Source organism: Massilia sp. MP_M2 (assembly GCF_039123635.1).
Taxonomy (GTDB): Bacteria; Pseudomonadota; Gammaproteobacteria; order Burkholderiales; family Burkholderiaceae_D; genus Telluria.
In genome coordinates this window covers 1-56875 of the sequence record NZ_JBCHJF010000004.1, presented here as the reverse complement: position 1 = coordinate 56875, position 56875 = coordinate 1, and the positions used below count along the sequence as shown (strand labels likewise).

The window sequence follows — 56875 nt, the reverse complement described above, 5'->3', positions numbered from 1 at the left end:
GCGTTTGTGGCGCCGGAGTTGGCTCCCTGGCGGGCAACCGGTTACACTTGCGCTACTTTTGTCGACCGGCCAAGAATAGCGAGACCCAGCGCATGATCAATGTATTCGTCCTACAGAACGGCCGCCTGAACCAGGTCACGATCGAATCCCGCGAGGAACTCGAGAGCGTGGCGCCGGTCTGGGTCGACCTGACCGACCCGAGCGAGGAAGAGCGCATCTGGGTCAAGGCCAAGTACAACGTGATCCTGCCGGGCGAAGACGAAGTCCAGGACATCGAAGCGTCGGCGCGCTACTACGAAGCCGAAAATGGCGACCTGCACCTGCGCACCGACTTCCTGCTGGAAGAAGACGACGGGCCGTCGCGCGTGATCACGGTGGCGTTCATCTTGTCGGGCAAGATTCTGTTCTCGGTGCACAACGACGACTTGCCGGTGTTTCGCCTGGTGCGCATGCGCGCCCGCTCGCGGCCCGGCTCGATCGAAGACTATATGGACGTGCTGCTCGACCTGTACGCGACCGACGCCGAGTACTCGGCCGACTCGCTCGAGGGCATCTACGAGAGTCTCGAAGAAGTCTCGACCCGCGTGCTGCAAAAGGAATTTACCGACCAGGACGCGGCCGCCGCGCTGAACGCGATCGCGCACGAGGAAGACTTGAACGGCCGTATCCGCCGCAACATGATGGACACGCGCCGCGCGGTCAGTTTTTTGATGCGCGGACGCCTGCTCAATTCGGACCAGTTCGAGGAAGCGCGCCAGATCCTGCGCGACATCGAGTCACTCGACGGCCACACCTCGTTCCTGTTCGACAAGGTGAACTTCCTGATGGACGCCACCGTCGGCTTCATCAACATCAACCAGAACAAGATCATCAAGATCTTCTCGGTGGCCTCGGTCGCGTTCCTGCCGCCAACGCTGATCGCCAGCGTCTATGGCATGAACTTTGCCGTGCTGCCCGAGCTGCAATGGCGCTTCGGGTATCCGTTCGCCATTGCCTTGATGATTGCCTGCGGCGTGGCGCCGCTGTGGTATTTCAGGCGGCGTGGCTGGCTGAAGTAAGCGCGCCGGTCTCGCTCAGGACTTGCAAGCTGGGTTAGCTTGACCATTCTCCATACTGCGTCTTTCTAGCCGGTCGACACTGTTCGATCAACTTGACTTCTCGGAAGATAAGACATGGCTATCGACGCATACCTGTTCATTGATGGCGTGAAAGGGAGTCGGCTGATTCCGATCACACCGGATGGATTGAACTCACTTCCGCTACATGGGGTGTGAAACAGCCCAAAAGCGCAACCGCATCTACAGCCGGTGGTCACACAGCAGAACGTTGCGAGCACAAGACACTGGCAGTGACGAAGTTGGCCGACCTGTGTTCTCCGATACTCCTGCAGCTTTGCTCATGTGGCAAGACGATTCCAAAAGCTACGTTGGAATTCATGCGGGCAGACGGCAACGGCGCTCCCATCAAATACCACGTCATCGAACTCCACAACGCTCTCATCGCATACATGGATCAAACCGCACTTGAAGGTAGCGGTATCCATGATTCGATCGGCATCCGGTTCTCGAAAGTGAAATGGAAGTACACCCAGCAAAAGATTGCCGGCGGCAGCAGCGGCAACACTTCGGGTGGTTGGGATCTGGCGGCTAACCGAATAGCGTGAGGAGCTGCTCATGTCTGGTTTCCAGTCCAGAGATTCACGCGGCCATTTCATGTTGCCCCAAGCACCAGAAGAATCGGGATACTACGTGTACGGCACCCCCGACAAGGGCAGGGCACAATATTTGGATGCTCGCATGCTCTGCTTACTTTTCGCTGTCGAAAGAGAATGGTCAGCTGTTGATAATCGCAAGTTTGGTATTGGTAACATGAGCAAGGCTGAAGGTGTCAAATACGATCACGCAACCCACATGAAAGGCGTTGAGGTCGATCTTCGACCGCTACGCAAAGATGGCCATACAATCCCGGTGTCGTATACATGGCCAGATTATGATCGTGCAGGCACACAACGGCTGATCGAGATATTTCGCCGATGCTTTCCTGGCCAACTGACAATTTTCTTCAACGATCTACGCATCCCTGGTGTCCTGGTGCTTCGCGGCCATGACAACCATTTTCATGTCGAATTCAAGTGAAGGCGCAGCCATGAAACGTTGTGTGATGCTTTTCTTGTCGGTACTGATGCTTCCACCGTCGTACGCCGAAACGCCCACGCAATGGGACGGCGACTATGCCAGCACAAAGACCAGCTACTTGATGTATTCGGGAAGTCTCAGCGAAAAAGAGCCGCCCAGGACAGGCAGTCAGAAGCTTTCGCTGATGATCGAAGGGCCACTGGCAAAAGAACTGTTCGATTCGCTCGGCGCCAACCAGAAGCAGGCCTGTGGTGCGTCAACCGGCGTGCGTATCAGACAGCGTGGCGATGTCACATGTGCCTTCGACCGCGAGATAAAATCTGCCCCGTACACGTGCTTCGTGGGGCTTGACCTCAAAACAGGAAAGAGCATGCCGGGCGAATCCTGTTAGGAGCAGGCGTGGCCCGGCAGGTAGGGTTGATGTTTTTCAGTCTGCAAAAATGCGCGATGCTCACCCAATCCGCTTGAACACGCGCCGCGCTGCTTCGATGGTCTCGTCGATCGCCGCGTCGTCGTGCTGGATCGACACGAAGCCCGCCTCGAACATTGCCGGGGCAAAGTAGACGCCTTCGTCCAGCATGCCGTGGAAGAAGCGGTTGAAGCGCTCCTTGTCGCCCGCCATCATCGCGCTGTAGCTGGCCGGGATGGCTTTCGAGAAGTACATGCCGAACATGCCACCCACGGCGTCGCCGCAGAAGTCGATGCCGGCTTCGCGCGCGGCGTCGGTCAGGCCCGCCACCAGGCGGTTCGTGGTGGCGGTCAGGCGCTCGTAGAAGCCGGCTTCCTGGATCAGCTTCAGGGTCGTCATGCCCGCCGCCACCGCCACCGGATTGCCCGACAGCGTGCCGGCCTGGTACACCGGGCCGATCGGCGCCATCTTCTGCATCAGTTCGGCGCGCCCGCCGAAGGCCGCCACCGGCATGCCGCCGCCGATGACCTTGCCCAGCGCGGTCAGGTCGGGCTGGATGTTGTACAGGCCCTGCGCGCCTTGCAGGCCCACACGGAAACCGCACATCACTTCGTCGAAGATCAGCACGGCGCCGTGCTTCGTGCACAGTGCGCGCATGCTCTGCAGGAATTCGGGCGTGGCGCGGATCAGGTTCATGTTGCCGGCCACCGGCTCGACGATCACGCAGGCGATCTCGTCACCCATCGTTGCGAACGCGTCTTCCAGTTGCGCCACGTCGTTGTAGTCGAGCACGAGCGTGTGCTTGACGAAGTCTTCCGGCACGCCGGCCGAGGTTGGATTGCCGAACGTGAGCAGGCCGCTGCCGGCTTTCACCAGCAGCGAATCGGCGTGGCCGTGGTAGCAGCCTTCGAACTTGACGATCTTGTCGCGGCCGGTGGCGCCGCGCGCCAGGCGCAGCGCGCTCATCGTCGCTTCGGTGCCGGACGAGACCAGGCGCACCTGCTCGATCGATGGCAGCAGGCGGCAGATTTCTTCGGCAATCTCGATCTCGCCTTCGGTCGGCGCGCCGAACGACAGGCCGTTGGCGGCGGCGGCCTGGACGGCCGACACCACTTCGGGGCGGGCATGGCCGAGGATGGCCGGGCCCCATGAGCCGATGTAGTCGATGTAGCGCTTGCCGTCGGCGTCCCAGAAGTGCGGGCCAAGGGCGCGCGTGATGAAGCGCGGGGTGCCGCCGACCGAGCGGAAGGCGCGCACCGGCGAATTGACGCCGCCGGGCGTGGTCAGTTGGGCGCGGGCGAACAGGGTGTCGTTGCGCGAGGTGGCTTGCGTGGCTTGTTCAGTGGTCATGTCAGAGCTTCATGAAGGAGTGAAGCCGTCCGCGCAGTGTGCCGGACTAAGCTTGATGACGTCAGGGACGGAAAAATTTGGCGGGAATGAATTTGCCCATGCCGAAGCGTTGTGCGTTCTCGAGCGCGCCGGTCGTGTATTCCTGCGCCACGGCCAGCGCGGTCGGCGCGTCCATGCCGCGCGCCATCAGGGCGGTGAACGCGGCAGAATAGGTGTTGCCGGCGCCCAGGAACGGGCCGGGCAGGTGCTGCCAGTCGACCCGGGCGACTTCGCCGCTGGCATCGAACAGGCGGTTCGAGCAGGCGCCGGCGGTGTCGCGGGTACCGGTCACGAGCACGTACTGCAGGCCGGACGAAGTCAGTTCGGCCACGTCTTCGGCGAGGTTGCAGGGATCGGCGTCGCCGCCATCGCGCCACAGCTCGGCCATGCGGCCCAGTTCGGCCTGCGACAGGATCAGGGCGGTGGCTTGCGGGGCCAGGATCGAGCGCAGGGCCATCAGCATTTCTTCGTCGCCCATGCCGGCGTCGGGCAGGGCCGACAGGAACGGATCGAGGATCAGCGGCGCGTCCGGATAGTCGGACACGATCTCGGCAATGGCGGCCAGGTGCAGCGCGGTGCCAACGGCCCCGACCTTGAAGGCGGCGATCGGCATGTCTTCGAGCAGCGCGCGTGCCTGTTCGGCCATCCACTCGCTGTCGAGCTCATACATGTGCTCGACGCGGGCGCTGTCGGACACGAGCAGGCCTGCAATGGCCGACAGCCCGTGGCACCCGAGGGCGGCGAAGGTGGTGACGTCCGACTGCACGCCCAGCGCGCCGACGGGATCGCAGACGCCAAAACTCAGGATGAGGGGTAACGGTTGGTTTTGCACGACGGGTAGATTAAGATGCCGGATTCTGATTCCACATTTTACTAGATACAAGGATCAACACCGTGAGTACTGAATCCACCGCCCCGTTCCTGACCTGGATGTGCCTGATCTGCGGTTGGGTCTACGATGAAGCTGCCGGTGCACCGGATGACGGCATTGCGCCGGGCACCCGCTGGGCCGACGTACCGATGAACTGGACCTGTCCCGAGTGCGGCGCACGCAAGGACGACTTTGAAATGACAACGATATAACACCTGTTGTCGTACTTGCATGGCGTCCGGATAACCCTTCGATGCCATCGCAAACGCGTAGTTGACTCTCTGCAACACTTTGCGCACAAGAAAGATTCGTTATGCTATCGTGGCACTTCAAGCCGAAGTGAAACGACCATGACGACATCGCCGCAATCATCAAGCCTGACCATCATGGTGATCGATGACAGCAGCACGATCCGCCGGTCAGCAGAGATTTTCCTGATCCAGGCGGGCTACCACGTCGTGCTGGCCGACGATGGCTTCGACGCGCTGGCCAAGATCAACGACCACCACCCTGCGCTCGTGTTTTGCGACATCCTGATGCCGCGTCTCGACGGGTACCAGACTTGCGCGCTGATCAAGAAAAGCGTGCGTTTTCACGCGACACCGGTGCTGATGCTCTCGTCCAAGGACGGCCTGTTCGACCGCGCGCGCGGCGCGATGGTGGGCGCCAGCGCCTACCTGACCAAACCCTTTACCAAAGACAGCCTGCTGGCGGCCGTGCGCGAGCACGCCCGGACGGCCGGCTGACGATTCAACCAGATCCGGATCCCTCGTGGCCATTCAAAAGATTCTCATCGTCGACGATTCGCCGACCGAACGACTGTACCTGACCGACATCCTGGTCAAGAACGGCTTTACCGTGTGCACCGCCGTCAGCGGCGACGAGGCGATCGAGCGCATTCGCGCCGAGCGCCCGCAGCTGATCCTGATGGACGTGGTCATGCCCGGCACCAACGGCTTCCAGGTGACCCGCGCCATTTCGCGCGATCCCGAACTGGCGGCCCTGCCGATCATCATCTGCAGCAGCAAGGACCAGGAAACCGATCGCATCTGGGGCATGCGCCAGGGCGCCAAGGAATACCTGGTCAAGCCGGTCGATCCGGCGCGCCTGCTGGCGGCGATTGCCGCGCTGGCCGTGCCTGGCGCTGCTACCGGCAGCGTGAAGGCATGACCACCGGCGGCGCGGACGAACGTGCAGGCCGCCGCGATCCCGCGGCGCGGCGCACCCGCCTGCGCCTGTACCAGGAGCAGCTGCTCGAGCGGATGCAGGCGGCCAAGAACGGCGCCGGCGCCAGCGTGGCCCAACTGGGCCTGGCCATCGGTGAGGCACGCTACCTGGTCGACCTGGCCGAAGTGGGCGAAATCGTCGCACCCGTACCGGTCACGCCCGTGCCGCTGACCCGCCCCTGGTACCTGGGGCTGGCCAATGTGCGCGGCAGCCTGCTGGGGGTGATCGACCTGGCGCGCTATCTCGATGACGAGCACGCGGCCACCACGCAGGCGCCCGCTGGCAGCACGCCGCGCCTGCTGGTGTTCGCGCCAGCCCTGGGCTTGAATTGCGCGCTGCTGGCGTCCTCGGTGTATGGCTTGCGCCATGCGGGGGCGATGACGCGCGACGGCGACGCCCTGCGCGATGCCGATGGCAACACATGGATGCCGCTGTCGCTGGCGGCGCTGGTGCGCGAAGAGCGCTTCCTGCACATTGCACGCTAACCGAACACACTAACTTGCAGTACAGGGAGCCGGAATGGGATTCGCCTCGAAATTGACCATGAATGTCTTCGCCAAGGGTGGCGCAGCCGATGACGCGGTGCTGCCGGTAACGCCGGCCCCCATCGCCGACGCTGCGGCGCCCGACGGCGGGGGCAGCGGATCGGCCAGCGGATCGGCCGCCGCGGCGGCGCGCCGCCTGGGCGGCTTTCGTGGTCGTGACGACGCGGTCGCTGATGGCCAGGGCGACATGCGCCCCACGCTGATGGGAAGCAGCTTCCAGCCCAATCGCCTGCGCCTGCTGCTGGGCGCCGTCGCCGCTGGCGCGGTGCTGACCGTGCTGGCCATGTGGCAGAACGCCGCCAGCGACGCCCGCCTGGCGGGGCAGAGCCAGGTGGCCGGTGACACCGTGATGCACTCGCAGCGTTTCGCCAAGGCGGTGCCAATCGCGCTGCGCGGCGATGCGCAGGCCTTTTCCCAGGTCGAAGAAAGCCGCACCGAGCTGGGCCGCGAACTCGATCTGCTGGCCCGCGGCGGCCAGTCGCCCACCGGCCGCATTCCCGCCGCCAGCGGCCCCCGCGCCGACGACCTGCAAAAAGCCATCGTGCTGTGGAACCGCTCGTCCAAGGCCTCTGCCAACATTCTCGGCAACCGGCGTAACCTGATCGCCTTCGGCGCGAGCCTGGCCCAGTACGAAGAAGTCGGTCCCGAGCTGATCGCCATTGCCGAGCGCCTGCAGCGCGACGAGTCGACGGATGCCCGGCGCCAGGTGGCGGCACTGAGCCTGCTGTCGGTGACGCAGCGCCTGACGGCCGGCGCGCAGACCTTCAACACGCCGGGGTCGACCCAGAACGCGGTGACCTACATCCTGGGCGACATCGCCTCGGTCGAAGCACTCGTCGATGGCCTGCTCGATGGCGGTGGCCGCTATGGCCTGGCGCCGTTGACCGACCTGGAGCTGCGCTTGCGCCTGTCGCGCACCCGCGACAGCCTGCGCGAATACGTCAAGACCGTCACGCCGCTGATTGGCAACCTGACCAGCTATGCCGGCGCGCGCGCCGCCGAGCGCCTGATTTCGCGCGACAGCGAACCGCTGCGCGTGATGCTCGCCAAGCTGCACATGGATTACCAGCGCGACCAGGCCGAGATCAGCCCCTGGTTCTGGTTGTCCATCGGCGCCGGCGTGTTTACGCTGCTGGCCGCCCTGGGCACCACCCGCGCCATGCTGCAAGCGTCGCGTGAACGCGCCGCCGGCGCCGAACAGCGCCGCCAGGAAGCCGAAGCGATGCGCCACCTGGCGCAGACCAAGGAACAAGAAGCCAAGGCCACCAATGAACAGAACCAGGCCGCAATTTTGCGCCTGATGAACGAACTGCAGGACGTCGCCGACGGCGACCTGACGGTGCAGGCGACGGTGTCGGAAGACATCACCGGCGCGATTGCCGACTCGGTCAACTACACGGTCGAAGAACTGCGCGAGCTGGTCGTGCGGGTCATCCGCACGGCAGAGCAGGTGGCGCGCGCATCGAGCGGTGCGCAGGATGTCTCGGCCGAGCTGCTGGGCGCGGCCGAGCAGCAGTCGCGCGAGATCCAGGATGCGTCGACCACGACGCTGCGCCTGGCCGGCCTGATTACCGACGTGTCGCGCTCGGCCCTCGAATCGGCCGACGTGGCGCGCCAGTCGGTGGCGGCGGCGGCGCAGGGTTCGACTGCGGTGCAAAATGCGATCGAGGGCATGCAGGAAATTCGCGAGCAGATCCAGGAAACCTCCAAGCGCATCAAGCGCCTGGGCGAATCGTCGCAGGAGATCGGCGAGATCACCGAGCTGATTTCGGACATTACCGAGCAGACCAACGTGCTGGCGCTGAACGCCGCAATCCAGGCCGCATCGGCCGGCGAAGCAGGGCGCGGCTTCTCGGTCGTGGCCGAAGAGGTGCAGCGCCTGGCTGAACGTTCGGGCGACGCGGCCAAGCAGATCGGCGCGCTGGTGCGCACCATTCAGACCGACACCCACGACGCGGTGGCAGCAATGGAAAAATCGACCCAGGGTGTGGTCGAGGGGGCGCGCCTGTCGGACGCCGCCGGCGCCGCGCTGTCGGACATTTCGCGCGTCTCGAACCGCCTCGGTGACCTGATCGGCGACATGTCGACCGCCACCGAACGCCAGGCTACCAAGGCCACCGGCGTGGCCGACAAGATGCAGCAGATTCTCGCCGTGACCGAACAGACCCGCCAGGGTACCCGCCAGACCGCGCTGTCGATCCAGGAATTGGCCACGCTGGCGCAGGAACTGAAGGATTCGGTGTCCCGCTTCCGCGTGGTATCCTGACCGGGCGATGACGACCTTGAACCGCTCCAGCAGTTTTGATACCGGCCCGCTGTCCTGGGTCATTGGCGAAATCCGCGATGCCCTCACGCGCGCCGCCACGTCCCTGCGCGATGCCGCGGGCCGTTCGCCCGAGGCGCAGCCAACGCTGCTGCTGCATGCGAAATCGCACCTGCACCAGGCGCACGGCGCCTTGCAGATGGTCGATGTCGACGGCGTCGGCGTGTTCACCGCCGCGGCCGAAGCGGTGCTCGATCGTTTCAAGGATGGCCAGTTAGCCTGCAACGCCCAGAGCGTGCAGGTGGTGCTGGACGCCTTCGGTGCGCTGGGCGAATACCTCGACGAACTCCTGGGCGGTGCCCCGCAACAGCCGGCGCGCCTGTTCCCGTATTACCGCGACATGGTCGAACGCCAGGGTGAGACCAAAGTCCATCCGGCCGACCTGCTGCCGCTCGATCTGTCGGTGCTGCCGGAGCTGCCTGCCACTGCCTCTGTCAATGCCGAAGTCGACATCGCCGCCTGCCGCGCGCACTTCGAAAAAGCCCTGTTGCCGTACCTGAAGGCCGACGACGACGCCGCGCGCCGCGCGCAGGCGCACGACATGGCCGCGGCAATCGCGCCGATCGCCGGTGCGCAGGCGAGCGCGCGCGCGCGCCTGTTCTGGCAGGCGATGCATGCGTTTGCCAGCGTGGTGGCCGACGGCCAGGTCGCGACCGACCTGTATATCAAGCAGCTCTTTGGCCAGATCAACCTGCAGTTGCGGCGCCTGGCCAAGGGCCAGCAGGATGCGCCCGAGGCGATGCTGCGCGATGCGCTGTTTTTCGTGGCCGCCGCGCGCACGCCGGGCCTGGAAGCGCGCGCACTGCGCCAGGCGCTGGGCCTGGACGGCGCGGTGCCGCACGACTACGCCGAACGCCGCTACGGCAAACTCGATCCGCAGGCGCTCAAGGATGCGCGTGAAGCGCTGGCGCGCACCAAGTCGGACTGGGATCTGATCGCTGGGGACGGCAAGCCCGACGCCGCCGTCGAGAACGATTTCAACGATGCGCTGGCGCGCCTGGCCGGCGCCAGCGACAAGCTGGGCGCGCCCGCGCTGGCGCAGCTGCTGCGTGAACTGGGCCGTGCGGCCGGTGACTCGGTGCAGTCGGGCCGCGACGACCAGTTTGGCCTGGAGATGGCGGCCGCCATGCTGTTCGTCGAGAACAGCCTGGACCAGCTGCGCCAGTTGCCCGACGATTTTTCGCAGAACGCCGAAGCCGTCGGCGCGCGCCTGTTGGCGCTGGCCGCAGGCGAAACCCCGCCCGACGCCCCGCAGTGGCAGGGCGAACTGGCGCGCCAGATCCAGCAGGGCCAGACCGTGGCGGTGCTGGCGGGCGAGGTCAAGGCCGGCCTGCGCCAGATTGAAAAACTGCTCGACGATTACTACGACGACCCATCGAAACGCCAGGTGCTGGAACAGGCCGGGCCGGTGCTGCATGGCTTGCAGGGTGCGTTCGCCATCCTCGACCAGGAGCAGGCCGTGCTGACCGTGCACCATGTCGAAGACGCAGTGCGCACGCTGGCCGACAGCGCTCGCGATGTCACCGCGCAGCACGCATCGCTGCACAATATCGCGCAGAATATCGGCGCGCTCGGCTTCTTTGCCGATCTGCTGGCGCAGGACAGCGCGCTGGCGCGCGGCCGCTTTACGTTCGACACCGAGAAACAGCTGCTGCGCGAGCTGCCGTTCGAGTTCACGGCGGCGCCTGAAGCCGACGTTGCCGACGGTGCCGACCTTGCCAACGCTGCCGCCGGCACCGACGCGCACGACGACGTCGATGCCGAACTGCTCGGGATCTTCATCGCCGAGGCGCAGGAAGTACTCGGCTTCGTGGTCGAGACGCTGCCGCGCGCGGCCGACGAGCCGGGCAACCAGGAAACCCTGACCGGCCTGCGCCGTGCGTTCCACACGCTCAAGGGCAGCAGCCGCATGGTGGGCCTGGAAGCCTTCGGCGCGACCGCCGCCGGTATCGAGCGGGTCATGAATGTCTGGCTGGCCGACGGCCGCGCGGCCACCGCCGACCTGCTGGCACTGCTCGCGCACGCCTACGCCGAACTCGATGCGTGGGTGACCGAACTGGCCGCCGGCCAGGCACCGCAGCGCGATGGCGCAGCGTTGATCGAGGCTGCGGCGCGGGTGCAGGAGGGTGGTGCGTTCGAGCCGCCAGCCGATGTGGCGTCAACGCCGGATGCTGCTGCGCAGTTCGATGCGCAAGTCGATTCGCAAGTTGATACGCAAGTCGATGCGCAGTTTGATGACATCCCGGTCCTCGACGTGCAGATCACGCCGCCCGGCGCCGATGCCGTGCGGCGCGTGGGCGACCTGGCCATCGGCCAGGCGCTGCACGACGTGTACCTGCTCGAAACCGAATCGCTGTGCGCGACGCTGGAGGCGGCGTTCGCTGCGCTGCGCACAGACCCGGCGCAGCGCGCGTCATCCGACGCGATCACGGCCGCGCACACGCTGGCCGGCACCTCGGCCACGGTCGGCTACACCGACCTGTGCGAACTGGCGCACGCGCTGGAGAGAGCGCTCGAGAAGCTTACCCTGCCGGGCGTGTCCCTCGACGAGGACGCCCTGGACCTGTTCGATGCGACGCTGGCGCGCATGCGCACGATGCTGCAGGTGTTCACGCTGGGCGAACTGGCCCCGGCGCAGCCGGACCTGATCGAACAGCTGGCCGCGCTGCGCGCGCGCCTGGGGACATCGCCGTTCGACAAGCTCGAACCGGCGCTGGCAAGTCAGCTCGACACGCTGTTCGCCGAAGCCTACAAGCAGTTGCTGGCCGAGCCGCCGCCATTCACGGCGCCGGCGCCACGCGCACCCGCCCCGGCACCGGCAGCATCGGAAGATATCGACGACATCTTCGGCGCATTCGGCGACGACCCGTTCGCCGCGCCGGCGCTGGAACAGGCCGCGCCGCAGCCGGAGGCCGACTTCGTGGCGGTGACGCCCGATGAAGCGGTGCTGGCCGAGCCGACGTCCGAGCCGGAACCCGAACCTGAAGCAGAGCCGGAGCCGGAGGTCGAGCCCGAGCCGGAACCCGAGCCGGAAGCCGAACCCGAACCCGAATCCACGCTGACGCTCGACGACCTGCACGAGCCCGGGCTGGCCGGTGCCAGCGGGTATGTCGACGAGATCGACGCCGACCTGCTGCCGGTCTTCCTCGAAGAAGCGACCGACCTGCTGCCGCGCATCGGCCACGACCTGCGCCAGTGGCAGCAAGAGCCGTCCAATGCCGCTGTCGCGCAGCGCATGCAGCGCGACCTGCACACGGTCAAGGGCAGCGCGCGCATGGCCGGCGCGATGCGCCTGGGCCAGCACGCGCACGAACTGGAAACGCAGATCGAGAACATGGTCCATGCCGGCACCTCGACGCTGCCGCCGACGGCGTTCGACGAGCTGCTGGCCAACTACGACAGCGCGATGCTGCTGTTCGAGGGCTTGCAGCAGCCGGCCGGCGCCGCCTCGGCGCCAGCCTCCGTGGATGCCCCCGTGGCCCCGCCGGCAGAGCCGGCCCGTGCACCGCTGGTGCGCGTGCGCGCCGACATCCTCGACCGCGTGGTGAACCAGGCGGGCGAAGTGTCGATCACACGCTCGCGCCTGGAAAACCAGATTGGCGTACTTAAGTCGTCGCTCGGCGACTTCTCGGACAACGTGGGCCGCCTGCGGCGCCAGTTGCGCGAGATCGAGATGCAGGCCGAATCGCAGATCGCCTCGCGCCTGTCGATCGCCGGCGAGCGCGAATTCGATCCGCTCGAATTCGACCGCTTCACGCGTCTGCAGGAACTCACGCGCATGCTGGCCGAAAGCGTCGACGACGTCGCCTCTTTCCAGGAAAGCCTGGCGCGCACGGTCGATTCGGCCAACGAAGAACTGTCGGCCCAGGCGCGCATGACGCGCGACCTGCAGCGCGATCTGATGCGGGTGCGGATGGTGCCGTTTGCCAGCCTGTCCGAGCGCCTGTTCCGTGTCGCGCGCCAGACCGCGAAAGAGACCGACAAGCGCGTCAACCTGGATATCCGGGGCGGCGCCGTCGAAATCGACCGCGGCGTGCTGGAACAAATGGCCGCGCCGTTCGAACACCTGCTGCGCAACGCGATCGTGCACGGCATCGAGCCGCGCGCGGCGCGTCAAAACGCCGGCAAGGCCGAGACGGGCGAACTCTTGGTGCAGGTCAGCCAGCACGGCAACGAAGTCTTGATCAACTTCAGCGACGACGGCGCGGGGCTGGACCTCGACCGCATCCGCGCCAAGGCGCTGGCCGGTGGGCTGCTTGCCGAAGGCGACGAGGCACCGGACGAACAAGTGACCGATCTGATTTTCGCGCCGGGTTTCTCGACGGCGGACACGCTGACCGAACTGGCCGGACGTGGCGTGGGCATGGACGTGGTGCGCTCCGAAGCGCAGGCGCTGGGCGGACGCGTTGCGGTGGCGTCAGAGGCGGGGCAGGGCGCACGCTTTACCATCACGCTGCCGCTGACGCTGGCCGTGGCGCAGGTGGTGCTGGTGGTGGCCGGTGGCCGCACCCACGCGGTGCCGTCGACGCTGGTCGAGTCGGTGCAGCAGGTGCGCGAGGCCGACCTGGCCGCCGCGATCGACGCCGGCAGTATCCACCTGGCCGGCCACGCACTGGCGCTGTATGGCTTGCCTGATTTGCTGGGGATGGATGACGACGAGCGCACCACGACGCAGCGTTCGACGCCGGTGCTGGTGCTCAATGGCGGCAGCCGCCGCATCGCGCTGCGCGTGGACGAAGTGCTGGGTAACCGCGAGGTGGTGGTCAAGAATATCGGCCGTCAACTGGCGCGCATGCCGGGCATTGACGGCGCCACGGTGCTGGGTTCGGGCGAGATCGTCCTGATCCTCGATCCGCTGGCGCTGGCGCAGCAGCCGCAGGGCGCAGCACGCGTGAAGCAGGCAGTCGCGCCCCAGGTGCGGCGCCCCACCGTGATGGTGGTCGACGATTCGCTGACGGTGCGGCGCGTGACCCAGCGCCTGCTCGAACGCGAAGGCTATCGCGTGGTGCTGGCCAAGGATGGCATCGAGGCGCTGGAACTGATCGGGCAGGGCGCACCGGACCTGATGCTGGTCGATATCGAGATGCCGCGCATGGACGGGTTCGACCTGACCCGCAATGTGCGGAGCAACGAGGCAACGAAGGCGATCCCGATCATCATGATCACGTCGCGCACGGCCGACAAGCACCGCAACGTGGCGCTTGGGCTGGGCGTGAATGCCTACTTCGGCAAGCCCTACCAGGAGACGGTGCTGCTGGCGGCGATCGAGGGCTTGCTGGGGCGCGCGGCCGCCTGACAGCGTGAAGACGGCGATCAGTCGTCGTTCGCCTCGTCCTCCTCCGCCACTACTTTCTTCACCACCGCAAAGCGTTCCAGCGTGCGTTTTCGCGCCGCGTCGTGCTCCACGACCGGCGCCGGATAATCGCGGCCCAGCACGATCCCGCGCGCCGCCAGCACGTCAGACTTCACCAGCCACGGCGCGTGAATCTGCTTGCCGTCGAGCTGCGCCAGTTGCGGCAGATAGCGCCGGATGAACTCCCCGCGTGCATCGAAGCGCGTCGATTGCGTGATCGGATTGAAGATCCGGAACCACGGCTGCGCATCGCACCCGGTCGACGCTGCCCACTGCCAGCCGCCGTTGTTCGAGGCCAGGTCGTAGTCATTGAGCTGGCGCGCGAAATAGCGCTCGCCGCGGCGCCAGTCGATGCCGAGATCCTTGGTCAGGAAGCTCGCCGTGACCATGCGCAGCCGGTTGTGCATGAAGCCCGTCCGGTTCAGCTGCAGCATCGCCGCATCGACCAGCGGATACCCGGTGCGGCCTTCGCACCAGGCCGCGAACAGCGCGTCGGCCTCGTCGCCGGTCTCCCACTCGACCGCATCGTACGCCGGCTTGAACGAACGTTCGACCACGTGCGGGTTCTGCGACAGTACCATCGCGTAAAAGTCGCGCCAGATCAGTTCGGACAGCCACACGGACGCGCCGGTACCGCCGGTGCCGGACTGCACCATCTCGTGGGCGCTGCGCACCAGGTGGCGGATTGACGTGGTGCCAAAGCGCAGGTGCGCCGACAGCCGCGAGGTGCCTTCCTCGGCCGGAAAGTCGCGCGCGCGGCCATAGTCGGCCATTTCGCTGACAAAGGCCTCGAACAGTTCTTCCGCCCCATCCATCCCGGCCGGTAGCGGCGGCTCGCCCGACGTGAAGCCGATGTCTTCGAGTGCTGGCAGGGAAGGCGGCGCACCGGTGGGCGGCGCGAACGTGTGCGCATGAGCATCGACCGGATAGCTGGCCAGCGTCTCGGGATGTGCCGCCAGGCGCTTGAGCCAGGCGTTCTTGTATGGCGTAAACACCGAGAAGACGCCACCGGCGAGCGTGAGCACTTCCTGCTTCTCGAAGATGACCTGGTCCTTGTAGGTATGGAAGGCGCAGTCGCGCACGGCCAGTTTCTCTGCCACCTTCAGATCGCGGGCAATGGCCGACGGTTCATAGTCGCTGCCGGCATGCACGGCATCGATCCCGAGTTCTTCCGCCAGAGCTGCGACTTCATCGCGCGCGCTGCCGTGGCGCACGATCAGGTAGCCTCCAAGACGACGCAATTCGGCGTCCAGTTGGGCCAGGCTGGCATGGATGAAACGCAGACGCCGGTCATCCTGTGGCAACTCATCGAGGATATCGGTGTCGTAGACGAACACGCAATACACCTGTTGCGACGAACGCAGGGCGTGGTGCAGGGCGGCGTGGTCGAACGCGCGCAGATCGCGGCGGAACCAGACTAAAGACTTGCTTGAATTCATCATCGTGTGCGAGGTCAACGTGGACCCAGATTTTACTGCCCATCATCGAAACGTGTGGCGCCCGAGTAATGCTTCCAATGGCTCACGGGGCAAATGGGTGTAAACTGTCGAAAAGCGTAAGGTTGTTCTGCAGATGCCTGGCAGCCGTTCAACAGAAGTAACAACGCGAGAGTGCGCCTTTTGAGAGCAATCGTATGAAAAAAACCAAAGTTGGCCAAACTCTTCCCATGCCTGGCATGCCTCGTGAGCAGGATGGCTCCCCAACCATGGCGGGCCCTGCAGCATCCGGCCTGAACCTGGCGAACCACTTCCTGATCGCCATGCCGTCGATCCAGGACCCCGTCTTCGGCGGCACCGTCGTCTACGTGTGCGAGCACAATGACAAGGGCGTGCTTGGCGTGGTCATCAACAAGCCGACCGACATGACGATGGAAACCCTGTTCGACCGCGTCGACCTCAAGCTGGCCGAAGGCCTGCGCGCCACCGTCGTCGACGAGCCGATCATGTTCGGCGGCCCTGTGCAAGACGACCGCGGCTTCGTGCTGCATTCGCCGGGCGGGCGCTATTCGTCGTCGCTGATTGTCACCGACGACGTCTCGTTTACGACCTCGATCGACGTGCTCGAAGCCGTCGCCAATGGCGGTGGCCCGGCGCGCATGCTCGTTTCCATCGGCTACGCCGGCTGGAGCCCGGGCCAGCTCGAAGAAGAAATCTCGCGCAATGGCTGGCTCACCGTCGGCGCCGACGCGCGCGTGCTGTTCGACCTGCCGATCGAAGAGCGCTACCACGCTGCCATCAAGCTCCTGGGCATCGATCCATTGATGCTCGCCACCGAGGCCGGCCATGCGTAAGGCGTTCGCGTACCAGAACGGCGGGCATGGTTGATATCGTCCTGGGCTTCGACTTCGGCATCAAGCGGATTGGCATTGCCATGGGCAACACCCTGACCGGGCAAGCCCAGCCGCTGAAAGTCGTCAGCGCGATCGACAACGCCACCCGCTTCAAGATCATTGGCGACCTGATTGCCGAATGGCAGCCGGCGCGCCTGATCGTCGGCGAGCCGCGCCATCCCGATGGCGCCGAGCACGACATGACGCTGCGCAGCCGCCGCTTTGCCAACCAGCTGCATGGCCGCTTCAATCTTCCCGTCGAACTGGTCGATGAACGCTATTCGTCGGCCGTGATCGCATCGAAGCGCGGCGACATCATCGACGACAAGGCGGCCGCGATTATTTTGCAACAGTATTTTGACGCATCACGTTAACCCTATGCCCACCAACAAACACGCATTCGATGCCGAAGCGCTCTACCGCGAGCTGCTGGCACAAGTCCGCGCGGGCCTGGACGGCGTTGCCGATCCGGCCATCGTCGGCATCCATTCCGGCGGCGCCTGGCTGGCCGAGCGCCTCGCGCGCGACCTCGACCTGACACATCGCCTGGGCGCCATCGACGTCTCGTTCTACCGCGACGACTATGCGCGCAAGGGCCTGCACCCGGACGTGAAACCAACCCATATCCGCTTCGCGGTCGACGGCGCCACCGTGGTGCTGGTCGACGACGTCCTGCAGACCGGCCGCACCACGCGCGCGGCGATCAACGTGCTGTTCGACTACGGCCGTCCGGCCTGCATCCGTCTGGCCACGCTGGCCGACCGGGGCGGGCGCGAGCTGCCGGTGGCCGCCGATTTCGTCGGCGTCCATGCCACGCTCGAGGCCAACGAGTCGCTGTGCCTGCAGCGCGATGAGACAGGCCAACTTTCGCTCACCATCGAACAAGACAATGCCGATCCTGCACAATAATCCGCAACTGAACAAGAACGGCGAGCTGCAACACCTGCTCACCATCGAGGGCCTCAAGAAGTCGCACATCAACCACATCCTCGACACCGCGTCGAGCTTCGTGGGGATCTCTGACCGCGAAGTCAAGAAGGTCCCGCTCATGCGCGGCAAGAGCGTGTTCAACCTGTTCTTCGAAAATTCGACGCGCACCCGTACCACGTTCGAGATCGCGTCCAAGCGCCTGTCGGCCGACGTCATCAACCTGAACATCCAGGCATCGTCGACCACCAAGGGCGAGTCGCTGCTCGACACGATCGACAACCTGGCCGCGATGCACGCCGACATGTTCGTGGTGCGCCACGCGCAATCGGGCGCGCCATACATGATCGCGCAGCACCTGAACCGCACGCGCTCGGATGTCCACGTCGTCAATGCCGGTGACGGGCGCCACGCGCACCCGACCCAGGGCCTGCTCGACATGTACACGATCCGGCACTACAAGAAAGACTTCACGAACCTGCGCGTGGCGATCGTCGGCGATATCCTGCACAGCCGCGTGGCGCGCTCGGACATCCACGCGCTGACCACGCTGGGCGTGCCCGAAGTGCGCGCCATTGGCCCGCACACGCTGCTGCCGGGCGGCCTGGATCAGATGGGCGTGCGCACCTTCACCAACATGGACGAAGGCTTGAAGGACGTCGACGTGATCATCATGCTGCGCCTGCAGAACGAACGCATGAGCGGCGCGCTGCTGCCGTCGGCGCAAGAATACTTCAAGAGCTACGGCCTGACGCCCGAGCGTCTGGCGCTGGCCAAACCCGATGCGATCGTGATGCACCCGGGGCCAATGAACCGCGGCGTCGAGATCGACTCGGCCGTGGCCGATGGCAGCCAGGCGGTAATCCTGCCGCAGGTGACGTTCGGGATCGCGGTACGGATGGCAGTGATGAGCATTTTGGCAGGAACCCACGCATGAAACTCCATATCAAGAACGGGCGCGTGATCGACCCGGCGCACGGCGTCGACGCCGTGCAAGACCTGTTCATCGTCGATGGCAAGATCGCGGCCATCGGCACCGCACCGGCCGGCTTTGCGGCCGACCAGAGCATCGACGCGAGCGGCCTCGTGGTCGCACCGGGCCTGGTCGACCTGTCGGCGCGCCTGCGCGAGCCTGGCTACGAATACAAGGCCACCCTCGAATCCGAACTACAGGCGGCGATGCAGGGCGGCGTGACCACGCTGGTCTGCCCGCCCGACACCGACCCGGTGCTCGACGAACCGGGCCTGGTCGAGATGCTCAAGCACCGCGCGCGCATCGTCGACCAGGCCAATGTGCACCCGCTGGGCGCACTGACGGTGGGCCTGAAAGGCCAGGCGCTGACCGAGATGGCCGAACTGACCGAAGCCGGCTGCATCGGCTTCGCGCAGGCCGAGGAACCGATCCTCGACACCACCGTGCTGCTGCGCGCGATGCAGTACGCGAAGACGTTCGAGTACACCGTGTGGCTGCGTCCGCAGGACGCGCACATCGGCCGCGGCGGCGTGGCCCATGCCGGTCCGCTGGCCTCGCGTCTCGGCCTGTCCGGCGTGCCGGTGATGTCCGAGACCATCGCGCTGCACACGATCTTCGAGCTGATGCGCGCCACCGGCGCGCGCGTGCACCTGTGCCGCATTTCATCCGCTGCGGGCCTGGACCTGATTCGCGCCGCCAAGAAAGAAGGCCTGAACCTGACGGCCGACGTGGGCGTGCACCACCTGCACATGACCGACGCCGACATCGGTTTCTTCGATTCCAACGCGCGCCTGACGCCGCCGCTGCGCTCGCAGCGCGACCGCGACGCGATCCGCGCCGCGCTCGTCGATGGCACGGTCGATGCGATCTGCTCCGACCACACGCCGGTCGACGACGACGAAAAGCTGCTGCCGTTCGGCGAAGCCTCGCCCGGCGCCACGGGCCTCGAGCTGCTGCTGGCGCTCACGCTCAAGTGGGCGCAAGACCAACCGCACGGCGCGCAGGGCGCGCTGGCGCTGGCGATCGGCAAGATCACCTGCGAAGCGGCGCGCATTGCCGGCCTGCCGGCTGGCACGCTGGGCGTGGGCGCAGCAGCCGATGTCGTGCTGTTCGACCCGGCCGCACGCTGGACGGTGGACGGCAAGGCGCTGGCCAGCCAGGGCAAGCACACGCCATTCCTCGGCTACGAGCTGGCCGGGCAGGTGCGCGCGACAGTCGTGCGCGGCCGCGTGGCTTACCAGCGTTGATGCAACCATCGCGCGCGCTTCGCTTGAAGCGCGCGCCTTTACGGCGCTCATTATCTTGAATATCCGGCTTGCCTGGCGCCTCGCGCGCGTCACCGTCCATCTGTGCGAAGGACTGGCCACGTGCGCGCTGGTGTTTCCCCTGGCGTCTCCCCGTTTGCGCGCCCGCCTGACGCGCGGCTGGTCAGCGCGCCTGCTGCGCCTGTGCCGCGTGAACGTTGCGCCGGCACTGGGTGTGCCCGCACTCGCGCACGCGCTGGTGGTGGCCAACCACGTGTCGTGGCTCGACATCTTCGTCATCAATGCGTTGAACCCGTGCCGCTTCGTGGCCAAGGCCGAGATTCGCGCCTGGCCCGTGATGGGGCGCCTGGCCGCCGGCGCTGGCACCGTGTTCATCGCACGCGGCAACCGGCGCGAGTTGCGCCACGTGTTCAAGGGCCTGGTCGATGTGTTGCAGAAGGGGGAGCGCGTCGCGTTGTTCCCGGAAGGCACGACCGGCCTGCAAGGCCAGGTGCTGCCGTTTCACGCCAATCTGTTCGAGGCGGCGGTCGATGCCGGCGTGCCGGTGCAGCCGTATGCGCTGGCCTATGTCGGCGCCGATGGTGCGCACCATCCGTCGATCGAGTATATCGGCGAGACGACCTTTGTCGACAGCCTGTTCCGGATTTTGCAGGGGCCACCGGTCACGGCGCGCCTGACCTGCCTGGCGCCTCTCGAGAGCCACGGTGCGCACCGGCGCGAACTGGCGCAGGCGTCGCAGGAGGCGGTGGCAACTGCGGTGGCCAACGTACCTCCACGCTGATTCAACGCTGCTTGCCGCCGTGTTCCCGGTACTCGGGACAATCCACCTGCAGCAGCGTGCGGTCATCCAGGCACACGGCCGTCAACTTGCCACCCCACACGCAGCCGCTGTCCAGCCCGACCAGGTTGGGCCGCTGCACCACGCCCAGCGCCGACCAGTGGCCGAATACCACCGTCACGTCCTGCGTCCGGCGTGCCGGCAGGTCGAACCATGGCAGCAGGTCGCTGCCGGTCGGGCCGGTATCGGTTTCCTTGTGCTTGAAATCCATCGCGCCGTCGGGGGCGCACAGGCGCATGCGCGTGAGCGCATTGACGATGCAGCGCAGGCGTTCGATGCCCGTCAAACCGTCGTCCCAGCGGTCGGGCTGGTTGCCGTACATCTGGCTCAGGAAGTCGAGCCAGCCATCGCCCTGCAACATGCGTTCGACTTCGCCGGCCAGCGCCATCGTCTGCACCGCATCCCATTGCGGCGCCACGCCGGCGTGCACCAGCAGGTGATTGTCGACGAACATCGCCAGCGGCCGTGCGCGCAGCCAGGCGATGAGTGCATCGCGGTCGGGGGCGGCCAGGATCTCGTCGAGCGTGTCGGAGCGGCTGAGGCGCTGGACACCGCCCGCCACCGCGATCAGGTGCAGGTCGTGGTTGCCGAGCAGGGCATCGACCCGCCCGCCGCTCGATTCATTGAGCGCCTTCATGCGCCGCAGCGCCATGAGCGATTCGGGGCCGCGGTTGATCAGGTCACCCACGAACAGGATGCGCGCGTCGTCGCCCGCCACGAGGGCAATACGGTCGAGCAGCAGCTGCGCTTCATGCGCGCAGCCTTGGAGGTCGCCAATGGCGTAGGTCGTCATATTCTTGTTCTGGCAGGACATCGCAGTCCTGTTGCCTGGCGTTGTGAAAGAGGGTGGACGTGATGCTTTGGCGGATACTAAATGATTTTGCACGCGAGGGGTGTTTTGCGTCGCCGCGCAAGCGGGTGGCAAGATAAATACACGCGCCGTCATTGACGTCCAGTCCGGTACAATAAGGCCGGTTTTCCGTTGATGAATAGCGTGCCTTGGCTGATCCACCGAAAGAAAACAATAATGTTCTCGTTTTTTGTCAGTTTCCTTTCCTGCGCACTGCTCACGCTCTTGGTCATCAAGACCGCGCGAAAACATGGCCTGGGACTCGATGGTGATTTTACCGGCGTACAGAAGAACCATACGCATGCGGTCGCGCGCATTGGCGGGATTCCCATCTTTTTGGCGGTGGTGGTAGCGTCCGGTTTATCGATCTTGCGCCAGCCGCAAATGGCCGCGTGGCTGGCAACCTTGATTGCCTGTGCCTCGATTGCCATGGCCGGCGGCATTGCCGAAGACTATACGGGAAAGGTCTCGCCGAGTCGTCGCCTGTTCCTGACGATGCTGGCGGCGGGGCTTGGCTATTGGCTGCTCGATGCGGGTATCGGCCGGCTCGATTTGCCATGGACGGTGGTGCCGCTCGAATCGATCTGGATCGTGCTGCCGCTGACATTAATGGCCGTGGCCGGCGTTGCCAATGCCATCAACATCATCGACGGCTTCAATGGCCTGGCCGGCGTGATCAGCATTTTCATGCTGCTGTCGCTGTCCTACGTCGCCTTGCAGGTGGGCGATATGTTCGTGCTGGTGGCAGCCTTGATTGTCGCCGGCGCCACGGCCGGCTTCCTGATCTGGAATTATCCGGTCGGGCTGATTTTCCTGGGCGATGGCGGGGCGTATTTCCTCGGATTTTTGCTGGGCGAGCTGGCCCTGCTGCTGGTGATGCGCAATCCGGCGGTCTCGACCTGGTACGCGGCACTGCTGCTCATTTACCCTGCATTTGAAACCATATTCTCTGCATACCGCCGCATGTTTGTCCGTGGTAAATCGCCGACGCTGCCCGACGGTATTCACTTGCATAGTTTGATTTTTCGGCGCATCGTGCAATGGACGGTGGGCCCGCGTGAAGCACGCGCACTGATGAAACGCAATGCGCGCACTTCGCCTTATTTATGGCTGATTTCATTGCTCGCAGTGATACCGGCAACCGTGTTCTGGGAAAGCACGAGCGCATTGATGGTGTTCTGTCTGTTGTTCATAATCAGTTACCTGTGGTTGTATGGGCGTATCGTTCGATTCAAGTCCCCGCGCTGGCTTTTTTTAAGCAAGAAAGACTGACTGGATATTATTGATGTAGTATATTGCGACATTTGGTGAGTATTCACCGATAGCCAGCAATTGCTGAATCTGCATTCAATTTTTAACGAACGAGGAACGATGATGGATCTGTCGAATATGTCGGTAGGCGATTTGCGCAACCTGCAAGAACAAATCAAGCAGGAAATGAAAACGCGTGAAACCCAGGAAGTGCAGAAAGCACGCGAACAAATCCTGGCAATCGCGCAAAGCGTTGGCATGCCGCTCAAAGAACTGATGGCAGCTACCGGCCGCGGTTCGAAAGGCGCCACCGTCGCCGTGCGTTACCGTCACCCACAGGATTCCAGCCAGCAGTGGACCGGCCGTGGCCGTCAACCAAAGTGGGTCAAGGAATGGGTCGAAGGCGGCAAGTCGATCGACGACCTGCGCGTCTAAGCACTTTGTACCGCTCCGCCTCGCGGAGCGTGCGCCGTGCGCTTCTCCAGCGCCGGCGCCGGTGGCGTGCTGCCATCGAATCTGGCGCGCATTCGCGGCCTTTGCTATTTTCTGTATCCCCTTGTGATTCTTTGAGTGCGGCTCCCGGCTCGGCTTGCGCACGCGCGCGCCATTCCCCTACCGGCCACGCTTGCCGTTACAATAGTGGATACTTATCAATCCTCCAATATTCCAGGAAACAAAATGGTTGCTCTCTCCAAAACGATTTTCAAGGCCTACGATATTCGCGGCATCATTGACAAGACCCTGGACGCCGGCATCGCGCGTCATATCGGTCGTGCATTCGGCGCCGCCGCGCTGGCCAAGGGAGAGAGCAGCGTCGTCATCGGCCGCGATGGCCGCCTGTCCGGCCCTGAGCTGGCTGGTGCATTGAGCGAAGGCTTGCGTGACGCCGGCGTCGACGTGATCGATCTGGGCATGGTCGCCACGCCGATGGTCTATTTCGGCACCAATGTCCTCGACACCCGTTCGGGCATCATGGTCACCGGCAGCCACAACCCGCCCGACTACAACGGCTTCAAGATGGTCCTGGCCGGCGAAGCCATCTATGGCGACGCCATCACGGGCCTGCACGACAGCATTGCAGTGTATGACGGCGCGATCGCGGCGCAGCGCGGCGGCTACAGCACCCACGACATCCGCGCCGCCTACCTCGAGCGCATCATCGGCGACGTCAAGCTGGCGCGCCCGATCAAGATCGCCATCGACTGCGGCAACGGCGTGGCCGGCGCGTTCGCGGGCGAGCTGTATCGCGGCATGGGCGCCGACGTGGTCGAGCTGTTCTGCGAAGTCGACGGCACCTTCCCGAACCACCATCCCGACCCGGCGCACCCGGAAAACCTGCAAGACCTGATTCGCGCGCTGCAACAGACCGATGCCGAAATCGGCCTGGCCTTCGATGGCGATGGCGACCGCCTCGGCATCGTCACCAAGGATGGCCAGATCATCTTCCCGGACCGTCAGATGATGCTGTTCGCAGCCGACGTGCTCTCGCGCGTTCCTGGCGGCGAGATCCTGTATGACGTCAAGTGCACGCGCCACCTGGCGCCGTACATCGAGCAGCATGGCGGCAAACCGCTGATGTGGAAAACCGGCCACTCGCTGGTCAAGGCCAAGCTGAAGGAAACCGGCGCGCCGCTGGGCGGAGAGATGAGCGGCCACATCTTCTTCAAGGAACGCTGGTACGGCTTCGACGACGGCATGTATGCCGGCGCGCGCATGCTCGAGATTTTGACCAAGCAGCAGGATCCGTCGGCGCTGCTCAACAGCCTGCCGATGGCCAGCAGCACGCCGGAACTGCACCTGCAGCTGCAAGAGGGCGAGAACTTCACGCTGATCGACCACCTGCGCGCCAACGCCACGTTCCCGACATCCGAAAAAATCAACGACATCGACGGCCTGCGTGTCGAGTACGCCGATGGCTTCGGCCTGGCCCGCTCGTCGAACACGACGCCGGTCGTGGTGCTGCGCTTCGAAGGCGAATCGCCGGAAGCACTGGCGCGCATCCAGGCCGAGTTCAAGACCGTGATCCTGGCTGCCAAGCCGGATGCAGACCTGCCGTTCTGAGGGCAGTCGCTTGAAGATCCTGCTCGTGCGCGTGTCGTCTCTGGGCGACGTGCTGCATAACCTGCCGATGGTGGCCGACCTGCTGCGCGAGCATCCGGGCGCCACGATCGACTGGGTGGTGGAAGAGGGCTATGTGAGCCTCGTGCGCCTCAACCCCAACGTGCGCAAGATCATCCCGTGGTCGCTGCGCCGCTGGCGCAAGAGCCTGGGCAAGAAGGAAACGCGGGCCGAGATCCGCACGTTCTTCCGCACGCTGCGCGAAGAAGAATACGACTATGTGTTCGACACCCAGGGCCTGCTCAAGACCGGCATCATCATGGGCGCGGCGCGCGTGCGCAACGGCGGCAGGAAGGTCGGCCTGGCCAATGGCAGCGAAGGCTCGGGCTATGAAGGCATCTCGCGTATCTTCCATACCGACAGCATCCCGTTGAATCCGCGCACCCATGCGGTGGCGCGCGGACGCATGGTCGCCGGTGCTGCGCTGGACTACAGCGTCGATTCGGCCCCCGAGTTCGGGTTGCCGGCGCCGGGCAGCGACACGCGGCCGGCGTTCCTGCCGCAAGAAGACTACGCGGTCTTCTTCCATGGCACGGCGCGCGCGGCCAAGAAGTGGGCCGATGCCAACTGGATCGCATTGGGCGCGGCGCTCGCGCCGATGCCGGTGCTGCTGCCGTGGGGCTCGAAGGCCGAACACGAGGATGCCCAGGCGCTGGCGGCAGCGATGCCCAATGCGCGCGTGCTGCCGAAATTGTCGATGATGGACGCGGTACTGCTGGCGCAGCACGCGCGCCTTGCGGTGGGCGTCGACACGGGCCTGACCCACATCGCCGCCGCCTTCGTGCGGCCGACGATCGAAATTTACTGCGATTCGCCGAAGTGGAAGACCGAAGGCAACTGGTCCGATCGCATCGTCAACCTGGGCGACCTGGGCGCGCCGCCGTCGAGCGGCGACGTCATCGCGGCTGCACGGCGCCTGCTGGCGCCGGCATGACATGAACCGCACGCTGTACTCGGGGCTCTGGTGGCTGGCCATGCCGGTCGTGCTGGGCCGCTTATGGTGGCGCGGCCGCAAGGAACCGGGCTACCGCGCCCATTGGGATGAGCGCCTGTCCGTTGGCGGGCCCGTGGCTGGCGATCGGCCCACGATCATGGTGCATGCGGTGTCGGTCGGCGAGACGCGTGCCAGCGAGCCGCTGGTCGATGCGCTGCTGCTGGCCTATCCCGACTGCCGGATCCTGCTGACCCACATGACGCCGACCGGCCGCGCCACCGGGCGCGACCTGTTTGCGCACCATGGCGAGCGCGTCGTGCAGGCCTACCTGCCGTACGACACGGGATGGATGACGACGCGCTTCCTGCGCCGTTATCGTCCGCGTGCCTGCATCCTGATGGAGACCGAGGTCTGGCCGAACCTGATCCACGCCTGCACGCGGCAAGGCGTGCCGATCGTGCTGGCCAATGCGCGCCTGTCCGAACGCTCGCTCAAGCGGGGCCGCAAGGCCGGCGCCGTGATGCTGGAAGCGGCGCGCTCGTTTGCGCTGGTGGCGGCGCAGACCGACGCCGATGCGGCGCGCATTGCGTCGCTGGGCGCGCCGAACGTCGTCGTCACCGGCAGCGTCAAGTTCGACATCGTGCCCCCGCAGGCGGCTCTGGAGAAGGGCGCCTGGCTGCGCACGCGCATCGACGGCGCGGCGCGCCGACCGGTATTTTTGTGCGCGAGCACGCGCGAAGGCGAAGAGACACTGATCCTGGAGGCATGGCGGCAGAACCGCGACAAGCCGCAGCACGCCTTGCTGTTGCTGGTGCCACGCCATCCGCAGCGCTTCGATGACGTGGCAAGGCTGGTCGAGGCAAGCGGCTTGACGCTCGCGCGCCGCTCGCAGCTGGATGGGGAGGATGCCACCGCCGCGATTGATGCTGATGTCCTGCTGGGCGACTCGATGGGCGAGATGTTCGCCTATTACGCTGCTTGCGACTGCGCCTATATCGGCGGCAGCCTGTTGCCGCTGGGCGGCCAGAACCTGATCGAAGCCTGCTCACTGGGCAAGCCGGTGCTGGTGGGCGAACACACGTTCAATTTTCTCGATGCGACGATCGACGCGGTCGATAGCGGCGCCGCCTTGCGGGTCCCGGACGTCGATGCGCTCGTCGCTGCAGCGGCGCGCCTGCTGCAGGGCGACGCAGAGCGCGCGGCGATGGGCGCCAGGGCACTGGCTTTCGCCGGTCGCCACCGCGGCGCGACCCTGCGCACTGTTGAACTCGTGCAACGGCTTATTGGATAGGTTTTGTTACCATTCTCATCTGCATGCTATATAACTAAAGGGGATGCGCCATGTTGTCAATGAATCGCGCGACACCAGGCAGTGATGGAGAGCCAGTGTCTCTTCGGGTTCAGGAAGGGACAGCCGACACGCTGGGAGCGATCCTGGGCTCTAGCCTGGCCGACCATGCGCTGGTAACGCAGCAAGCGGCAAGCGTGCTGCCGCTCGATGCACTGCATTTTTTCGTGCGCTATTCGCTGGCCGAATACGTCAGCTTCATGTGGCAGCACGGGGGCTTTTTGATCCGTCGGCGGCGCGTGCGCTGGCCTGCGGGCTTCCTGCTGCGCCTGCGCAGCACGCTGAGCGCGGGGCTGAACTTCGTGCTGCTCGGACGTGGGCGCCGCACCTATGAATTCACCATCGATGCCCACGGCATCGTGCGCACCAGTGGCGGCGTGACGCTGATCGAATGGGCCGACGTGGCTGCCGTGCGCACCTACTCGCGCGGCTTCATGATGGTGCTCGAAAGGGGCACGCTGCCGATCCCGTTTCGCTGCCTGTCGCAGCAGCAGACCGCGACCATGCGCGCTCTGGCGGCGGCGCGCCATGCTTCGAGTCTGCACTGAGCACGACACAGAACATGACACAGCGCCGGCGCTGACCGGCACTACTTCTGCACTACCCCCGCAGGCCAGCGGCCTGCCTACTCGTCAAACAATACCGGCATCTGGTGCGATTGCTTGCGCAGCGCCAGGCGCGCGCCATCGTAGTCCGGATACACCTCTGCCACCGTGGCCCAGAACGCCGGGCTGTGGTTCATCTCGCGCAGATGCGCCAGTTCGTGCGCGACCACGTAGTCGATCAACGCCAGCGGATAGTGGATCAGGCGCCAGTTCAGACGAATGCTCCCGCCCACCGTGCACGAACCCCAGCGTGAACCGGCCGACGACAGCGTGCAGGTTTGATAGCGCACGTTCAGACGCGGCGCGTAGTGGTCCAGGCGCTCGGTGAACACGCGCTTGGCCTCGGCCTGGAACCACAGCTTGACCCGTTCCTTGAGCTGCCACTCGGCCAGCCCGGGCACCACGCCGATCGCCAGTTCGCGCGTGGCTTCGTCAAACCGGCAATGGCTGCGCGTGGCCGGCTCGAGCCGTAGCGTGATTTCGCCGCCCATGAAGGGCAGCATGGCGCCGTCGACCCAGACGACCGGTGCGCGTTGCTGGCGCAGCTCGCGCCGCTCGCCGCGTTCGAGCAGCTTGGTGATGATCCAGCGGCTCTTGGCGCGCAGCGCGTTCTCGATGTCGTCCTGCGTCACGCGGCGCGGCGCGGTCACGCGCAGGCCGTCGTCGTCGATCATGAAGCCGATCGAGCGGCGCGACGAGCGGCGCAGCGCATAGTCGATGTAATGCTGGCCGAGCGCGATGCGTTTGAGGGGAGGGTCTTGCGGGCCGACGGGCGGCGAAGGAAGCCTGGTGCGGGGCGGCGCCGGCGGCGCCTTGAATAGCGGCTGGGATGGCGGCGCCGGCCTGTCGGAAGGCTTGAGCGCCGCAAAGAATTCTTGTGCAAACAGTTCGAGCTGGTCGCCGTCGATCTTCGACGACGCGACCGGCTCCTGCGGACGCGAATTCCTGATCTGGGTGCTAACGTCGCTCAACCACCTTTGTAGGCGTGGGGCGAAATGACGCGCATTTCCGATTCTATCCAATTTTCTACCTCTTGCATCAAGCTGTCAGGGGTATGGCCTTGCGGCGATATCGGTTTTCCGACCGATACCGTGATGGTTCCGGGCCGTTTGATGAACGAATTCTTGGGCCAGCACTCGCCGGAATTATGCGCGATCGGCACCACCACTGCCTGGGTCTCGACCGCCAGGCGCGCGCCGCCGCTCTTGTACTTGCCCTTGCGGCCCACCGGGATGCGGGTCCCTTCGGGGAACATGATAATCCACTGGCCGTCGGCCAGGCGGCGTTTACCGTGGCGCACCACATGCGAGAACGCGTTCTTGCCCTGCTTGCGGTCGATCGGGATCATGCGCAGCAAACCCATGGCCCAGCCGAAGAACGGGATGTACAGGATTTCCTTTTTGAAGACGTAGACCAGGGGGCGCGTCAGGTTCGGCAGCAGGAAGATGGTTTCCCACGCCGACTGGTGCTTCGAGAGCACGATCGCCGGTGCGTCGGGCAGGTTGTCGTAGCCCTTGAATTCGTAGCGGATGCCGCAGATGACGCGCGCGCACCAGATGATGAAGACGTTCCAGCGCGAGGTGAACCAGAAGCGCTGGTTGTAGGGCAGGGGGGCTGCCAGGAAGCACAGTGAAGCCCAGATGATCGTCGCTACCATCATGACGACCGTGAACAGCAGGGAACGCAGAAACAGACTGAAATTACGCAAAGGGGCTCCGGACAAAACGATCTGGTTATTCTTATCGTGGTGTTGTATTGATTATGATGCCTGGGCAGCGCCAGCACCAGTGGCGGCCGCGGGCTTGAGCAGGGCGCTGACCATCGCGGCCAGGTCTGCGTAGACCTTCGTGCCGGGCGGCAGACCGCCGGTCATCTGCGTGCGCTCGCCCTTGCCGGTCAGGACCAGGTTGGGCGTGCAGCCGCGGTTAAAGCCCGCCTGCAGGTCGCGCAGCGAGTCGCCCACCGTGGGCACGCCTTTCAGGTTGATCTTGAAGCGCTTGCCGATTTCTTCGAACATGCCCGACTTGGGCTTGCGGCAGTCGCATGCGTCGAGCGCCGCGTGCGGACAAAAGAAGATGGCGTCGATGTCGGCGCCCACCAGCTGCGCCGCTGCGTGCATCTTGGCGTGGATGGCGTTGAGCGTGGCGATGTCGAACAGGCCGCGCGCAATGCCGGACTGGTTCGTTGCCAGCACCACCCGATAGCCCGCCTGGTTCAGGCGGGCGATGGCCTCGAGCGAGCCGGGGATCGGGATCCACTCGGCCGGCGACTTGATGAAGTCGGGCGAATCGTGGTTGATCACGCCGTCCCGGTCGAGAATGATGAGTTTCATCGGGGGTGCCTGCATGTCGTGCTTACGTCGCCAGCTTCGAGATGTCGGCCACGCGGTTCATCATGCCGTGCAACGACGCCAGTAACGCCAGGCGGTTGTTGCGCAGCTTGACGTCGTCGGCCATCACCATCACGTCATTGAAGAACGCATCGACCGGCTCGCGCAGCTCTGCCAGCGTCTTGAGCGTGCCGGCAAAGTCGCCCGCAGCGAACGCCGCATCGACGGCCGGCTGCACGCGCGCAACCGCAGCGGCCAGGTCTTTTTCGGCCTGGTCTTGCAGCAGGGCCGGATCGACGGCGCCGGCTTGCGCCAGCGCTTCCTCGTTCTTCTTGAGGATGTTGGTGATGCGCTTGTTGGCGGCGGCGAGCGACGCGGCTTCGGGCAGCGCGGCAAAGGCCTGCACGGCTTCCAGGCGCTGCACGACGTCGTCGACGCGGTCCGGGTTCTGGGCCAGCACGGCTTCGACTTCGTTTGGCGAGAAGCCGCGATCGCGCAGCAGGCCGCGCAGGCGGTCGAGCATGAAGGCGGTCACGTCCGCGCTCGGGTCCTTGAACGCCGGCTGGTCGACAAACGTCGTGACTGCATCGCGCAGCATGTCGGACAGTTCGAGCGGCAGGCGCTTTTCGACCAGCATGCGCATGATGCCCAGCGCGTGGCGGCGCAGCGCGAACGGGTCTTTTTCGCCCGTTGGCTGCAGGCCGATGGCCCAGATGCCCACCAGCGTTTCGAGCTTGTCGGCCAGTGCGACGGCCACGCCCGTATCGCTGGCTGGCAGGGCGTCGCCGGCAAAGCGCGGCTGGTAGTGCTCGGACGCTGCGCGCGCGACTTCATCGTGCTCGCCATCGTGGCGCGCGTAGTACGTGCCCATGATGCCTTGCAGTTCCGGAAACTCGCCGACCATGTCGGTGAGCAGGTCGGCCTTCGACAGGCGCGCGCCGCGTTCGGCGAGCGAGGCGTCAAAGCCCAGGCGCGTGGCGATATAGGTGGCCAGCTTGGTCACGCGTTCGCTGCGTTCGGCCTGCGAGCCCAGTTTGTTGTGGTACACGACGTTGCTGAGTGCCGGCAGGCGCGACTCGAGCGTTTTCTTTTTATCCTGCTCGAAGAAGAACTTGGCGTCCGACAGGCGCGGGCGCACGACGCGCTCGTTGCCGCCGACGATCGCGGACGGGTCGTCGGTGGCGATGTTCGACACGATCAGAAAGCGCGAGCGCAGCTTGCCGTCGGCGTCCGTCAGCGCGAAATATTTCTGGTTCGTCTGCATCGTCAGGATCAGGCATTCCTGCGGCACGGCCAGAAATTCTTCTTCAAAACGGCATTCGTAGACGACCGGCCATTCGACCAGGGCCGCGACTTCATCGAGCAGCGACTCGGGCATCAGGACCTGATCGGCGCCGGCTTGTTCGAGCAACTGCGCGCGGATGCTGTCCTTGCGCGCCTGCGGCGAGGTGATGACCTTGCCCTCGGTTTCCAGCGTGTTCGCGTACTGATCGGCATGCGCGATCGCGATGACGCCGCCATGCGACAGGAAGCGGTGGCCGGCGGTCTCGCGACCGGCTTCCAGGCCGAACGCGCTCAAGCGCAGCACCTGTTCGCCGTGCAGCGCGAGCAGCCGGTGTACCGGGCGCACGAACTGCACGGTGTCGCCGTTCGGGCGCTGGTAGCTCATGAGCTTCGGAATCGGCAGCTTGTTCACCGACTCCTGCAGCACATCCTGCAGGGCACCGGTCAGCGCACTGCCAGCGGCGGTGTAGGTGTAGAAGAAGCTTTCGGTCTTGCCGTCGGGGGCGCGTTCGAGCTGGTCGATCGTCAGGTCGGGAAAGCCCAGTGCGGCCAGCTTCTTGGCTAGCGGCGCACTCGGGTTGCCTTCCTTGTCCAGCGCCACCGTCACCGGCAGCACTTTTTCGCGGATCGCCTTGTCGGGCGAGGTGTCGCGCACATTGGTGATCGAGACCGCCAGGCGGCGCGGCGTGGCGTGGGTGGTGACGACGCTGTCGGCTTCGAGGAAGTCGCGCGCTTTCAGGCCATTCGCGATGCCGGCGGCAAAGGCGTTGCCCAGCTTGACGAGCGCCTTCGGCGGCAGTTCTTCGGTCTGCAGTTCGACGAGGAGTGTTTGATTCATGGTCTGTTCTGTTCTTTTCAGGCTGCGGCTTGGCTAGCGGCTGGTTCGGCTGGTTCGACCCGGGCGGCCATCGGGAAGCCGAGCTTTTCGCGCGAGTCGTAATACGCTTGCGCCACCAGGCGCGACAGCGTGCGCACACGGCCGATGTAGGCGGCGCGCTCGGTCACGGAAATGGCGCCGCGCGCATCCAGCAGGTTGAAGCTGTGCGAGGCCTTCATGATCTGCTCGTAGGCCGGCAGCGTGAGCGCCAGTTCAACCAGGCGCTTGGCTTCCGATTCGTGGTTCGCAAACGCCTGGAACAGCATCTCGGTGTTGGAGTGTTCGAAGTTGTAGGTCGACTGCTCGACCTCGTTCTGGTGGAACACGTCGCCGTAGCTCAGTGACTTGGTCTTGCCGTCTTCTTGCCATTCGGTCCAGACCAGGTCGTACACGTTCTCGACGCCCTGCAGGTACATGGCCAGGCGCTCGATGCCGTACGTGATCTCGCCCAGCACCGGCTTGCAATCGAGCCCGCCCACTTGCTGGAAGTAGGTGAATTGCGTCACTTCCATGCCGTTCAGCCAGACTTCCCAGCCCAGGCCCCAGGCACCCAGCGTCGGGCTTTCCCAGTCATCCTCGACAAAGCGCACGTCGTTCTTTTTCAGGTCCAGGCCCAGTGCCTCGAGCGAACCGAGATACAGGTCGAGGATGTTTTCGGGCGCCGGTTTGAGCGCGACCTGGAACTGGTAATAGTGCTGCAGCCGGTTCGGGTTCTCGCCGTAGCGGCCATCCTTCGGGCGGCGCGACGGCTGCACATAGGCGGCGCGCCATGGCTCCGGGCCGATCGCGCGCAGGAAGGTACCGGTGTGGAAGGTGCCGGCGCCGACTTCCATGTCGTAGGGCTGGAGCAGTGCGCAACCCTGTTTGTCCCAGTAGGACTGCAGGGTGAGGATGATTTGCTGGAATGTGAGCATGTCGAGTGGAACGCGGCCCGTGGACCGTGAACGCGGTATGTTTGCCAAATGGCCAATTCTACTGAATTTTTCGTACCCTCTGGGAAGGGATTTGGGTAGCGTGGGCGGCGATGCCGTCCGCGCTACGCTTTCTTGCGCAGATAGCGGCGCCCGGCGAACCAGGCGCCGAGCAGCATGCACGCCCCCAGCAACAGGAATGACCCGCTCCCCAGGCGAATGAACGGGGTCATGCCGGTCGCGCCGCGCACGGTGGCAGCCAGCACGCCGTCCGTGTAGAACGGCAACGCGTGCGTGAGATTGCCGCGGCGGTCGATGATGGCGGTGGCGCCGTCGTTGGTCGCGCGCAGCATCGGGCGGCCCGTCTCCAGCGTGCGCATGCGCGAAATCTGCAAGTGCTGCGGAATCGCGACCGATTGGCCATACCACGACAGGTTCGACACGTTCAGCAGCAGCGTCGCCGGTTGCGGCGCATTGCGCAGCTGGTAGGCGATCTCTTCGCCGAATACGTCTTCGTAGCAGATATTCGGCAGCACCAGCTGGTCCTTGACCGCGAATGGCGCCTGCAGCGCGGCGCCGCGGGTGGCGTCATTCAGCGGAATGTCGAGCATGTCCGTCACCCAGCGAAAGCCCGGCGGGATGAATTCGCCGAACGGCACCAGGTGTGCCTTGTCGTAGCGGTACACGGTGGCCTGGGGCTGCGGCGTCAGCGTGACCAGGCTGTTGCCGTACTTGCCCGGGCCGTCCAGCAGCGGCATGCCGATGACCAGCGTGCTGCCGCTGGTGGTGGCGTAACGCTGCAGACCCGCCAGGTAACCCTCGGGCAGGTGTTGCGGGAAGGTCGGGATCGCCGTTTCGGGCGTGGCGATCAGGTCGGCTGGCGCCGCCGTGATCATGCCCTGGTAGCGCGTCAGGATGCTGTTCAAGAATTCGGCGTCGAACTTGCGGTCTTGCGCGATATTGCCTTGTAACAGGCGCACGCTGATCGGCTGGCCGACATCCTGCGTCCATTCAACAGTGCGCAGGCCTGCGCCGCCCAGCAGCAGGACAGCCATCAGCCCCATTGCCGGCCAGCGCGCGCGCTGGGTCAGCATGGCGAAACAACCGGCGCTGACGCCCACGACGATGCCCATGCCATACACGCCGATCAGCGGCGCGTAACCGGCCAGTGGCGCCAGATCATGTGCGTAGCCCGACGAGGCCCACGGAAAGCCCGTAAATACCCAGCCGCGCAGCCATTCCGACACGCCCCAGGTCACGGGCAGCACCAGCAGCAGGAAGGCGGCCACCGGCAGCGACCAGCGGCGGCGCAGCCAGGTGGCCACGCCAGCGGTAAATGCGCCCCACAGGCCCATATACAGGCACAGCAGGCTCAAGCCCACCACCGCCAGCACGGCCGGCAGGTGGGCGAAATCGGTCATGAAGACGTATAGCCAGTGCACGCCGGCCAGCGTCCAGCCAAAGCCGAAGGCCCAGCCGATCAGCGTGGCGCGCTTGACGGACGGGCTCATGCCGACCTGGTAGAACAGCCAGGCCAGCGACAAAAATTGCAGCGGCCACCAGCCAACGGGCTGGAATGACAGCAGGGACGAGGCGCCGGCGAGTGCAGCGCCCAGCAGCAGCAGGGCCGAGGGCTTGTTGGCGCGCAGCGCCGGGACCGGCGCTGCGGCTGGAGAGGTACGGCGACGCAGCATCAGTCGTGTTCGTCGTCCGCCAATGGCAGTTTTTCGACCAGCAGGACGTGGATCTGGCGCGCGTCGGCGCGCAGCACTTCGAAGCGCACACCGTGCAGATCGAACACTTCGCCCTTGTGCGGCATGTGGCCGAGATGGCTGGCGACCAGGCCGCCAACAGTGTCGACATCGTCGTCCGGCAAGTCGGTGCCAACTTCGTCGTTGAACTGTTCGATCTCGGTGAGCGCCTTGACGCGCCAGCGCGGGCCGAGCTGGCCTTCGCGGATCGAGATCACGTTGTCTTCTTCTTCGTCGAAATCGTATTCGTCCTCGATGTCGCCGACGATCTGCTCGAGCACGTCTTCAATCGTGATCAGGCCAGCCACGCCGGAATACTCGTCGACCACGATCGCCATGTGATTGTGGTTGGCGCGGAAGTCGCGCAGCAACACGTTCAGGCGTTTCGATTCGGGAATAAACACGGCCGGACGCAGCTTGGTGCGCACGTCGAATGATTCTTCGGCGTAGTAGCGCAGCAAATCCTTGGCCAGCAGGATGCCCACGACCTTGTCGCGTTCGCCTTCGATGGCGGGGAAGCGGGAGTGGGCGGTCTCGAGCACGTAGGGCATCCACTCTTCGATGGGCTTCGTGATATCGATCACGTCCATCTGGGAACGGGGCACCATGATGTCGCGCGCAGACAGGTCGGACACCTGGAACACGCCTTCGATCATCGACAGGGCGTCGGCATCGAGAAGGTTGCGTTCGTGGGCGTCGTGCAGGACTTCGAGCAGCTCTGCGCGGTTTTCAGGCTCGGGGGAGATGAATGCGGTCAACCTTTCCAGCAGGGACCGATGGGGTTTGGCGTCCGGACGGACGTCACTGGGATACTCGGGCATAGTTGGCGAGAAGCCGTTGTTGCGATGGGCGTAGGATACACCAAAAGGCACATTGCCTGTTTTTGATGCAGGCGTGCGGCCTGAGCGGCAGGCACGCCGCCGCTCAGGTCAGGCTGACGCTCAAGCCATTTTCACTCAGTCCGCATACGGATCCGGGAACCCCAACACTTCCATGATGTCGCGCTCGAACTGTTCCATTTCTTCGGCGTCGTCGTCGTTGTCGTGGTCCCAGCCCTGCGCATGCAGCACGCCGTGCACGACCAGGTGCGCCGTGTGTTCCTCGACAGTTTTCTTTTGCTCGTCGGCTTCGCGCTGCAGCACGTCGGTGCACAGCACGATGTCGGCCTTGACCGGATCGTCGTCGGCCAGGTCTTCATCTTCGTTATAGGCGAAGGTGAGGACGTTGGTTGCGTAGTCCTTGCCCCGATACGCCAGGTTCAGCGCCTGGCCTTCGGCCGCGTCGACAAAGCGCAGGGTCAGTTCGGCCGGCCCCAGCAGGGCAGCCTCGACCCAGGTGCGCAGCGTGGCTTCCGGCAGCAGGCTTTCCAGGCGCGGGTCAGCGAACTGGACCTCGAGTTCAAGCGGATGTTTTTTTTCTTGCATTTTTCACCGGGATCGGTTTGGGGAGATCGGCCAGTTCCTGCACCGAATTGTCGGATTCGTAGGCATCGATGATGCGCCCGACCAGCGGGTGGCGCACCACGTCCACGCTCGAGAACTGGGAAAACGCGATGCCGCGCACATCCCTGAGCACGTGCATGGCGTCGACCAGGCCGCTGCGCTGGTTCTTGTGCAGGTCGACCTGGGTCACGTCGCCCGTGATCACGGCCTTGCTGCCAAAACCGATGCGGGTCAGGAACATTTTCATCTGCTCGACAGTGGTGTTCTGCGCTTCATCGAGGATGACGAACGCGTGGTTCAGCGTGCGTCCGCGCATGTACGCCAGCGGGGCGATCTCGATCACCTGCTTTTCGAACAGCTTTTGCGTGCGGTCGAAACCGAGCAGGTCGTACAGCGCATCGTACAGCGGGCGCAGGTACGGGTCGACCTTTTGTGCCAGGTCGCCCGGCAGAAAGCCCAGGCGCTCGCCAGCCTCGACTGCCGGACGGGTCAGGATGATGCGCTTGACGGCGTCGCGCTCGAGCGCGTCCACCGCGCAGGCCACGGCCAGGTAGGTCTTGCCAGTGCCGGCCGGACCCACGCCGAAGGCGATGTCGTGGTTCAGCACATCGTTGAGGTACTGGATCTGGTGCGGCGTGCGCCCGCGCAAGTCGCTGCGGCGGGTTTTCAGGGTCGGGCTGTCGACGTCGTTGGGGGCAACGTCGTCCTGTGCCATGTCGGGCACGGCCTTGACGGCCTTGATGCCCTTGATGGCGCGCGGCTCGCCGCCCGGCGCATCGAGGCTGCGCGGCTTGATGCCGGCGCGCTGCTCGACCAGGGCCAGCTGCACTTCTTCGATCGGCACGACCTTGTTGGCAACCGCGTAGAAGCGTTCGAGCAATTCGACGGCGCGCTCGGCGTTGTCGCCGTTGACGATGAATTTCTCGCCACGGCGAAACACGGTCACGTCGAGCGCAGCCGAGATCTGGCGCAGGTTTTCATCGAGTGGACCGCACAGGTGGGCAAGCCGCGTGTTGTCGAGCGGCTCAGGGATGAAGTAGGAGGGCTGGGTTGGCTGTGTTTTCAACTGGCGATGGCAATCGTATCAAGGTTGGCGACGAGTTCGCCGCGCAAATAATAATCGTGGCTGGCGCTGATGCGCACATCGACCAGTTGGCCGATGTGCTGGACACTGGCTGCGTCCACGGGGAACAGGACCACGCGGTTGTTCTCGGCGCGGCCCTGGAGCTGGGTTGCGTCTTTTTTGGCATACCCTTCGACCAGCACGCGCTGCACGCTGCCGACCATCGCGGCGCTGTGCTTGCGGGTGTTGGCGTCGATCAGCGCCTGCAGGCGCTGCAGGCGCGCCAGCTTGACCTCGTGCGGCGTGTCGTCGTCGAGGTTGGCGGCCGGCGTGCCGGGGCGCTTGCTGAAGATGAAGCTGAAGCTGTTGTCGAAATTCACGTCGGCCACCAGCTTCATCATCGCCTCGAAATCGGCCTCGGTTTCACCGGGAAAGCCCACGATGAAGTCGGACGAGAACGTGATGTCGGGGCGCACCGCACGGATGCGGCGGATGATCGATTTGTATTCGAGGCCCGTGTAGCCGCGCTTCATGGCCGACAGGATACGGTCCGAGCCATGCTGCACAGGCAGGTACAGGTGATTCACCAGTTGCGGGATCTTGGCGTAAGCATCGATCAGGCGCTGGCTGAATTCCTTCGGGTGGCTGGTCACGAAGCGCAGGCGCTCGACGCCGGGGATCTCGGCGATGTATTCGAGCAGCAGGGCGAAGTCGGCGATTTCGCCGCTTGCCATGGTGCCCCGGAACGCATTCACGTTTTGGCCCAGCAGCATGATTTCCTTGACGCCTTGCGCGGCCAGGCCCGCGACCTCGGTCAGCACGTCTTCGAAGCGGCGCGAGACTTCCTCGCCACGGGTGTACGGGACGACGCAGTAGCTGCAGTACTTGCTGCAACCTTCCATGATCGACACATACGCCACCGGGCCGTCGACCTTGGCCGGCGGCAGGTGGTCGAATTTTTCGATCTCGGGAAAGGCGATGTCGACCTGGGCGACGCCGGTCGTGCGCCGGTCACTGATCAGCTTGGGCAGGCGGTGCAGCGTTTGTGGGCCAAACACGACATCGACAAACGGCGCGCGCTTGATGATGGCCTGGCCTTCTTGCGATGCGACACAGCCGCCCACGCCGATGACGAGGTCCGGCTTGTTGCGCTTGAGTTCACGCAGGCGGCCTAGATCGGAGAACACTTTCTCTTGCGCTTTTTCGCGGATCGAGCACGTGTTGAGCAGGATGACATCTGCGTCTTCCGGCTTGTCGGTACGTACCAACCCGTCCGAGGCGCCAAGGACATCGACCATCTTGTCCGAGTCGTACTCGTTCATCTGGCAACCGAAGGTTTTGATAAAGACTTTTTTCTGCATGGAGAGGGTAGTTGGGGACGAATTGCTGCGCTGACAAGGAAGGAAGACCAGTTTACCGTAATTCGGGTTTGACCCGAAAAAAACTCCCGCACGGAAGAACGAATCATTCCTAAGGGAATGCCTAATTTCTTTACTTTAAGTAATTATCGTTTTATTTACAATGTTAAATGTCCGCTAGCGACGTTACTTTATTTTCGCCCCAGGATGGCGCTGGATGCATGAAGTATTTCTCTATGTAAATCAATGAGTTCCGTGATCATTCTGATTGGAAAAATTTATCAGGGAAATCTCTTGCGTGCGCCACAATGTGCCCCCATGTGCTGAAATGCAAACGTGACAAGCTTTCCATACGTTAGCTTGATTTCTAACAAGGAGTCACGTGCGCGGGGTCGGCGTCGACCTGGCGCGCACCGCCATAATTTGTTTGAAAGACAAGTGCGCTTTCGGAAACTACGTGGTGCACGGCAGGACCGGAATTCTTAAGGAACTACTCAGATTCACCCTGTTTAATTCCTGAACACGTTCCGGGAACTTAAGTCGAAGATATGTTGTCTTCTACAAAGGTTCATAAGGGAACTATTTTAACCAACTCGTGAGGTAATATCATGTCACAGCAACATCACGCTCTGTCGTCGCAAGAGAGTTACAACCCGAACCACCTGCTCGACATCCTGCTGGGCAAGATGCAGCTGAAAAACGATGCTGCGTTGTCGCGCATGCTCGAGGTGGCGCCGCCCGTGATCAGCAAGATTCGCCACCACCGCCTGCCGGTCGGCGCCTCGCTGCTGATTCGCATGCACGAAGTGACGGGCATGAGTATCCGTGACCTGCGTGACCTGATGGGCGATCGCCGCACCAAGTACCGTCTGTCGGATGCACAAGGTCGTCCAAAGCCAGAAGAAAAAGCAGCAGCCGCCGCTGCCGCAGCAGCTCAGCAGGCGGGCCAGCCAGCACAGGGTCAGGCAGGCCAGTCGGGCGACGTGACGCCAAAAACCGGTAATTATGCGCACTGAAATCGAGGGCATGGCAGACGTTTCTGTCATGCCTTCGTTGTTGGCGTGCCGCGGCGCCGCCTGAGTGGCGCCGTACAGCAGTTCATCCCGTATTCCCTGATTCCGTTCTGCGGTTTACGCCAACAGGATGGCGGTCATCTCTTCAAATTGCAGTTCCGTCTCGCGGAACACGTGCAACCACGCTTCCTCGGATAATCCCAGCGCGTTCCAGGCGACACTCGATACCGTCGGCACCACTTCGTGCGCATAGCCCGCCAGATCGAGCGCATGCGCTACCGCGCTCGCCACATGCACGATGGTGGCCAGGAAGCCCGCACCCGGCAGCTCCGGCTGGCCATAGAACGCGATGGCCTGGCGCAACGTGTCCGAGAATTGCCAGTGCTCTGCCAGCGCCCGGCCTGCCAACACGTGGTCGACACCCAGCATGGCGCGCTCCGTCTCGAGCAGATCGCCATCGACGCGCTCGCATTCACGCAGGACCGCGTCGTATCGTTCCGGATAACGCGTCACCAGCACCAGGCGCCCGATGCCGTGCAACAAGCCGGCCGTGAACGCCACGTCCGGGTTGAAGTGCATGTGACGCGCCAGCACCCGCGCGCAAGCGGCCGTGGCGATCGACAAGCGCCAGAAGGCCTTGTCGTTGAACGCGGGACAGCGGCCGCTGGGAAAGCAGCCCGTGATCGATGCCGCCATGATCAGGTTGCGTGTGGCTTGCACGCCGAGGTACGTCAATGCCTGCTGGATCGTCGTGACCTTGACCTGCAGGCCGAAGGCGGACGAATTGGCCAGGCGCAGTGTTTTGGCAGTCAGTGCCTGGTCAAGGGCGACTTTCTTTGCCAGCAAGGCGAGGTCAGCATCTTCCTGGTCGATGCTACCCAGCAGCTCCATGACGACAGCGGGCAGCGAGGGCAGGTCGTCCAGGCCGGCGGTCAGTTCATCAAGGGTCATGGCGCCACCTGCCGCTCGAGCCGGTAATCCTCGACGTAGCGGCGCAGCAGGTTGCCGGCCCAGTCGCTGTCGTCGTCGCGGTCGTGGCGGCGAAACACGAGGTCCAGCCGCGCCTGCACCGCTGCTGCGTCCGGCGCTTGGTGCGCTTCCACGCGCGCCACCGGCACCATGTCGATCTGATGGCGCACGATCGACGCGATGATCGCCTCGCTCAAGACCGTGCCTCTGGCCAGCAATACCAATCCGTTGCTATCGAGCAGTTCGTCCGACAGCACCATGCCCGGTAAAGCGCTGGCCACCGGGACCAACTCGTGATCGTCGCTCATGGTTTCCTCCATTCAATACTGAAGCGATGGTATCACTGGTGTGCGTGCACTTCACGGCGGCGCTGGAATATGTCGCTTCCATGCCGCAGATCGCCAGGTGGAGCGCAGCGACAAAATGTTGTAGGCTTTTGTAATCCTCTTCATTTTTCCAGGAACCTCGTGAAACTCTACTTCAGCCCCGGCGCCGGCTCCCTCGCGCCCCGTATCGCCTTGATTGCCGCCGGCTTGCCCTTTGAGAGCGAGCTCGTCAACTTGCGCACCAAGGTGACCGCGAGCGGCGACGATTTCCGCGCCATCAATGCCAAGGGCTACGTGCCTGCGCTAGCGCTGGACGATGGCCGCCTGGTGACCGAGACCCAGGTCATCCTGCAATATGTGGCCGACCAGGCCCCGGACAGCGCTCTGGCGCCCGCTCACGGCACCTTCGAACGCTATGGGCTGATGGAATGGCTGTCATGGACATCGACCGAGCTGCACAAGCGTTTTTCGCCCATCTTCGCGCCTGGCGCCTCGAAAGAAGCCAAGGAAGCAGCCTGGGCTAACCTGGCGGCGCCACTGACGTATGTGGCTGACCAGATCGGCGCCGACGGTTACCTGATCGGGGACCGCTTTACTGTGGCCGACGCTTACCTGTTTACCGTCCTGAACTGGGTCGGTTTCACCAGATTCTCGCTGGAGAGCTGGCCTGCATTGCAAGCTTATCAGGCGCGTATCCGGACGCTGCCGGCGGTGCAGGAAGGTTTGCGCCAGGAAGGACTGCGATAGCCTGCGGGCAGGGCAGATACGGCACGGCGGTGACACGTCAGGTGCTAGGTCGCACAACTGGAACACGATGACCACGCTGTATAGTCTGTGTCACGACGGCGCCATCCGCCCGGCGCCTGTCTGAACAGGCAATTGCCGTCTTCAATGCAATGCGACGTCAGCGCCGCTTTGTCTCCGAATTGCTTATGCGATTATCGCGTGCTGGAATTGACGATTATGCTGGCAATGCTGTCCCGATCTCTTCGCATTATAAAAACGCCTGCATCTGAAAGGCCAGTTGCAGAAATTGCCATCACTTTGCATGCCGATAGCGCCACATTGCGCGCAGTCGTAAAAAGTTGACTGTGGTAAATATGCAGCGCTCGGCAATCTTGGCACCCATCTTTTAGGCATTTCGTCATGCCGAACTCGCAATAATTTCCGATTTATTTGACACAGTCATCACGAATGCTGTCAGTCGGATAATCAATTCTCTTATCAAGACTTTCATTCGCCTTAAATCACCCCGGATTTTGACTTTTTGGTATTCCCGACGGTTTTTTTTGAAGGTATAGTCTTCTAACTCCCTTGCCTCCAAGCATCAAAAAGCAAGCCGCAACACCTCGCATTTGTCGGCCCATTGCCGACGCTGGCCATCCGGCAACGGTGGCACGGCACCACAGTCTCTCTTTGCATCACGCATTTTCGACGAGTACACCTTATGCCCAATTTCTCCCGTCTTCAGATTGCATTCAAGAACGTCTACGTCCGCATCCTCGCCGTCATCCTGGTGGGCATGCTGGTGGCGCTGGCTATCTTCAAATCCAATGTGCCGCAGGACACGCGCCAGGTCGTCCATTCGCAGAACATCGCCGAGATCACCGCGCTGGTGGGCCAGAAGGCCCGTCTGGAATACCTGCTCATTGCCAAACCGCTGTCGGAAGCGCCGCGCTACATCTACAAGTTCAAGGATTCGGCTGCGCTGAACGTCGTCAAGGTGCCGAGCACGTCGCACCTGTCGCTTGAGCGCGAAGTGCTGCTCAAGAATGCGATTCCGTATTCGATCGCCAAGGACGACTACCTGGCGGCCCACGAAGCCGTGATGGACGAGGGCGAAAGCACGCTCGCGCGCACTGGCAGCTTCTTCAAGCAGAACGCGTTCAATATCGCCATCGTGCTGCTGGTGCTGTACCTGATCAAATTCGGCATGCCGGGCACGGGCATGAGCGCGTCGGTCATCAGCCCGGACAAGCTCAAGGGCAGCATGGATGACCTGATTGGCATGGAAGACATCAAGCAGGAAGTGCTGCACCTGGAAGAAATGATCCGCAACCGCGCCGAGTACCAGTCGCACAATATCGACAAGCCGTTCAATGTGATGCTCACCGGCCCGGCCGGCACCGGCAAGACCAAGCTGGTCGGCTACCTGGCCAAGCGCCTGAACCTGCCGATGATTTCGGCGTCCGGCTCGGCGCTCGAATCGGGCTATGTCGGCGGCGGCTCCAAGGCGCTGAACGCCCTGCACCGCAAGGCTTGCGCCAAGGGCAAGTGCATCATTTTCCTCGACGAAGCGCAAAGCCTCTTCATGCCGCGTGGCCGCAGCGAAAAGAAATGGGAAGACGACACCGCCAACACGATGCTTGGCCTGCTCGACGGCGTGAAAAGCGACAAGGGCGCGGGCGTCATCTGGATCGTTGCCTCGAACTTCGACGACAGCTCGACCGACATGGACGAAGCGATGCTGCGCCGCTTCTCGGTCAAGATCAACTTCCGCCTGCCGAACAAGACCGAGCGCCGCGAACTGCTGCGCAGCTTCCTGTCGCGCAAGAAGGACGGCCTCGTCGACTGGAACGACCTGAACCTGGACCAGGTCGCCGAGATCACCCAGAACCTGAGCCCGGCGCTGCTGGAAACCGTGGTCGAACGCGCCAGCATGCTGTCGATCCAGGAAAAGACGATCATTAATACGAACCTGCTGTTTCGCGCCTACGAGCGCGCCACGATCGGCCTGACCGACCGCGCCACGACACTCGACAAGCACAAGCAGCGCGAGCGGATCGCCCTGCATGAGCTGGGCCACTTCTTCATGCAGATCGACCCGTTCCTGCGTCAGGGAATGACGCTGGCCGAAGTCAAGGAGCGCTCGCACCTGCTCAAGATCAGCACCGAGGCAGTGTCGAAGATCGGCGCACTGGGTTACGTGCTGCAGTCGGGCGAAGACATGTCGCTGCGCACGCTGGAAGAACTCGAGCGCGACGTGGTGGGACTGTACGGCGGCGTCGCGGCCGAAGAACTGTTCTATGGCCCGCGTGGAATTTCGGTGGGCAGCCAGAACGACATCGAGAAGATCACCAGGATGCTCAACCTGATGGTGAGCCGCCTGTCGATGTATTCGCGCTCGAAGATCGATTACAGCCAGCTGCAGAAGGATATCGGCGGCGAGCACACCGTGCGCCTGGTCGAAGAAAAGGCCGATGCGCTGTACAGCTACACGCTGGACGCGATCCGCGATTACAAGCTGGTGATGGAGTCGCTCAAGGACACGCTGCTGGAGCAGTACGTGCTGTCGAAGGACGAGGTGTTTGCGCTGCTGGAACAACGCAGCGAAATGTTGCTGCCGCAATTGCACGGACAGCGCTGCGCGAAGCTGACCTTGTGCGAGGAAGAAGTGGCGGCGTAAGGCGGGTGAGGGTGGTGCAGGATTGATGCGCCAAAGGCAGCCGGCGCGTCACGCGCGCACAAAGTCGGCTAGCATGGCAGCATCGCCACAGCCGGGCCGCCCCGCATGCACAAGCACGACGAACTGCGCAAGTCCAAACTGATCGCTCTCGGCTTCTTTGTCGGCGCGGCCGTGCTGTTCGTGGTCAGCCTGCTGCTGCCGCAGACCTGGTGGACAGGCCTGTTGCGCGCGTTTTCCGAAGCCGCGATGGTCGGCGCGCTGGCCGACTGGTTCGCGGTGGTGGCGCTGTTCCGGCGTATCCCGATCCCGATCATCTCGCGTCACACCGCCATCATCCCCGGCAACAAGGACAAGATCGCCGACAACCTGGCGCTGTTCGTGCGCGAAAAATTCCTCGACACCGAGTCGATCCTCAAGCTGATCCGTCGCCACGATCCGGTGCAACTGCTGGCCGACTGGCTGGCCAAACCCGCCAACACCGAACTGATGGGCGCGCACCTGGTGCGCGCCGCCACCTTCATGCTCGACTTCATCGAGGATGCGCCGGTGCAGAACGTCATCCGGCGCGCGGTGCACACGATGGTGCGCAGCGTCGACTTGTCGACCTCCAGCGGCGCGATCCTCGAGAGCCTGACGCGCGGCCGGCGCCACCAGCAACTGCTCGACGAAGGCATCCGCCAGCTCGCCCATCTGCTGGACAACACCGAGACCCAGGGCGCCATCGCCGACGGCATCGTCGACTGGCTCAAGGAAGACTACGCGTTTGTCGAACGCATGCTGCCATCCGAACTGATTGGCCGGAAGGGCGCCGACATCGCCGTGCGACTGGCGTCGGGCGTGCTCAACAAGGTCGCGGCCGACCCGGCGCACCCGCTGCGCGCACGCTTTGACGAGTACGTGGCCGATTTCATCGAGCGTCTGAAAGTTGACCCGGATTTCCTCGCCAAGGCCGACGACGTCAAGCGCTACCTGCTTGAAGACGCCACGTTCAACGGCTACGTCGGTTCGCTGTGGGCCGAGCTGAAGGCATGGCTCAAGCGCGACCTGGCCAGCGACGATTCGAGCATGCGCCGCCGCATCGTTGGCATGGGCGCCTGGATCGGCAAGGCGTTGGGCGACGATCCTCAGCTGCGCCAGTCGCTGCAAGAAAACCTCGAGGCCGCCGCGCGCGGCGTGGCGCCCGAATTCGCGGGCTATCTGACGCGCCACATCGCCGACACCGTCAAGCAATGGGACGACCGCGAAATGTCGGCCCAGATCGAACTCAATATCGGCAAGGATCTCCAATACATCCGCATCAACGGCACCATCGTGGGTGGGATGATCGGCGTGATCCTGTACCTGTTGTCGCACCTTCCCGCACTGCTGCGCTAAGCCAAGGAACCCCGATGCACACGCTTTCCCTGAACGACTGGCTCGCCGCCCACCCCGACATCGAAGCCTTGCCCGAGCGCGATCTGTACGTCGTGGCCCGCTACATGATTCCCGTCGACGCCAGCCTGGCACAGGGCTGCCTGGAAGCGTCCGGCATCCCGGCGATGCTGGCCGACGCGCACCTGATGCAGACCGACCTGCTGCTGGCGCCCGCGCTGGGCGGCGTGCGGCTGTTAGTGCCGGCCGAGCATGTGCAGGCGGCGCACGAGGTGTTGCTGGCGCTGGCGCGCGGGGATTTTGCGCTCGATGAGGATGCGCCGGATGGAGAGTGGCAAACGCCGACCTGACCGCCTCGGCCTGCCGCTTATTCCGGCCGGCCGTGCTTGACGATCGCCTCGAAGTGCTCAAGCAGCCCGTCGGCCACCTTGTCCCAGGTGTTCTCCAGTGCATAACCACGTAGCCGCGCCGGGTCCCAGTCATTTTTTAGCGCCATGCCGATGGCGTGCGCGAACGGCGCCGGCTCGCGGGCGTCGACCAGGATGCCCAGGTCCGGTCCCGTGATGATCTCGGGTACGCCCCAGGTGCGATGGGCGACCACCGGCGTGGCGCAGGCCATGGCCTCGAGCACGACATTGGGCCAGCCTTCCTTTTCGCTGGCCAGGCAAAACACGTCGGCCGCAGAGTACCAGGCGTGCAGGTCGGTGTTCAGTACGGCGCCCGCCCAGACGACATGTTCGGCGATCCCGAGTTCGGTTGCCAGCGCGCGCAGATCGGCTTCGCAGTCGCCTTCCTCGCCCCCTTGCCCGACGATGATGAAGCTCAGATCCGTGTGCCCCCCGGCGCGCAGCATGGCATGGGCGCGCAGCAGGATATCCACGCCCTTGCGTGGCACCAGGTGCGACACCGACAGCATGTAGCGGCGGTCGGTGCGCAAGCCCAGCGCCGCGCGGGCGTCCATCTTTGCCGTGGGACGAAAACGTGCCGTGTCCACGCCATTGGTGGACGCGTAACCCTTGTCCGGCGGCGCGCCCAGCCGGATGGCGCCATCCACCAGCGCCCTGGCGACGCCGAAGTAGCGCGCGCTATGGCGCAGCGCGAACAGCACTTGCCGGATCCGCACGGGAAACCGGGGAAGGTCGTTGATGTCGTGGCCGCGCAAGGTGACGACATAGGGTTTGCCGAGCATGCGGGCCAGCAGGGCGCCTGCAAACCCTTCCGGAAACGCCAAGTGGCAATCGAGCACGTCGATCTTGCCCTCGAGGCCATGGGCCGCGATGAACCGCCGCAGCGCGAACGCCAGGAAGACACCCTCCAGGGGCTTGAGTACCGCCGGGATCGAGAAGAACTTCGGGAAATACGTCGGATACGCGTTCGCGTCGGTCTGCGGCGCGATCTGGCTGCGGTTGACGTAGCGCGCAAAATACCGCTCGCCGGGGAACCAGGGAATGGGCGACACGACGATCAGGTCGACCTTGGCCGACAACGCATCCAGTCGCTGCTTGACGAACTGGGCATGCACCGGCATCCGTGGGTTGGGAAACATGGTTGCGATGCAAAGGATGCGGATGCGCTCGCTCACAGGTCGTCCATGACATCGGACAGGAAGCTTTTTGCTTTCGCTTCCCAGCTTTCGCTCTGGAGAAAGTCATCCAGGCGGGTGCGTGCGGCGTCAGACTGCACGGCGGGACCCGCTTCAATCGTGGCCAGGGCCGACGCCACCGCCTGCGGGAAAGCGTCCGGCGCAGCCAGCGTCAGGTAGGCGGCCAGCCGGGTCGCCTCGGGCAGGGGCGAGGCGATCACGGGCTTGCCCGTGGCCAGGTATTCCTTGAGCTTGAGCGGATTGATGTTCCAGGTCGACGCATCGACGACATACGGCAGGATGCACAGATCGAAGTGGGCGACGTGGCCGGGCAAGTCGGCATACGGCACTGCGCCTAAAAAGTGCAGGTTGGGCACATCATGAAATTCGCCGGGCTGGCGATCCACGACCGGACCGAGTACGACGAAGCTCGCCTGCGGCGACAGGCGCGCGGCGGCTCTGAGGGCCTGGCCGTCCACACGCTGGTCGAATACGCCGAACATGCCGACCACCGGATGCGGCAAGGCCGCCAGCGGGCTGTCAGGATCGGGGCTGGCGCCCGAGAAATGCGCCAGGTCCACGCCATGGGTCAGCAGGGTCGACGCGCTCGCGAATGGTGACCGGGTGTCGAGAATCGAGGTGGACGTGGCGATCATCAGATCGCAGGCATGCAGTGTTTGCTGTTCCAGACGATGCATCGCCGGGCCATTGATGCCATGCCAGTGCGTGAAGTCGTCGACGCAGTAGTAGATTTTGCGTTTGAAGATATGATCGCGAAACAGGCCGGGCACGATGGGCGAGGTACTCACCAGGATGGGATGCTTGCCCGGCGCCACATGCCGTAGCGCCTCATGCACGGCGCCCGAGAGAAGATGGTGATTCAGCGCGGTGGACGTGGGGCCCCGGAACGATGGCCACATGACCGGGTTGACGATATACGGGAACACGGCGTTGCTGGCCGACGGCGCGGAACAGCCATTGGCAATTTGCCGGGTGCGCTCTGGCGAGCGGGTTTTGAACCGGGTATGGGGCCGAATCCATGAATGAATGACCTGCATGGTCCGTTTAAAATCATGCAGGTTGAATCGTGGCGTGCGCAGGCCAATGGTATTGACCCAAATAACCTGAACGTGCGGAATGATCCGCAGGAATAAATGTTGGCAACTGGACGGGTGACGACCCCAATCGTCGGCAAAGACGACAAACACGTACTGGGACAACGGATGTTTAGGGTCTGGCATTATGGCCAATTGGTTCAGGACGTACTTGGTACAAAAGAGGGGAATGTGTAATTGCAGGAATAAAAACGACACACAATGTACATTGTCTCCCGTAATAAATAACACCGATTTTTTCCGGCAATGACAATTGTTATTATCATATCACCAGAGGTGCCAGCTGATGCCAAAATAAAGTGTCTGTCGCTTCAATCCAACTGACTCGTTATGCAGGAAAAATAGGCTTGGCAATGTCACGTGTTTATGCAGTACGCGCCCGGAACCCGGCGGCCATCTTATGGATTTCAGCAGTTAGTGGATGCCCCGTGATGCGAAGTGACAAATACCAGAGGCAAGCCAGGGGCAGGGCCGAGGCAAGAAGAACGAAAATCGGTGTGAATGAGGCAGGAAAGGCGAGTTTGAGAAACGCTGCACCCGCCATGCAAATAACCGCCACGGCGGCGCTGGGCCATAAAGCGATCAGCATGGTTGAAAGCCGGTGGCGAAAATAGATGTGCTGCTGGATTAGCAGCACGGGCATCGCAACGATGGTCGCGCCGCAAATCACCCACGAGAAGCTGCGAATGCTACCGTCAAACAGGGCAAAGGCAAATGCCACGCGCGAGGCAAGTGTGACCACGATCGGGAACGAGGCCAGGAACGGCTTGCCGATCGCCGTCATGGCCGCCGGGTAGTAGTTGAAAATCGTTCCGATTGCGCAGGCGACCAGCAAGCCGTCGATGGCCGGCACCGACGGCAGCCATTTTTCGCCGTACAGTACGGTGATGATGTCCGTGGCGAACACGTACGTCAATCCGAGCGCGGTCCAGGCAATGCCGGTCAACAGCGACGTTGCCTTGTTGAGCAAGGTGCCGACCGACTCGCCGCGATGGTGCGCCTGGGCGATGTACGACACCGACCCATAGTTTGCCGTGCTGCCGGCGATATGGAAAAAGATCGTGACGGTCGAATTGGCCCGGCTGAAAAAACCGACCAGGGTCGCATTGCCCAGTTTCCCGAGAAGGATATCGGGAATCGAATTGTTAATCGAGCTGAGGCAATTTGTAAGAAGCGAGCTCATCCCGAAATGCACGACGTCGCGCCAATGCCGGAACGATGGCATCCATGGAAGATATTTGGGCCGGAAGGGAATGTAGGCAATGGCGCACGTGATGATATTGACGAGATTGGCCCAGGCCATACTCAGCGCGCCAAAACCCATGAGGGCAAGGACGATGCAGGTGGCGGCCGAGGTTGCCGTACTCACCGCCGTGACCCATGCCTGTTTGCCCGCGGCGAAATCGCGTATCAGCAGGGAATTGGTGATGGAGCCAAACGGGATGAACACGAAGCAGATTGCGAGTACCTTCATTACAGGCACCATCTTGGGTTCATTGAACCATTCGCCAAACCAGTCGCTGCCGGCATAGATGGCGGCGGCAATCAACCATGAAGTGGTAAAAATCACGCCCGTGGCAGCGCGCAGCTTTTCCGGTGTCAGTTCTTTTTCGCGCTGCAGATAACTGCCGACGCCGAAATCCTGGAAAATATGCGCGATATTGATGAACACGATGGTCATCGAATAGATGCCGATATCGCTGGGGCTTAGTACGCGGGCCAGAAACAACGTGACGGCAAACTGGACAACGGTGCCGCCTGTCGAGGTGAAGAAGTTGATGAACAGGGAGCGCCGGATGTTCGCCATGGAATAAAGCCGCTTTTATTATGAATTATTTGGCACATTATGCACTGTGGCGCAGGGGTAGCCACGAATCGCTTGGCTGTCTTCCATCGCGTTCCCGCTGCCTTTGTCCGAGAAACCAGGATATTTCTGGGCTGGTAGGTATGCGCGGCATGCGTACCGTGCGTACGTGATCGACGAGGGCGATGCGAGGATGCGAAATTATATCGGGCAGACAGCGCCACATGGCAACTGGATCAGCACTTGCCTGACACGTTGGAAGAGGGGATCCTGGCGGCCACAGGTGGACAGTTCGGATTCACCGAAGCGCCATGTGTGCTGAGTTTCAGCGGCTGAGGAAACGACAATGAGCCCGCAATCATCATTGGCCGATGGCGCTTGGCATTGAGGTCGTTAAATCGCGCTGATTTTTTCTGAACAATCGATTTATTAAATTGAACTGCTGCGATATTCAACATCGACACCGCTGCGTTTTTTGATGCCATATCAAAATTCGCAGACAGTTTTGCCGCGCTGGCGCGACCGGCGACCGGCGACCTGCAACCGGCGACTGGTCGCCGCCGACGCCTCCAGCCCGAACGGGCAAAGGCTGTCACGAAGCGATTGCGCAACGTGGGGCGCAAGCGATTATCCCTACCCGCAAGAACGCCAGCCCATGGGAGGACCAACGCCCTGGACGATGGCTCTTGTTCTCGCGCTGCCCGGCCAGGCGAACCGAGAAACTACGGTGCTGTTTTCCACTACCCGCGACGTTGATATTGCGACTATCGCGCAGCCCCCGTACTCCTGATGTCGGGCTGGGCATCATTTTCCTTTGATGCTGAAAAGACAATCACGGCATGGCGTGTGAGTGGGTAACACCATCGATCGGGGCCATATGTCTGAAGGCAATTAAATTTTTTATTGTGAATGTTTTTCCACTGCAACTGAGCGCATAATTAAGTCGCGACAACGGCAACCCCCGATTTCACCCAACCGTTACTTGTCAGGCGGACAGGCCATGCCAGCTATGTACAATACTGCGACCAGACCAGCCTTCACGCTGGCTTTGGCCAGTGGCTGCCGCCACTCTCGCGCACCCGCGCAGCCCCGCGTGTCTGCCACCGGCGCATCCCGATGAGCACGCCGATGATCGCTCCTGTCATCCTTCCACCCATAGCGCTACGCCCGCCTGCTGCGCACCGGCGTCTGTTGCTGGTCGACGACGAACCGAATATCCTGGCGGCGCTGAACCGCTTGCTCAGGCGCGATGGCTATGAGGTGTTTTGCGCCGACAGCGGGGCCGCCGGGCTCGAGGTGTTGTCGAAGCACTGTGTCGATGTCATCGTTTCCGACCAGCGCATGCCCGGCATGCTGGGTGTGGATTTTTTGCGCCAGGCGCGTGCGCTCTGGCCCGACTCGATCCGCATCATGCTTTCTGGCTACACGGAGCTGCAGTCCGTGACCGACGCGGTCAATGAAGGGGCGATCTTCAAGTTTCTCACCAAACCCTGGAACGATACGCAATTGCGCGGGCATATCGCCGAGGGCTTCAGAATCAAGGAAATTGCCGACGATAACCAGCGCCTGCATCTGGAAATACGCAGCGCCAACCGCAAGCTTGAGCAATTGTTGCTCGAGAAGCAGGAGCAAATCCGCCTTGAGGAGACCGCCCTCGAGGTGGCGCGCGATCTGATGGAGCACTTGCCGCTGGCACTGGTCGGCGTGGATGACAGTGGCATGATTGCCTTTGCCAACGCCTGCGCCAGGCGCCTGTTCGGTGCGCAGGTCGCGGTGCTGGGCGCCGCAGAAGATGTGCACCTGGCCAGGCCAGCCAGCCAGGCGCGGGACATTCACAACAACCTTTACGACATCGCCCGCTATCAGATGGGTGAACGCTCGGCGTCGCGCGGCACGCTGCTTACCTTCGTCCCGAGGCAGACATATGAATAGCGCTGACCCGATCCGAACCGAACCGTGTGCCGGGGCGTCCGGCCTGACGCCGCCTGGCTGCGCCGCCGCGCTGGAGGGCGACTATATCGACCGCGTGCGTGCGCTGCCGTCGCTGCCGCAACTGGTGATGGAGCTGCAGGCGGCGATGCAGCAGGAGGACATCGATATCCATACGCTGGCCGAGCGTATTACGCTCGATGCCGCCCTGGCGGCGCGCATTTTGCGGCTTGCCAATTCATCGTTTTACGGCGTGTCGAGCAAAGTGGTGACGGTGCAGCAAGCAGTGTCCATCGTTGGCTTCGCCAGCATCCGCACCCTGGTGACGGCTTGCTCGATCATCGGCAATTTCGCGCCGCACCGAGATGCTGCTTTCGACCTGGTGGGCTTCTGGCGCCATGCCACAGCGACAGCCGTGTGCGCGCGTGTGCTGGCGCCGTATATGCAGCTCAATCCGGAGCACGCTTTCATCGCTGGCATGCTGCACGATATCGGCAGGCTGGTCATCGCCACGCAGTGCCAGGAGCAATACCTGCAAGTGGCACGGTTTGCCCGCGATAACGATTGCGGCCTGCTGATTGCGGAAAATGCCGTCCTCGGCATCGACCACGCACGCATCGGCAGTGCACTGGCCACACACTGGCATTTCCCCGCCCTGATCGGCGAAGCGGTCGCCGGTCACCACCAATGTGCAGTCGACGCTGGGCAACCTGCGCTGACTGTGCTCATTGGTCTGGCGAATGCGCTCGCCCATGTCGTCGATGCACCCGGCGGGGCGCTGGCGCCGCTGTCCTGTGTGCTGCCGTTCATGATACCGGTGCCAGAGGACGACTGGGACCGTGTGCGCGGCGACATGGTGACCCTCTTTGGGGAGCTGTGCCAGGTGTTGACGCCATGAACGCCCTGGCGTCCTCCCCGTCGCCTGCGTCCCAGCCCAAAGTGCTGTGCGTCGACGATGAGCCCAACATCCTGTCGTCGCTGCGGCGGCTGTTGCGCGCCAACGGCTACCAGGTACTGATTGCTGAGAGCGGCGCCGCCGGGCTGGCAATCTTGCAGCAGGAAGCCGTCGACGTGATCATTTCCGATATGCGCATGCCGCAGATGAACGGCGCGCAGTTTCTTGCAGCCGCACGGGCTACCTGGCCCGACACCACGCGGCTGCTGTTGACCGGTTACTCGGAAGTCCAGTCCATCCAGGATGCGGTCAACGGCGGCGAAATCTATCGCTACATCACCAAGCCGTGGGTCGATGGCGACCTGTTGATGGTGCTGCGCGATGTCGTCGAGCGGCGCCAGCTGGTACAGGAAAAAGTGCGACTTGAAGCACTCACGGTGCAGCAAAACGCCCAATTGCGCGCGCTCAACCAGGGCCTCGAGGCGAAGGTCGAAGAGCGCACCCGGCTGCTCAAGCTGGAGCACACCGCTACCATCGCCGCCAACGCCAAGCTGCGCCACAATTTTGTCGTCACCATCAAGATTTTTTCGAGCATGATCGAGCAGCGGGCCCACAACCTGCCGGGCCATACGCGCCAAATTGCCGAGCTCGCACGCAAGATGGGCGCCGTGCTGGGCCTCGACACGCGCGACAGCCAGGATCTGGCAATTGCCGCACTGCTGCACGACATCGGCAAGATCGGCCTGAGCGACGCCATGTTGCAAACGCCGTTCACGGCATTGCAGGGCGAGACGCTGGGGCTGTTTCGCAGGCATCCGGTGCGCGCCGAAGAACTCTTGATGCCGCTGGAAGACCTGCGCGGCAGCGCCGCCATCTTGCGCAGCCAGCTGGAGCGTTTCGACGGCAATGGCTTTCCGGATGGCCTGACCGGGCTCGCCATTCCGGTCGGGGCGCGCATCCTCGCCGTGGCAGTCGATTACTACAACCTGCAGCAGGGGGCCATGGTGCAGCGCCATCTGCGCGCCGATGAGGCAGTCACGTTGATCCTCGATGCTGCGGGCAAGCGCTACGATCCGCAAGTGGTGGCCGCGTTCCGGCAGGTTGTCAACAACAGCGACATGGGAAACGGTGCCGGGGTAGAAGTACTGTCGACCGAGCTGATGCCCGGCATGGTGCTGGCACGCGACATGGTCAGCCGCGATGGCCTGATGCTGTTGTCGGCCGACCACGTGCTCGACGCGCGCATCATCGCGCACGTGCGCGACTTCGAGCAAAAAGCGCGCTGCCGCCTCGCGATATGGGTGCGCAATCCAACGGGGGCAGCATGACCAAGATTTTACTGGTCGACGACGATCCACATTGTTTGAATGCCTTGCAGCGCACGCTGCGGCTGATGTTGCAGCGCGAACAGCCGCACATCGATGCCTTCACCAATCCGATGGAGGCGCTGAAACATATCTGCACATGCGACGTTGACCTGGTGATATCGGACTACCGGATGCCGCAGTTGAACGGTGCGGAGTTGCTCGAAGCGCTCAAGCAGGTGGCGCCGGATACCGTGCGCATCATGTTGTCGGCGTCGGCGGAATTCGACACCATGCTGCACACGATCAATCAGGCGCAGGCGTTCCGATTCATGCTCAAGCCATGGAACCCGGTCGAGCTCGAAGAAAACGTGCGCCTGGCGCTGGCGCTGCGCGCCAGCCTGGTGGCAGCCAAAGCCGCCACGCCCAGTGCCCAAGAGCTCGAGGCTGCGCGGCTGGAGGCGGAGGAGCCCGGCATGTTGCACGTGCGGCGCAATGCCGACGGCGCTATCCTGCTGTAGCGGTCGGCTGGGGCGGGGTGACCGGCAGGTGCACAGTAAAGCGGGTGCCGACGCCTGGCTCGGACGCAACGTCGATGCGGCCGCCATGCCGGCTGACGATGCCATACGACAGTGACAACCCCAGGCCAGTGCCGCTGCCGACTGGCTTGGTGGTGAAAAAAGGTTCGAAAATCCGCTTCATGATGTCCGGCGGGATCCCGCTGCCATTGTCGGCCACCTCGACCCAGACCCAGCCGCCGGACCCGCCGGTGCGGATCGTGATGACGCCATCGCCCGTGAGCGCCTGCGCTGCGTTGACCAGCAGGTTCATGAACACCTGGTTGAGCTGGGAAGCCAGACACGTGATGGGCGGTATGTCCCCATAATGTTTATCCACCCGCGCCCTGTACTTGATTTCGTTGGCGACGATGTTGAGGGTGCTGTCGAGGCCCTGATGAAGGTCGGTCACTTGCCAGACCACTTCGCCGACGTGCGAAAAATCCTTGAGCGCCTGCACAATGTCCTTGACCCGCTTGAGGCCGTCCATTGATTCACCCACCAGGTCGACCACATCGCCTTTCAAAAACGCCAGGTCCACTTGATTGCGCACCTCGGCCATGTGCGCCGCAAGCTGCGGATGCGGCGCCGCCGCCAGTTCGTAGCGGTCGATCACGTCGAGCAGCGTCTCGACGTAGGTTTTCAGGGACCCCATGTTGGAATTGACGAAGCCGACCGGGTTATTGATTTCGTGCGCAATGCCTGCCGCCAGCTGGCCGATCGATGCCATCTTTTCCGATTGCAAAAGCTGCTCGTGAGCATTGCGTAACTCGGCGATCAAGGCCTGTTGTTCGAGCCCCTTGATCTTCAGGTCTTCTTCCATTTGCTTGCGCAGCGTGATGTCGGTCAGCGACCCGATCACTTCAAGCGGCACGCCATTCTCGTCGCGAATCAGGCGCAGCGTATCGTGCATCCACAGGTAGCTGCCATCGTGAACGCGGAACCGGTAATCATAGCTGCGCTGGCCTTGGGTGAAGATGAGCGCCAGGCTGGAAAAAATATGCGGGGCGTCGTCGGGATGGATGTGGTCGAACCAGAAATTGGGATCGGCCAGCATCTGCTCGGGGCGGTAACCAAGCACATGGACGGCGTTGTTGCTGACGAACGTCATCTTGAAGTCGCCGCTGGGAACGGTGCAGTAGATGATCGTCGGCGTATTGTCGACGAGGTACTGGAAGCGTTGCGGTGGCGACGCTTCCTCCGGCGTATTGGCAAGGACGCGCGCAGACTGCGTGCCGGAAAAATCAAACTCTTCGAATTGCATGACGATCACCTTTCAAGATGCTGGCCCGCTTTCAAACAGATATTTCTCAAGAGAACTATACGTCAATTCAGCGCGCAGGGACCATCAGGAAGGGGACATGCGAGAAAAAAACTTTGCTGACAGATGCGGGTTGCCCTGGTGCGGCACCGAGTGTTCAGTGTTATCACCGGTACGACATCCGAGGTTGCTGCGCTGACCGGATAATGAGATGGCTGAACCAATGGCGAGGGACGTCTGCAGGCAGCGGAAGCCGTCGCCATGGCAGGCGCAGCAGCTTCGGCAATTTGAACAGGTGGACTTGCGCCACCGACCCCAGCATGATGCGTGTTGTACTCTGACCAGCGGCGCGATATCACCGCAACGGACAAAAGCAAAATGGCCTGGCTCGTTGGAGCCAGGCCATCCGCCTGAAATCTTTGGTGGTGATAGGTGGACTTGAACCACCGACCCCAGCATTATGAGTGCTGTGCTCTAACCAACTGAGCTATATCACCGCAACGGGCAAAAGCAAAATGGCCTGACTCGTTGGAGCCAGGCCATCGCCTGAAATCTTTGGTGGTGATAGGTGGACTTGAACCACCGACCCCAGCATTATGAGTGCTGTGCTCTAACCAACTGAGCTATATCACCGCAAC

At 63.4% G+C, this 56875-nt stretch carries 51 protein-coding genes, 2 tRNA genes and 2 pseudogenes; 32 read left to right on the top strand and 23 right to left on the bottom strand.

The window, feature by feature from the left end; all coding sequences use genetic code 11:
* Positions 1-92: 92 nt before the first annotated feature.
* The 4 genes and pseudogenes from corA (at position 93) to RCH14_RS10545 (ending at position 2526) form a co-directional block, all read left to right on the top strand.
* Complete coding sequence (gene corA / locus RCH14_RS10560; RefSeq protein WP_343026077.1) at positions 93-1058, top strand: magnesium/cobalt transporter CorA; 966 nt, start codon at positions 93-95, stop codon at positions 1056-1058.
* 114 nt (positions 1059-1172) lie between these two features.
* Positions 1173-1663 (top strand): annotated as a pseudogene (locus RCH14_RS10555) (Hcp family type VI secretion system effector).
* Positions 1664-1673: 10 nt separating this feature from the next.
* On the top strand, positions 1674-2135 hold the full coding sequence (locus RCH14_RS10550; protein WP_343026076.1) for a hypothetical protein: 462 nt from the start codon (positions 1674-1676) through the stop codon (positions 2133-2135).
* Positions 2104-2526, top strand: a complete 423-nt coding sequence (locus tag RCH14_RS10545) for a hypothetical protein (RefSeq protein ID WP_343026075.1) — start codon at positions 2104-2106, stop codon at positions 2524-2526. The genes RCH14_RS10550 and RCH14_RS10545 overlap by 32 nt, the downstream gene beginning before the upstream one ends.
* A 60-nt stretch (positions 2527-2586) precedes the next feature.
* On the opposite strand, the gene hemL is transcribed toward RCH14_RS10545, so the two are convergent.
* Entirely contained in the window at positions 2587-3894 is a 1308-nt protein-coding gene (gene hemL / locus RCH14_RS10540; protein ID WP_343026074.1) for a glutamate-1-semialdehyde 2,1-aminomutase, read from the bottom strand.
* Between the two features lie 61 nt (positions 3895-3955).
* Positions 3956-4765 carry a bifunctional hydroxymethylpyrimidine kinase/phosphomethylpyrimidine kinase gene (locus RCH14_RS10535; RefSeq protein ID WP_343026073.1) on the bottom strand — a complete coding sequence of 270 codons (810 nt, stop codon included), beginning with the start codon at positions 4763-4765 and terminating at the stop codon, positions 3956-3958.
* A gap of 98 nt (positions 4766-4863) precedes the next feature.
* Between RCH14_RS10535 and RCH14_RS10530 the strand changes: the two genes are divergently transcribed.
* From RCH14_RS10530 to RCH14_RS10505, 6 genes are all read left to right on the top strand, one after another.
* Positions 4864-5016: a rubredoxin gene (locus tag RCH14_RS10530; RefSeq protein ID WP_343026424.1), complete on the top strand. Its 153-nt coding sequence runs from the start codon at positions 4864-4866 to the stop codon at positions 5014-5016.
* Positions 5017-5154: 138 nt separating this feature from the next.
* Positions 5155-5550 carry a response regulator gene (locus RCH14_RS10525; protein ID WP_343026072.1) on the top strand — a complete coding sequence of 132 codons (396 nt, stop codon included), beginning with the start codon at positions 5155-5157 and terminating at the stop codon, positions 5548-5550.
* Between the two features lie 25 nt (positions 5551-5575).
* Positions 5576-5974, top strand: a complete 399-nt coding sequence (locus RCH14_RS10520) for a response regulator (RefSeq protein ID WP_332532276.1) — start codon at positions 5576-5578, stop codon at positions 5972-5974.
* Complete coding sequence (locus RCH14_RS10515; protein ID WP_343026071.1) at positions 5971-6516, top strand: chemotaxis protein CheW; 546 nt, start codon at positions 5971-5973, stop codon at positions 6514-6516. Before RCH14_RS10520 ends, RCH14_RS10515 begins: the two co-directional genes overlap by 4 nt.
* Positions 6517-6574: 58 nt before the next feature.
* Entirely contained in the window at positions 6575-8842 is a 2268-nt protein-coding gene (locus RCH14_RS10510; RefSeq protein ID WP_343026070.1) for a methyl-accepting chemotaxis protein, read from the top strand.
* Between the two features lie 7 nt (positions 8843-8849).
* The gene (locus RCH14_RS10505; protein WP_343026069.1) at positions 8850-14195 is read left to right on the top strand and encodes an Hpt domain-containing protein; all 5346 of its coding nucleotides are present in this window, start codon (positions 8850-8852) and stop codon (positions 14193-14195) included.
* A gap of 17 nt (positions 14196-14212) precedes the next feature.
* On the opposite strand, the gene RCH14_RS10500 is transcribed toward RCH14_RS10505, so the two are convergent.
* Positions 14213-15691, bottom strand: coding sequence for a deoxyribodipyrimidine photo-lyase (locus RCH14_RS10500; protein WP_343026423.1), 1479 nt, complete (start codon positions 15689-15691; stop codon positions 14213-14215).
* Positions 15692-15957: 266 nt separating this feature from the next.
* Between RCH14_RS10500 and RCH14_RS10495 the strand changes: the two genes are divergently transcribed.
* The 6 genes from RCH14_RS10495 to RCH14_RS10470 are packed head-to-tail and all read left to right on the top strand — an operon-like array spanning position 15958 to position 20527.
* Positions 15958-16542 carry a YqgE/AlgH family protein gene (locus tag RCH14_RS10495; RefSeq protein ID WP_407070068.1) on the top strand — a complete coding sequence of 195 codons (585 nt, stop codon included), beginning with the start codon at positions 15958-15960 and terminating at the stop codon, positions 16540-16542.
* A gap of 26 nt (positions 16543-16568) precedes the next feature.
* Positions 16569-16955: a Holliday junction resolvase RuvX gene (ruvX, locus tag RCH14_RS10490; protein WP_343026068.1), complete on the top strand. Its 387-nt coding sequence runs from the start codon at positions 16569-16571 to the stop codon at positions 16953-16955.
* Between the two features lie 4 nt (positions 16956-16959).
* A complete protein-coding gene (pyrR, locus tag RCH14_RS10485) occupies positions 16960-17490 on the top strand; it encodes a bifunctional pyr operon transcriptional regulator/uracil phosphoribosyltransferase PyrR (protein WP_343026067.1) in 531 nt (176 codons plus the stop codon).
* Positions 17471-18445, top strand: coding sequence for an aspartate carbamoyltransferase catalytic subunit (locus RCH14_RS10480; protein ID WP_343026066.1), 975 nt, complete (start codon positions 17471-17473; stop codon positions 18443-18445). Before pyrR ends, RCH14_RS10480 begins: the two co-directional genes overlap by 20 nt.
* On the top strand, positions 18442-19728 hold the full coding sequence (locus RCH14_RS10475; RefSeq protein ID WP_343026065.1) for a dihydroorotase: 1287 nt from the start codon (positions 18442-18444) through the stop codon (positions 19726-19728). Before RCH14_RS10480 ends, RCH14_RS10475 begins: the two co-directional genes overlap by 4 nt.
* Before the next feature lie 55 nt (positions 19729-19783).
* Complete coding sequence (locus RCH14_RS10470; protein WP_343026064.1) at positions 19784-20527, top strand: lysophospholipid acyltransferase family protein; 744 nt, start codon at positions 19784-19786, stop codon at positions 20525-20527.
* A gap of 1 nt (position 20528) precedes the next feature.
* Here the strand turns inward: RCH14_RS10470 and RCH14_RS10465 are convergent, their stop codons facing one another.
* Positions 20529-21377: a symmetrical bis(5'-nucleosyl)-tetraphosphatase gene (locus RCH14_RS10465; protein ID WP_343026063.1), complete on the bottom strand. Its 849-nt coding sequence runs from the start codon at positions 21375-21377 to the stop codon at positions 20529-20531.
* Between the two features lie 234 nt (positions 21378-21611).
* Between RCH14_RS10465 and RCH14_RS10460 the strand changes: the two genes are divergently transcribed.
* The 6 genes from RCH14_RS10460 (at position 21612) to RCH14_RS10435 (ending at position 27633) form a co-directional block, all read left to right on the top strand.
* The gene (locus tag RCH14_RS10460; protein WP_343026062.1) at positions 21612-22706 is read left to right on the top strand and encodes a glycosyltransferase; all 1095 of its coding nucleotides are present in this window, start codon (positions 21612-21614) and stop codon (positions 22704-22706) included.
* Positions 22707-22808: 102 nt separating this feature from the next.
* Positions 22809-23120, top strand: a complete 312-nt coding sequence (locus RCH14_RS10455; protein WP_343026421.1) for an H-NS histone family protein — start codon at positions 22809-22811, stop codon at positions 23118-23120.
* Positions 23121-23363: 243 nt separating this feature from the next.
* The gene (locus tag RCH14_RS10450) at positions 23364-24746 is read left to right on the top strand and encodes a phosphomannomutase/phosphoglucomutase (RefSeq protein WP_343026061.1); all 1383 of its coding nucleotides are present in this window, start codon (positions 23364-23366) and stop codon (positions 24744-24746) included.
* 10 nt (positions 24747-24756) lie between these two features.
* Positions 24757-25737, top strand: coding sequence for a lipopolysaccharide heptosyltransferase I (waaC, locus tag RCH14_RS10445; protein WP_343026060.1), 981 nt, complete (start codon positions 24757-24759; stop codon positions 25735-25737).
* 1 nt (position 25738) lies between these two features.
* On the top strand, positions 25739-27028 hold the full coding sequence (gene waaA, locus RCH14_RS10440; protein ID WP_343026059.1) for a lipid IV(A) 3-deoxy-D-manno-octulosonic acid transferase: 1290 nt from the start codon (positions 25739-25741) through the stop codon (positions 27026-27028).
* Positions 27029-27123: 95 nt separating this feature from the next.
* The gene (locus RCH14_RS10435; protein ID WP_343026058.1) at positions 27124-27633 is read left to right on the top strand and encodes a YcxB family protein; all 510 of its coding nucleotides are present in this window, start codon (positions 27124-27126) and stop codon (positions 27631-27633) included.
* 77 nt (positions 27634-27710) lie between these two features.
* On the opposite strand, the gene RCH14_RS10430 is transcribed toward RCH14_RS10435, so the two are convergent.
* The 10 genes from RCH14_RS10430 to miaB all read right to left on the bottom strand — a co-directional run bounded on the left by RCH14_RS10430 (position 27711) and on the right by miaB (position 38708).
* A complete protein-coding gene (locus tag RCH14_RS10430) occupies positions 27711-28661 on the bottom strand; it encodes a SprT family zinc-dependent metalloprotease (protein ID WP_343026057.1) in 951 nt (316 codons plus the stop codon).
* A complete protein-coding gene (locus RCH14_RS10425; RefSeq protein ID WP_258835629.1) occupies positions 28658-29398 on the bottom strand; it encodes a 1-acyl-sn-glycerol-3-phosphate acyltransferase in 741 nt (246 codons plus the stop codon). Before RCH14_RS10425 ends, RCH14_RS10430 begins: the two co-directional genes overlap by 4 nt.
* 51 nt (positions 29399-29449) lie before the next feature.
* Positions 29450-30022 (bottom strand): D-glycero-beta-D-manno-heptose 1,7-bisphosphate 7-phosphatase, encoded by a 573-nt coding sequence (gmhB, locus tag RCH14_RS10420; RefSeq protein WP_343026056.1) that lies wholly within the window; start codon positions 30020-30022, stop codon positions 29450-29452.
* A gap of 22 nt (positions 30023-30044) precedes the next feature.
* On the bottom strand, positions 30045-32141 hold the full coding sequence (gene glyS / locus RCH14_RS10415; protein WP_343026055.1) for a glycine--tRNA ligase subunit beta: 2097 nt from the start codon (positions 32139-32141) through the stop codon (positions 30045-30047).
* Between the two features lie 17 nt (positions 32142-32158).
* A complete protein-coding gene (gene glyQ, locus RCH14_RS10410; RefSeq protein WP_343026054.1) occupies positions 32159-33094 on the bottom strand; it encodes a glycine--tRNA ligase subunit alpha in 936 nt (311 codons plus the stop codon).
* A 122-nt stretch (positions 33095-33216) separates the two neighbouring features.
* The gene (gene lnt, locus RCH14_RS10405; RefSeq protein WP_343026053.1) at positions 33217-34785 is read right to left on the bottom strand and encodes an apolipoprotein N-acyltransferase; all 1569 of its coding nucleotides are present in this window, start codon (positions 34783-34785) and stop codon (positions 33217-33219) included.
* On the bottom strand, positions 34785-35663 hold the full coding sequence (locus tag RCH14_RS10400; RefSeq protein WP_343026052.1) for a transporter associated domain-containing protein: 879 nt from the start codon (positions 35661-35663) through the stop codon (positions 34785-34787). The genes lnt and RCH14_RS10400 overlap by 1 nt, the downstream gene beginning before the upstream one ends.
* Before the next feature lie 135 nt (positions 35664-35798).
* Positions 35799-36266 (bottom strand): rRNA maturation RNase YbeY, encoded by a 468-nt coding sequence (ybeY, locus tag RCH14_RS10395; RefSeq protein WP_343026051.1) that lies wholly within the window; start codon positions 36264-36266, stop codon positions 35799-35801.
* Entirely contained in the window at positions 36241-37350 is a 1110-nt protein-coding gene (locus RCH14_RS10390; protein ID WP_343026050.1) for a PhoH family protein, read from the bottom strand. The genes ybeY and RCH14_RS10390 overlap by 26 nt, the downstream gene beginning before the upstream one ends.
* Entirely contained in the window at positions 37347-38708 is a 1362-nt protein-coding gene (miaB, locus tag RCH14_RS10385) for a tRNA (N6-isopentenyl adenosine(37)-C2)-methylthiotransferase MiaB (RefSeq protein ID WP_343026049.1), read from the bottom strand. Before miaB ends, RCH14_RS10390 begins: the two co-directional genes overlap by 4 nt.
* Positions 38709-39313: 605 nt before the next feature.
* On the opposite strand from miaB, the gene RCH14_RS10380 reads away from it, so the two are divergent.
* A complete protein-coding gene (locus tag RCH14_RS10380) occupies positions 39314-39721 on the top strand; it encodes a hypothetical protein (RefSeq protein ID WP_343026048.1) in 408 nt (135 codons plus the stop codon).
* 114 nt (positions 39722-39835) lie between these two features.
* On the opposite strand, the gene RCH14_RS10375 is transcribed toward RCH14_RS10380, so the two are convergent.
* Both RCH14_RS10375 and RCH14_RS10370 read right to left on the bottom strand, forming a co-directional pair.
* Positions 39836-40669, bottom strand: a complete 834-nt coding sequence (locus RCH14_RS10375) for an HDOD domain-containing protein (RefSeq protein WP_343026047.1) — start codon at positions 40667-40669, stop codon at positions 39836-39838.
* Positions 40666-40995, bottom strand: a complete 330-nt coding sequence (locus RCH14_RS10370) for a hypothetical protein (protein ID WP_343026046.1) — start codon at positions 40993-40995, stop codon at positions 40666-40668. Before RCH14_RS10370 ends, RCH14_RS10375 begins: the two co-directional genes overlap by 4 nt.
* 159 nt (positions 40996-41154) lie before the next feature.
* On the opposite strand from RCH14_RS10370, the gene gstA reads away from it, so the two are divergent.
* The 4 genes from gstA to RCH14_RS10350 all read left to right on the top strand — a co-directional run bounded on the left by gstA (position 41155) and on the right by RCH14_RS10350 (position 46140).
* Entirely contained in the window at positions 41155-41760 is a 606-nt protein-coding gene (gene gstA, locus RCH14_RS10365) for a glutathione transferase GstA (RefSeq protein WP_343026045.1), read from the top strand.
* A gap of 700 nt (positions 41761-42460) precedes the next feature.
* Entirely contained in the window at positions 42461-44419 is a 1959-nt protein-coding gene (locus RCH14_RS10360) for an AAA family ATPase (protein WP_343026044.1), read from the top strand.
* A gap of 105 nt (positions 44420-44524) precedes the next feature.
* Complete coding sequence (locus tag RCH14_RS10355; protein ID WP_343026043.1) at positions 44525-45793, top strand: DUF445 family protein; 1269 nt, start codon at positions 44525-44527, stop codon at positions 45791-45793.
* 14 nt (positions 45794-45807) lie between these two features.
* Positions 45808-46140, top strand: coding sequence for a putative signal transducing protein (locus RCH14_RS10350; protein ID WP_343026042.1), 333 nt, complete (start codon positions 45808-45810; stop codon positions 46138-46140).
* 17 nt (positions 46141-46157) lie between these two features.
* Here RCH14_RS10350 and RCH14_RS10345 read toward each other — a convergent pair whose 3' ends face one another.
* From RCH14_RS10345 to RCH14_RS10330, 4 genes are all read right to left on the bottom strand, one after another.
* A complete protein-coding gene (locus RCH14_RS10345; protein ID WP_343026041.1) occupies positions 46158-47336 on the bottom strand; it encodes a glycosyltransferase in 1179 nt (392 codons plus the stop codon).
* Between the two features lie 32 nt (positions 47337-47368).
* Complete coding sequence (locus tag RCH14_RS10340; RefSeq protein WP_343026040.1) at positions 47369-48430, bottom strand: glycosyltransferase; 1062 nt, start codon at positions 48428-48430, stop codon at positions 47369-47371.
* 421 nt (positions 48431-48851) lie between these two features.
* A complete protein-coding gene (locus RCH14_RS10335) occupies positions 48852-50294 on the bottom strand; it encodes an oligosaccharide flippase family protein (RefSeq protein ID WP_343026039.1) in 1443 nt (480 codons plus the stop codon).
* Between the two features lie 233 nt (positions 50295-50527).
* Entirely contained in the window at positions 50528-50914 is a 387-nt protein-coding gene (locus RCH14_RS10330; protein WP_343026038.1) for a hypothetical protein, read from the bottom strand.
* Between RCH14_RS10330 and RCH14_RS24045 the strand changes: the two are divergent.
* From RCH14_RS24045 to RCH14_RS10310, 5 genes and pseudogenes are all read left to right on the top strand, one after another.
* Positions 50876-50968, top strand: a pseudogene (locus RCH14_RS24045) (IS5/IS1182 family transposase); the annotation flags it as partial. The gene RCH14_RS10330 and the pseudogene RCH14_RS24045 overlap by 39 nt on opposite strands.
* A 451-nt stretch (positions 50969-51419) precedes the next feature.
* Positions 51420-52223, top strand: a complete 804-nt coding sequence (locus RCH14_RS10325; RefSeq protein ID WP_343026037.1) for a response regulator — start codon at positions 51420-51422, stop codon at positions 52221-52223.
* Positions 52224-52317: 94 nt separating this feature from the next.
* Complete coding sequence (locus tag RCH14_RS10320) at positions 52318-53118, top strand: HDOD domain-containing protein (protein WP_343026036.1); 801 nt, start codon at positions 52318-52320, stop codon at positions 53116-53118.
* On the top strand, positions 53115-54443 hold the full coding sequence (locus RCH14_RS10315) for an HD domain-containing phosphohydrolase (protein WP_343026035.1): 1329 nt from the start codon (positions 53115-53117) through the stop codon (positions 54441-54443). The genes RCH14_RS10320 and RCH14_RS10315 overlap by 4 nt, the downstream gene beginning before the upstream one ends.
* Entirely contained in the window at positions 54440-54940 is a 501-nt protein-coding gene (locus RCH14_RS10310; RefSeq protein ID WP_343026034.1) for a response regulator, read from the top strand. Before RCH14_RS10315 ends, RCH14_RS10310 begins: the two co-directional genes overlap by 4 nt.
* On the opposite strand, the gene RCH14_RS10305 is transcribed toward RCH14_RS10310, so the two are convergent.
* The 3 genes from RCH14_RS10305 to RCH14_RS10295 all read right to left on the bottom strand — a co-directional run bounded on the left by RCH14_RS10305 (position 54927) and on the right by RCH14_RS10295 (position 56870).
* Complete coding sequence (locus tag RCH14_RS10305; protein ID WP_343026033.1) at positions 54927-56240, bottom strand: ATP-binding protein; 1314 nt, start codon at positions 56238-56240, stop codon at positions 54927-54929. The two genes, RCH14_RS10310 and RCH14_RS10305, sit on opposite strands and share 14 nt — an antisense overlap.
* A gap of 417 nt (positions 56241-56657) precedes the next feature.
* Positions 56658-56734: transfer RNA gene (locus RCH14_RS10300), tRNA-Met, on the bottom strand.
* A gap of 59 nt (positions 56735-56793) precedes the next feature.
* Positions 56794-56870 (bottom strand) — tRNA-Met (locus tag RCH14_RS10295).
* Between the last annotated feature and the right edge of the window lie 5 nt (positions 56871-56875).

Excerpts from the sequence above, each read along its gene's own strand:
- miaB (WP_343026049.1), bottom strand. The coding sequence starts at position 38,708 with ATGCAGAAAAAAGTCTTTATCAAAACCTTCGGTTGCCAGATGAACGAG.
- pyrR (WP_343026067.1), top strand. The coding sequence starts at position 16,960 with ATGCCCACCAACAAACACGCATTCGATGCCGAAGCGCTCTACCGCGAG.
- RCH14_RS10305 (WP_343026033.1), bottom strand. The coding sequence starts at position 56,240 with ATGCAATTCGAAGAGTTTGATTTTTCCGGCACGCAGTCTGCGCGCGTC.
- gmhB (WP_343026056.1), bottom strand. The coding sequence starts at position 30,022 with ATGAAACTCATCATTCTCGACCGGGACGGCGTGATCAACCACGATTCG.
- RCH14_RS10545 (WP_343026075.1), top strand. The coding sequence starts at position 2,104 with ATGACAACCATTTTCATGTCGAATTCAAGTGAAGGCGCAGCCATGAAA.
- RCH14_RS10505 (WP_343026069.1), top strand. The coding sequence starts at position 8,850 with ATGACGACCTTGAACCGCTCCAGCAGTTTTGATACCGGCCCGCTGTCC.
- RCH14_RS10315 (WP_343026035.1), top strand. The coding sequence starts at position 53,115 with ATGAACGCCCTGGCGTCCTCCCCGTCGCCTGCGTCCCAGCCCAAAGTG.
- RCH14_RS10370 (WP_343026046.1), bottom strand. The coding sequence starts at position 40,995 with ATGAGCGACGATCACGAGTTGGTCCCGGTGGCCAGCGCTTTACCGGGC.
- RCH14_RS10310 (WP_343026034.1), top strand. The coding sequence starts at position 54,440 with ATGACCAAGATTTTACTGGTCGACGACGATCCACATTGTTTGAATGCC.
- RCH14_RS10530 (WP_343026424.1), top strand. The coding sequence starts at position 4,864 with ATGTGCCTGATCTGCGGTTGGGTCTACGATGAAGCTGCCGGTGCACCG.
- RCH14_RS10550 (WP_343026076.1), top strand. The coding sequence starts at position 1,674 with ATGTCTGGTTTCCAGTCCAGAGATTCACGCGGCCATTTCATGTTGCCC.
- lnt (WP_343026053.1), bottom strand. The coding sequence starts at position 34,785 with ATGCTGCGTCGCCGTACCTCTCCAGCCGCAGCGCCGGTCCCGGCGCTG.
- glyQ (WP_343026054.1), bottom strand. The coding sequence starts at position 33,094 with ATGCTCACATTCCAGCAAATCATCCTCACCCTGCAGTCCTACTGGGAC.
- RCH14_RS10380 (WP_343026048.1), top strand. The coding sequence starts at position 39,314 with ATGTCACAGCAACATCACGCTCTGTCGTCGCAAGAGAGTTACAACCCG.
- waaA (WP_343026059.1), top strand. The coding sequence starts at position 25,739 with ATGAACCGCACGCTGTACTCGGGGCTCTGGTGGCTGGCCATGCCGGTC.
- RCH14_RS10480 (WP_343026066.1), top strand. The coding sequence starts at position 17,471 with ATGCCGATCCTGCACAATAATCCGCAACTGAACAAGAACGGCGAGCTG.
- RCH14_RS10460 (WP_343026062.1), top strand. The coding sequence starts at position 21,612 with ATGTTCTCGTTTTTTGTCAGTTTCCTTTCCTGCGCACTGCTCACGCTC.
- RCH14_RS10375 (WP_343026047.1), bottom strand. The coding sequence starts at position 40,669 with ATGACCCTTGATGAACTGACCGCCGGCCTGGACGACCTGCCCTCGCTG.
- glyS (WP_343026055.1), bottom strand. The coding sequence starts at position 32,141 with ATGAATCAAACACTCCTCGTCGAACTGCAGACCGAAGAACTGCCGCCG.
- RCH14_RS10400 (WP_343026052.1), bottom strand. The coding sequence starts at position 35,663 with ATGCCCGAGTATCCCAGTGACGTCCGTCCGGACGCCAAACCCCATCGG.
- RCH14_RS10345 (WP_343026041.1), bottom strand. The coding sequence starts at position 47,336 with ATGTTTCCCAACCCACGGATGCCGGTGCATGCCCAGTTCGTCAAGCAG.
- ruvX (WP_343026068.1), top strand. The coding sequence starts at position 16,569 with ATGGTTGATATCGTCCTGGGCTTCGACTTCGGCATCAAGCGGATTGGC.
- corA (WP_343026077.1), top strand. The coding sequence starts at position 93 with ATGATCAATGTATTCGTCCTACAGAACGGCCGCCTGAACCAGGTCACG.
- RCH14_RS10325 (WP_343026037.1), top strand. The coding sequence starts at position 51,420 with ATGATCGCTCCTGTCATCCTTCCACCCATAGCGCTACGCCCGCCTGCT.
- RCH14_RS10450 (WP_343026061.1), top strand. The coding sequence starts at position 23,364 with ATGGTTGCTCTCTCCAAAACGATTTTCAAGGCCTACGATATTCGCGGC.
- RCH14_RS10510 (WP_343026070.1), top strand. The coding sequence starts at position 6,575 with ATGAATGTCTTCGCCAAGGGTGGCGCAGCCGATGACGCGGTGCTGCCG.
- RCH14_RS10475 (WP_343026065.1), top strand. The coding sequence starts at position 18,442 with ATGAAACTCCATATCAAGAACGGGCGCGTGATCGACCCGGCGCACGGC.
- RCH14_RS10355 (WP_343026043.1), top strand. The coding sequence starts at position 44,525 with ATGCACAAGCACGACGAACTGCGCAAGTCCAAACTGATCGCTCTCGGC.
- RCH14_RS10335 (WP_343026039.1), bottom strand. The coding sequence starts at position 50,294 with ATGGCGAACATCCGGCGCTCCCTGTTCATCAACTTCTTCACCTCGACA.
- RCH14_RS10500 (WP_343026423.1), bottom strand. The coding sequence starts at position 15,691 with ATGAATTCAAGCAAGTCTTTAGTCTGGTTCCGCCGCGATCTGCGCGCG.
- RCH14_RS10360 (WP_343026044.1), top strand. The coding sequence starts at position 42,461 with ATGCCCAATTTCTCCCGTCTTCAGATTGCATTCAAGAACGTCTACGTC.
- RCH14_RS10350 (WP_343026042.1), top strand. The coding sequence starts at position 45,808 with ATGCACACGCTTTCCCTGAACGACTGGCTCGCCGCCCACCCCGACATC.
- RCH14_RS10340 (WP_343026040.1), bottom strand. The coding sequence starts at position 48,430 with ATGCAGGTCATTCATTCATGGATTCGGCCCCATACCCGGTTCAAAACC.
- RCH14_RS10515 (WP_343026071.1), top strand. The coding sequence starts at position 5,971 with ATGACCACCGGCGGCGCGGACGAACGTGCAGGCCGCCGCGATCCCGCG.
- RCH14_RS10525 (WP_343026072.1), top strand. The coding sequence starts at position 5,155 with ATGACGACATCGCCGCAATCATCAAGCCTGACCATCATGGTGATCGAT.
- ybeY (WP_343026051.1), bottom strand. The coding sequence starts at position 36,266 with ATGCAAGAAAAAAAACATCCGCTTGAACTCGAGGTCCAGTTCGCTGAC.
- RCH14_RS10455 (WP_343026421.1), top strand. The coding sequence starts at position 22,809 with ATGGATCTGTCGAATATGTCGGTAGGCGATTTGCGCAACCTGCAAGAA.
- RCH14_RS10495 (WP_407070068.1), top strand. The coding sequence starts at position 15,958 with ATGGCGGGCCCTGCAGCATCCGGCCTGAACCTGGCGAACCACTTCCTG.
- hemL (WP_343026074.1), bottom strand. The coding sequence starts at position 3,894 with ATGACCACTGAACAAGCCACGCAAGCCACCTCGCGCAACGACACCCTG.
- RCH14_RS10465 (WP_343026063.1), bottom strand. The coding sequence starts at position 21,377 with ATGACGACCTACGCCATTGGCGACCTCCAAGGCTGCGCGCATGAAGCG.